Raw genomic sequence first — 55,922 nt, forward strand, 5'->3', positions numbered from 1 at the left:
CGGGGACCACCCACCGCAGGGGCGCTCCCCGGTGCAGCAGGTACGCCCCGAGGAGGTTGGCGGGTGCGTTCACGAGGAAGACGACGGCACCGACCAGGCCCGCGTCCGCCACGGACAGGCCCTCCTCGGCGACCAGCGCGGCCGGCAGCAGCCCGACCACGGCCAGGTACTGGGCGGAGTAGAGACCGAAGACGGCGGTGACGATCAGGACCGACGGCGAGCGGAGCGCCCCCAGCAGGCCCCTGAGGGACGGCTGCCGGCGTACCGCGACCGACGGCACCCACCGCAGGACCAGCAGGAGAGCGCCCGCCGCGACGCAGGCGTCGGCGACCGACGCCCCCCGCCAGCCCACCAGCCCGATCGCCGGGGGCACCAGCAGCGCCGCCAGACCGGAGCCGACCGGCATGTAGGCACCCCAGGTCCCGGCGACGAGCCGCCGGTGCCGCGGCCCGGACACCTCCGAGAGCAGGGGCGGCGCCGCGAGGATCACCATCACGAGCCCGAGCCCCTCCCCCAGCCGGGCCACCAGCAGCCACGTGAGCGAGTCGACCACCGCACCACCGAGGTCGGCGGCGACGATCGCCGCCAGACCGAAGCGGAGCTGGCGGGTGAACCCCAGGGTCTGCCCCAGCCACCCGAGCAGGGCGCCACCGGCGGCACTGAGGGCGCTCACCGTCGAGAGGTACCAGGCGGCGGTGGCCGAGCCGAGCCCGAAGTCGTCCGTGAGCACCGGCAGTGCGGCCGCGGCCCCTCCGATCTGGGCCGCGGCGACCACCCCGGCGCCCAGGAGGGCGGCCACGGCGTGCCACGACGTCCGGCCGGGGCCGATCGCGGCCGCGAGTCCGGTCCCCGGGCCGGGCGGCGGATCCCCCATCGTCTGCCCCCTCCGCGGTCCCGAGGGGGCCAGCCTCGCCGATGCCCGCGCCGTCGGTCCGCCGGGGTCCCCGGACACCCCGTCCGCTACGTCAGATGACTCGGCCGCCCCGTCATCCGACGCACGCCGGGCGGCCGGAACGGCCAGGACCGGGTGACGGATGTCTGTGTGCTGGAACACATCGGCGGCTCTAGGCTCGAGCCGCGAAGCGGCATGGGCCACGGCCACGCACGTCCATGGCCTCTCGCGCGGACACCGGGGCGGCGCGACACCCGCACCCGGCCGGACCGCCCGGGCGAGCCGGCCACCGGCCACGGGCCGGCCCCGCCGGCCCGCAGTAGTGACAACCGACGAGAACGGACGGACATGACCGCGAAGAACCTCCAGGAGCTCCTGGACCAGACCGGCGACACCGTGGGCCTGCTGCGCAACTCCCAGCTCGGCGCCTACATCTACCCGGTGGTGCCGTCGGAGTTCACCAACTGGCGTCGCGAGCAGAAGGCGTGGCGCGAGACGGCCGTGCTCTTCGACCAGTCGCACCACATGTTCAACACCTTCATCTCCGGGCCCGACGCGCTGAAGCTGATCTCCGACACCGGCATCAACAGCGTGGCCAACTTCCCGGTCGACATGGCCAAGCAGTTCGTCCCCGTCGGCCCCGAGGGCGGGGTCATCGGCGACGGCATCCTGTTCCACCTGGCCGAGGAGGAGTTCGTCTTCGTCGGCCGGGCGCCGGTGGCGAACTGGCTGGAGTACAAGGGGTCCTCCGGCTACGACGTCGAGATCCGCCAGGACCCGCGCTCGCCCTCGCGGCCGTACGGCAAGGCGGTGTCCCGCGACGTGTGGCGGTTCCAGATCCAGGGCCCCCACGCGTGGCAGGTCATCGAGAAGCTCCACGGCGGTGACCTGGAGCAGCTGAAGTTCTTCCGCATGGCGACGATGACCATCGCCGGCGAGCAGGTCCGCACCCTCCGGCACGGCATGGCCGGCGCACCCGGCCTGGAGATCTGGGGGCCCTACGCGTCCTACGAGAAGATCCGCGACACGATCCTCGAGGTGGGTCAGGAGTTCGGGCTGGAGCCCTGCGGCTCGCGCGCCTACTCCTCGAACACCCTCGAGTCCGGCTGGATCCCCTCACCCCTGCCGGCCATCTACACGGCCGAGGAGCTGCGCCCCTACCGCGAGGCGCTCCCGGCGAACGGATACGAGGCGACCAACGCGCTGGCCGGCAGCTTCGTCTCCGGCAACATCGAGGACTACTACCTCAACCCGTGGGAGCTGGGGTACGGCTCGTTCGTCAAGTTCGACCACGACTTCATCGGCCGCGACGCCCTGGAGGCCATCGACCCGGCCACCCAGCGCCGCAAGGTGACGCTGGCGTGGAACGACGAGGACCTCGCGAAGGTCCTCGGCGCGCTGGTCACCCCCGCTCCGGGCTACCAGTTCTTCGACCTGCCGAACGCGAACTACGGGTCGTCGAACTTCGACGCGGTGCTCGACGCCGACGACAACGTCGTCGGCCTGTCGCTGTTCACCGGCTACAGCGCCAACGAGCGCAAGGGCCTGTCGCTGGCCACGGTGAACCCCGACGTGCCGCTGGGCGCGGAGGTGCGGGTGCTGTGGGGCGAGCCGGACGGCGGGACGGAGAAGACCACGGTCGAGCCGCACGAGCCCTTCGCCGTGCGTGCCGTGGTCAGCCCGGCGCCGTATGCCGAGACCGCCCGCGCGGACTACCACGCGGGCTGGCGCAGCGCCGCCACCTCGTAGTCCGGGCGGTCCAGCGTGCCCGGGCCGGCGTCCGCCGGCCCGGGCACGCTGCGTCTGGCGCCCTGCGACGGATGTCGCAGGGGCGGCGCGACTCCCCGGTGCGGAGGAGGCGTCATCCGCGGGATCCGGCGGGCCCCGCCTCTCCCTAGCGTCGGGACGACGAGTGGCACGGGCCACACGTCTCCGGTCCCCGGCGGCCCAGGGCGCGGTGCCGCCCTCCGCCTGTCACGAGAGGCCCCCGTCATGGCCAACGAATCCCTCGCCGCGGCGCTGTCCCGTGCGAGCAGCCCGGTCGAGCTCCTGCGGAACCTCGACTTCCCGCCCAGCACGTTCCCGGTGAAACCCGAGTTCACCAACTGGCGCACCGAGCAGCGGGCCTGGGTCGAGACCTGCGCCCTGCTCGACCAGTCGCACCACATGACCGACCTCTTCATCGAGGGCCCCGGCGCGCTGCGGCTGCTCAGCGGCCTCGGCGTCAACTCCTTCGCCGGCTTCGGCGTGGGCAAGGCCAAGCAGTTCGTCGCCGTGGACCCCGGGGGTCACCTGATCGGGGACGCCATCCTCTTCCACCTCGAGGAGGAGCTGTTCGACCTCGTGGGGCACCCGATGGTCCTCGACTGGGTGACCTTCAACCTCCAGCGCGGGGACCACGACGCCACGGTGCGGCGCGACGACAACTCGGCCGTGCGCGCGTCCGGGCCGCCGGCGCTCTACCGCTACGAGCTGCAGGGCCCGACGGCCGCCGCGCTGATCGAGCAGGTGACCGGCACCCCGCTGCCGGACGTCCGCTTCTTCAGCATGGCGGACTTCACCATCGCCGGGCAGCGCGTCCGCGGCCTGCGGCACGGCATGGCCGGCCAGCCCGGCTTCGAGCTGTTCGGTCCCTGGGCGGACTCCGACGCGGTCCTCGACGCCCTGCTCCGCGCCGGCGAGGACCACGGGCTCGTGCGGGTGGGCGCCAAGGCGTACTCGACCGCCAACCTCGAGTCCGGCTGGGTGCCGGCGCCGTTGCCCGCGCTGTTCTCCGACGACCCCCTCATGCGGGAGTACCGGGAGTGGCTCCCGGTCGCCAGGGTGGGCTCCCTGGGCGGCAGCCACGCCGCCGACGACATCCGCGACTACTACCTCACGCCCTTCGACGTCGGGTACGGCAAGACGGTCAGGTACGACCACGACTTCGTCGGCCGGGAGGCGCTCGAGCGGCTGGCCGAGGCGCCCCCGCGCACGAAGGTCACCCTCGTGTGGAACGCCGACGACGTCACCGCGGCCGTCGGATCGATGTACCGGCCCGGCCCGGGCGCCAAGTACGTCGAGATGCCGAAGGCCCGCTACGCCACGCACCACGAGGACGCGGTGCTCGCGGGCGGCCGGCAGGTCGGCCTCTCGCTGGACTGCGGGTACCTGGCCAACGAGCGGGTGATGGTCTCGCTCGCCACGCTGGAGAACGAGTACGCCGAGCCGGGGACCGAGGTGACCGTGGTGTGGGGCGAGCAGCCGGTCTCGGCCAAGCCGGCGGTGGAGGAGCACGTGCAGGTGGAGATCCGGGCGACCGTCGCCCCCGTCCCGTTCGTGGACTTCGCCCGGTCGGACTACCGGGCCCGGTGAGGACGTCGTCCCGCGGCCCCCGGGACGACGTCTCCCGGGGGCCGCGGACGGCGACCCGACGGCGGGACGCTCAGCTCGCCTGCGGCGCCCGGTTGTCGAACAGCGCGATGCCGGCCGCGGTGTTGGAGGCCGGCACGAAGTAGTCCGAGTGCACCTTCGTGACCCGCTCGTCCATGGCCCCGCGCATGACCAGCCACATGATCAGCTCGATGCCCTCCGAGCCGGCCTGGCGGATCAGCTCCTCGCGGGACATCGCCGCCAGGCTGGCCGGGTCCGTCTCGATCGCCTGCATCCAGTGGGCGTCGAACTCCGGGTTGATGAAGCCCGCGCGGGTCCCGGCCAGCTGGTGGGACATGCCGCCGGTGCCGAGGACGCCGACCGTGACGTCCTTCGGGTAGCTGCGGATGGCCCGGCCCAGCGCCTGCCCGAGCGCGTAGCAGCGCGCCGCCGTGGGCTGCGGGTACTGGATGACGTTGACCAGCAGCGGGATCACCGGGCAGGGCCAGGCGTCCCCCGGGTCGGGGGTCCAGACCGACAGCGGCACGGTGAACCCGTGGTCGACGGCGAGCTCCTGGAAGACGGTCAGGTCGAAGTGGTCGTCGACCAGGCTCTGCACCAGGTGGAAGGAGAGCTCCGGGTCGCCGATCACGTCCGGCACCGGCCGGCGGCCGAAGCCCTCGTCGGCCACCTCGTACCGCTCGGCGGTGCCCAGCCCGAAGGTCGGGACGAAGTCCAAGTCGATGCCGTTGGCGTGGTCGTTGTAGACCAGGATGGCGACGTCGGGCCGGTGCTCGGCCAGCCAGGCCCGCGCCGGGGCGTACCCGTCGAACAGCGCCTTCCAGTTCGGGTCCTCGGCCTTGCCGCGGTCCATCGCCGCGCCGATCGAGGGCACGTGCGAGGTCGCCAGACCCCAGATCACCTCAGCCATCCCTGCGTCCTCCCGCTCGCATCGCCGCCAGGAAGTCCTCCTCGCCCATGCCGGTGAAGACCCCACCGAGGTACTGCATCGACCGGCCGTCCATCATCGCCAGCTTGTACACGTAGAAGATGCTGCCGCCGAGGTCGATCATCGCCTGCCAGTCGCGGTCGAGCACGGCCTGCTCCTGCTCGTCGGAGAGGCCGAACTCCCGGCAGTAGGCGGACTCGCCGGCGAGGAAGCGCTCGCGGTTGGCGGCGTGGCGCAGGCTCATGAACAGCTTGTTCATGCGCATACCCCGCCGGCTGGTGTCCCCGTCGAAGATCGGGGTGCCCGGCACGTCCAGGCGGCCGGTGCCGCTGTCGGTGCTCATGACCGGTCCTCCTCTCCCCCGCGGGGGGCGGTGCCCGACGGGGAGGTCACGTCCGCTCCTGGGGATGGGTGGCCAGCGCCTCCACGTGCACGTCGAGCCACGGGGCCATCGGCAGCGACATGAGCGCGTCGTGCAGCGCCGCCGGGTCCTCGGCCTCGTAGAGCCCGATCGTCGCGTTGCGGCCCGGTACCCGCCACAGCCGCTTCAGCACCCCGGCGGCGCGCAGCTCCATGGCCCGCGCGCGCTCCCCTGCGCGCAGCTCGTCGCGCCGCTCGGCCGGGGTGTCGGCCGGCAGCCGGTTCTCGGACCGGACGAGGAACTCCACGTCAGACCCCTCCCTCGGACGGGGCCGGCAGCGAGCCGGCGATCTCGACCAGCACGCGGGCCAGCTCGTCGGGCGCGGTGACCATCGCCTCGTGGCCCGTCTCGATCTCGTGCACCGGCCAGCCACGCTCGCGGGCGCGCTCGGCCTGGCCGGCGAAGACGCGCATCCAGCTGACGCACTCGACGAAGGCGGCGGGCACGGAGTCGACCGCGCCGGTCAGCCGCAACGCATCGGTGTAGGTCTTCCAGGGGTGCGGCGTGAGCTTCGGGGTCAGCCAGTCGACGTCGGCCTGCTCGGTCACCCCCAGCACCGACAGCTTGCGGACCGCCACCAGCCATCCGAACCCCTGCCCGGCCGCGGACTCCGCCCAGTGGTGCTCCACCGTCTCGGGCAGCAGGTCGCGCGCCGCCTCGCCGTCGGCGCCCACGAAGGCGTCGAGGTAGACGCGCTGCGCGACGGCCCCGGGGCGGCGGTCCGCGACGGCGGTCACCACCTGGCCGGCGTAGCTGTGCCCGACCAGGACGACGTCGGTGAGGCCCAGGACGTCGATCACCCGGACCACGTCCTCGACGTGCGTCTCCAGTCCGACCAGCGGCGAGAGCAGGTGCGCCCGCTCCGACAGCCCCGTGAGCGTCGGTGCGTGCACCTCGTGGCCGGCCGCGCGCAACCGGGGGGCGACGCGGTCCCAGCACCACCCGCCGTGCCAGGCGCCGTGCACGAGGACGAACGTGGACATGCTCCGGCCTCCTCGGACGACCTCGCGGGCACCGGCGCACGTGCGCCTGCCCGCCCACGATAGGCACCGCGGCCCCGGACGGGATCGGCCCGATGTCACGGCCCGGCCACCGCCGCGGCGCCCGTCGCCTACGTCATCCGTCGCCCACGTCATCCGTCGCCCACGTCATCGGTCGTGGCGGCCCGTCCCCGGGGAGGCGCCCGGTCAGAGGTCCAGCACCAGCCGGGCGGTCGTCGCCCGGGAGACGCAGATCATCATGGTCTCGCCGGACGCGCGCTCCTCGGCGGTCAGGACGCCGTCCCGGTGGTCGGGCCGGCCCTCCAGGACCCTCGTCTCGCACATCCCGCAGGAGGCGTCGGGGCAGGCGGCCGGCACCTCGAGCCCCGCCCGGCGGACGGCGGCCAGGATCGAGGTGCCCGGCGGGACGGCGAGGGCGGTCCCGGCGGCGGCGCACACGACGTCGATCCGCCCGGGGTCCCCCGCGGGCTCCGGAGCAGCGGTCACGCGGCCCTCCCTCCGTGCGGCGGTGGGACCGCGGGACGAGGCGCCGGTCCGACCGCCGGCCACGCTACGAGGACCCGGCGCCCCGGCGGATCGCCCGGCCGACCCGGACGGGCAGCCGCCGCTGTCGCGTCCCGGACGCGACGGATGACGGCACCCCGCCCTCACCGAGGGTGGACGAGCCCCTCCTTGACGGCCAGCAGCGCCGCCTGCGTCCGGGAGGTGAGACCCATCTTCGTGAGCAGGTGGCTCACGTGCGTCCGGGCGGTGCGCTCGCTGATGACCAGGTGCCGCGCGATGTCCTTGTTCGACCGCCCCTCTGCGACGAGGACGAGCACCTCCTTCTCGCGCGAGGTCAGGGCGCCGAGCCCGGTCCGGGGCGCGCGCATCTCCTGGGTGAGGCGGCGGGTCACCGCCGCGTCGAGGAAGACCTCGTCGCGGACCGCGGCGCGCAGTGCCGCGTCGACCTCGGCCGGCCCGGCGTCCTTCAGCAGGTAGCCCGACGCCCCGCTCTCCAGCGCCGCGTGCACCCGCTCGGTCTCCCCGAAGCTGGTCAGGATGACCACCTTGAGCTGCGGGAACCGGCGCAGCACCTCGCCGGTCGCCGTCACCCCGTCCATCCCGGGCATCTGCAGGTCCATGAGGACGACGTGGGGCAGCTCGCCGTGCGCGGCGGCCCGGGCGAGCTGGTCGAGCGCCTCCTGGCCGTCGCCGGCCTCGGCCGCCACCTCGACGTCCTCGAGCGCCTCGAGGTAGGCGACCACCCCGCGGCGCACGACCGCGTGGTCGTCCACGACGAGGACCCGGATCGGGTGCGGCGCGGTCACGGCGCGGCCGTCCCGGCCGCCGGCGTCGCGGGCAGGGAGGCCGGCAGCGGCAGGGTCAGCCGCACGCTGGTGCCGCCCGTCGCGGGCTGCCGCACCCGGACGGTGCCGCCCCACCGGGCCGCCCGCTCGCGCATCACCGTCATCCCGAAGCCGCTCGACGCCGAGTCACCGGCGGGGGTGGCGGCGGGGGTGGCGGCGTCGCCGGCGGTCAGCCCGCGGCCGTCGTCGGCGACCTCGGCGACCAGTCGCCGCCGGCGTCCGTGGAAGACGACCGCGAGCCGGACGAGGATCGTCGAGGCGTCGGCGTGCTTGACGCCGTTGTGCAGCGCCTCGGCGACGATGCGGTAGACGTCCTCCAGCAGGTCGGCGTCCTGCGCCGACAGCCCGTCGTCGCGGTCGTCCAGCTCCAGCGAGACCGCCACGCCGGTGCGGGCGGACGTCGTGTCGACCAGCGACTGCAGCGCGGAGACCAGCCCGTCCCCCGTCGTCGCCGCGGGCCGCAGCTCCACCACCATCCCCCTCAGGTCCGCCAGCACGGCCGCGGCGCTGCTGCTCAGGTCGTCGGCCACCCGGGCCACCTCGTCCGGCGTGGGCGGCAGCCCCCGCTCGACGAGGACGCCCAGCGAGCGGGCCTGCATCATCATCGAGAAGACCTGCTGCACCACCGAGTCGTGCAGGTCGCGGGCCAGCTTCTGGCGTTCCTCGCGCCGGGCCACGTCCCGTTCCCGCTGCCGCTGGGCGGCGTGGTCCACGGCCATCGCGGCCTGCTCGGCCATGGCGAGCAGGAACTCCAGCTCGGTGGTCCCGACGACCTGCCCCGGCGCGTAGAAGGCGTTCAGGATGCCGACCGGCTCCCCGCGCGCGAGGAGGGGCACGCTGACGAACCAGTCCCACCGGGGATGGCGCAGCAGGTCGTGCAGCGGCGCCCACGCCGGGTCCTGCATGGTCTGCTCGTACCGGTCGGGCACCACCAGCGGCTCCCGCCGTTCGAGGGCCTCGAGCATCTTGAGCTCGGCGCCCAGGGCCCGGCACTCCATGAGCCGGTCGAAGAAGTCGGCCGCACGGCCGAAGCCGGCGGCGCCCATGACGTGCAGCCGGTCGCCGGAGGAGTTCACGGTGAGCACCTGCACACCGGCGAGCGCGTCGGTCCGCGCCACCTCCTGCGCCAGGGCCTCGAGCGTGCCGACCAGCGACCGCTTCGACGCCACGCTCGACGCCGCCTTGGCGATCGCGGTCAGCCGCCGCTCGCGCAGCCGGCTGAGCGTCACGTCGCGGAAGGAGACGACCCACCGCCGCTCGGGTGGCATCGGGGCGAGGACGTAGGCGAACTCCCGCCGCTGACCGGGCCCGGGCTCCCAGGCCACGGTCAGCTCGCCCGACCGGGCCGCGGTCGCCGGGTCGTCCGGCAGGGGGTCGTCCGGCACGGGGAAGGGCGAGGGGGCCCCCGCGACGGCGTCCGGGTCGAGGCCGCAGAGGAGCACCGCGGCGGGGTTGGCGTCGACGAACCGGGCCCGTCCGTCGATGACCGCCAGCCCGTCGGGGGCCTGCCGCACGACCTGCTCGGCCGACGTCACCGGACCCGTCGTCGTCCCGACGGTCGACCGTCCCTCTCGTCGCACCGCTCTCCCTCCCTCCCGGACCGCGCACCCCGGACCGCCCAGGTCGGCGGTCACCACCGGAGATGCTGACACGCCGGACTCCCCCGGTGCGCGACGCGGCGGCCGGGACCACCCGGGCGGTCGTCGGGACGGACGGGGACCCCTCGGCCCGGCCGCCCACCGCGACGATTGACGTACGGACCGCCACCGATCCGGCCTCCCGAGTGCCGTCATGGCACCGTCCCCGGCCGGGGTGGCGCAGGTCACGATGGGGTACGGGACCCACCGTCCGGCGCGTGCCCTGCCGGGCGGCCGTCCGGGGTGCCGCCGGCGCCACCGTCCTCCGCGGACCCCCGGCCCCACCGTGCAGAGGGAGAGACCACGTGAAGCGCACGCTGACCGTCCGGGACCCGGCCACCCGGGAGTCGCTGAGGAGGGTCTTCGACGACCTCGGCTACGAGGTGATCCCGTTCAAGAAGACCGAGCAGTCGGTGCTGTCGTGCGTGCCGAGGGACGTGCGCCTGACGGTGACCGCCTCCCCGGCCAAGGGCCAGGACGCCACCATCGACCTGACCGTCCGCCTCGTCGGCCACGGCTACACGGTGGCCCCGCACCTGTCGGCGCAGCAGATCCGCGACCGCTCCCACCTGGCCGACGTCGTGGCCCGCTGCCGCGAGGCCGGCGTCACCGACGTCTTCGTGGTGGGCGGGGACCCCTCCGACGAGCCCACCGAGTTCCGGCACGCGCACGACCTGCTCGTCGCGCTGCACGAGATGGACCACGGCTTCACCGACATCGGCATCGGCGGTCACCCCGAGGGCCACCCCACCGCGTCGACGGAGACCCTGTTCCAGGCGCTGGAGGACAAGGCACCCCTGGCCACCCACATCAAGACCCAGATCGTCTTCGACCCGGCCGTCATCCTGAGGTGGGCGCGCGAGCTCAAGGACCGCGGCATCGACCTGCCGGTGCACGTGGGCGTGCCCGGCGCGGTGCACCGCCAGAAGCTGCTGCGGGTGTCCGGCGGGCTGGGCATCGGGGAGTCGGCGAAGTTCCTCAAGAAGCAGCAGAACCTGTTCTGGCGGTTCTTCGTCCCGGGCGGCTACAGCCCCAACACGATCATCAAGGGCCTGGCCCCGCACGTGGGGAAGCCGGACAACGCCATCGCGGGCTTCCACGTCTTCACGTTCAACGACCTCGGCCCGACCGAGGCCTGGCGTCAGCGGATGCTCAGGAGCCTGCCCGACGGCGGCGGACCGGCCCGGCCGGGTCCCGTCCGGGAGGTGCCGTGACGGCACGGGTGATCGACGGCACGGCCGTGGCGCGGCGGGTGCGCGAGCGGGTCGCCCGGGGCGTGGCCGGGCTCGTCGCCGCGGGCGGGGTCGCTCCCGGCCTGGCGACCGTGCTGGTCGGCGAGGACCCCGCGTCGGAGGTCTACGTCCGCAACAAGCGCCGCCTGTCGGTCGAGGCGGGCATGCAGGACCTGCACCGCCACCTGCCGGGGGACGTCGACCAGGCGACCGCGGCCACGCTCGTCGACGAGCTCGCCGCCGACCCCGCGGTGTCCGGCATCCTGCTGCAGCTGCCCACGCCCCGGCACCTGGACTCCGACGCCCTCATCGCCCGCATCCCTGCGGCGAAGGACGTCGACGGGCTGACCACCGCGAACGCCGGCCTGCTCGCCCAGGGGCGGCCGGGGCTGCGGCCGTGCACACCGGCCGGGGTGCTGACGCTGCTGGACGAGTACGAGGTCCCCCTCCAGGGCGCCGAGGTGGTGGTCGTCGGCCGCTCCGTGCTGGTCGGCAAGCCGATGGCCCAGCTGCTGCTGGCGCGGCACGCGACGGTGACGATCTGCCACTCCCGCACGCGCGACCTCCCCGAGGTGTGTCGGCGGGCCGACGTGCTGGTCGTCGCCGCCGGCATCCCCGGCCTGGTGGGCGGCGACGCCGTCAAGCCCGGGGCGACCGTCGTCGACGTGGGCATCCACCGCGGCGAGGACGGGCTGCGCGGGGACGTCGAGTTCGACGCGGTCGCCGAGGTGGCGGGCGCGATCACCCCGGTGCCCGGCGGGGTCGGGCCGATGACGATCGCGATGCTGCTGGCCAACACCCTCACCGCGGCCAGGGTCCAGCAGGGGATCGCGGACTGATGGGCCGGCCGTGGGCCCGGTTCGACGACCTCCGCGCAGGGAGGGCGCTGCTGTGCCCGCCGCCGTCCCGGATCCTGACCGCGGTGCGCCCCGACGAGGTCGCCGCCGTGCTCCGGCAGGTCCACGACGCCACGGAGGCGGGCAGCTGGGCCTTCGGGTACGTGGCGTACGAGGCCGCCGCCGGCCTGGACCCGCAGCTGCCGGGCGGCTCCGCGCCGGCCGGGGACCCGCCGCTGGTGTGGTTCGGGCTGTGCGACGAGCCCGCGCCGGTCGCGCCCCTGGCGCCGCCGGCCGGGACCGGACCGCGGCCGGCGCCGTGGCGTCCGGACTGGACCGACGACGAGTACGCGCGGGCGGTCGCGCGCGTCCGGGAGCACATCGCCGCCGGCGAGACCTACCAGTGCAACCTCACCGACCGGCTGCGCTCCCCTGTTCCGGAGGATCCCGAGGCGCTGTACGCCCGGCTCGCGCTCGCCCAGCGCGGTGCGCACAACGCCTACCTCGACCTCGGCCGGCACGTCGTCGCCAGCGCCAGTCCCGAGCTGTTCTTCGAGTGGGCCGGGGACGTCGTCCGGACGCGGCCGATGAAGGGCACCGCCCCGCGCGGCCGCACCACGGCGGAGGACCGGGAGCACAGCCGCCTCCTGCGCTCCAGCAGCAAGGAGCAGGCCGAGAACCTCATGATCGTCGACCTGCTCCGCAACGACCTGGGCCGGGTGGCCGAGGTCGGCAGCGTGGTCGTGGACGAGCTGTTCGCCCTCGAGCGCTACCCCACCGTCTGGCAGATGACCTCGCAGGTGAGCGCGCGGGTCCCGGCCGGCACCGGCCTGCTGGAGCTGTTCGGCGCGCTGTTCCCCTGCGGATCGGTCACCGGCGCCCCCAAGCGGCGCACCATGCAGCTGGTCGACGATCTCGAACCCACCCCGCGCGGCATCTACTGCGGCGCCGTGGGACTGGTCGCTCCCCCGTCCGCCCCGTTCCGGGCCCGGTTCAACGTCGCCATCCGGACCGCCGTCGTCGACCGCGCCACCGGCGAGGCCGTGTACGGGGCCGGCGGCGGCATCACCTGGGGCTCGGAGGCGGCGCGGGAGCGGGCCGAGCTGCACGCCAAGGCGGCCGTCCTGGTCCACGACGTCACCGAGCACCGCCTGCTGGAGACGCTGGCGTTCGTCCCCGCCGAGGGGCTGCGCCACATCGACCGGCATCTCGCCCGCATGGCCGACTCGGCCGACTGGGCCGGGTTCGCGTTCGACCCGGCCGCGGCCCGGGAGTCCGTCCACCGGGCCGTCGCGGCGCGCACCGGGCCGGCACGGGTGCGGGTCCTGCTCTCGCGGGACGGGGAGGTCGACGTCGAGCTGGAGGCGATGCCGCCGGCCGCCGCCCGGCCGGTGGAGCTGGCGCTGGACGACGATCCCGTGGACGCCGCCGACCCGTGGCTGCAGCACAAGAGCACCCGCCGCGACGTCTACCTGACGCGGGCCCTGCGGCACCCGGAGGCCGACGACGTCGTCCTGGTCAACCGGCGCGGCGAGCTGACCGAGACCACCACGGCGAACCTCGCCCTGCGCATCGGGGGCCGGTGGTGGACGCCGCCCACCGGCTCGGGCTGCCTGCCCGGTGTGGAGCGCGCCCGCCTGCTGGACCTGGGCCGCCTGTCCGAACGGGTCCTGACGGTGTCCGACCTGCACGACGCCGAGCAGCTCGCGGTGCTCAACTCGCTGCGCGGCTGGCGCGCGGCGCGCCTGCGCAGCGGGCAGGGGTCCGGGCACGGGCGGGCCGCGGCCGGGGTCGGCGCCGAGGCACGGGGGACGGTGGACGGGTGAGCGGGGAGGCCCGCGCCCTGCTGCGGTCGGGGTCCGGCTCGTGACCGCCCGCCCCGGCCGCTGCGTCGTCATCGGGATCCTCGACGTCACCCCGGACTCGTTCTCCGACGGCGGCCGGCACACCACGGTCGACGCCGCAAGCGCTTCCTCGGCGCGGTGCTCGCCACGGCGGACGGGCGCACACGCCCCCGCACGAGCGCGACGCCGCCAACCGTGGCCACGTCGGTGCTGGCCGCGCGAGCCGGCGCGTGGGGGGTGCGCGTGCACGAGGTGACCGGCAGCGTGGACGCCGTCCGCGTGGTCGCCGCCGTCGACACGGAGCGCCGGCATGCCGACCATCGACCCGGCACGACCGACAACGGACACACAGAGAGGTGGGGACCGGCATGACGAGCACGGTGGACACGACGGCTCCGGTGACGACGGGGCTGTACATCGGTGGGGAGGTGCGTTCCACGGACGACGTCCTCGAGGTGGTCGACCCGGCGCGGCCGGGCGTCGTCGTGGGCCGCGCGGCGGCGGCGACGGCGGAGGACGTGGCCGATGCCGTCGCGGCGGCGAAGGCGGCCTACCCGGCGTGGTCGGCCCTGTCCGCTCCGGAGCGCGCCGCCCGGATGGCCGCCGCCATCGAGGGGATCGCCGACGAGCGCGACGAGGACGCCCGGGTGCTCTCGCTGGAGAACGGCAAGATCCGCCACGAGTCGTGGGTCGACGCGCTGGTCTTCGAGATCCGGTGGCAGCTCGCCCTCTCCCTCGCCGACGAGGTGGAGCAGACCAAGGTGCTGCCCCCCGCACCCGGGATCCCCGTCCAGACCACCGTCGCCTACCAGCCGATCGGCGTGGTGACCGTGATCGTCCCGTTCAACTGGCCGATCGCGATCCTCGCCGCGTCGCTCCCGCACGCGCTGCTCGCCGGCAACACGGTGATCGTCAAGCCGCCGCCCTCGACGCCGCTGGCGACCACCCGCCTGGTGCAGCGCGTCGCCGAGAAGCTGCCCCCCGGCGTGCTCAACGTGGTCACCGGCCGGGACGGTGACATGGCCGGCCTCATCGACAACACCGACGTCGCGAAGGTCTGCTTCACCGGCAGCGTCAACGGCGGCAAGCGCATCATGGAGATGGCCTCCCGCAGCCTCACCCGGGTCACCCTGGAGCTCGGCGGCAACGACCCGGCGATCATCCGCGCGGACGCCGTCCTCGACGACGACCACCTGGACCGGCTGTTCGGCGCGGTCTTCGACACCACGGGTCAGATCTGCATGAACGCCAAGCGGCTGTACGTGCACCGCTCCCGCATGGACGAGCTCGTGGCCGGCCTGACCGCGCGGCTGGAGAAGGTCGTCCTCGGCCACGGCCTGGCCGAGGAGACCACGATGGGTCCCCTCCACCAGACCGCCCAGAAGGCGTTCGTCTCCGAGATCGTCGAGGAGGCGAGGTCCGCGGGGGCGACGGTGCTGGAGTTCGGCGAACTGCCGGACGGGGAGCTGGCCGAGGGGAACTTCCTGCGACCGGCCGTGGTCGTGGACCCCGATCCCTCGCTGCGGGTCGTCACCCAGGAGCAGTTCGGCCCGGTGATCCCGGTGATCCCGTTCGACGACGACGCCGACGCGGTGCGGCAGGCGAACGACACCTGGGCGGGGCTGTGCGCCTCGGTGTGGACCGCCGACTCCGACGCCGCCACCCGGCTGGGTGCCCAGCTGGAGTGCGGCTACGTCTGGGTCAACGACCACGGCGCCGCGCGGCTGGACCTCCGCGCTCCCTTCGGCGGCATGAAGCACTCGGGCATGGGCCGCGAGCAGGGCATCGAGGGCGTCCGCGCCTTCCAGGACACCCGGTCCATCGCCCACGCCGCGGACGAGACCGCGCAGGCCGGGGCCGCGCACTGAGACCCGTCGCCGGGGCCGGCGAGGCGCGTCGCCGCCGGCCCCGGCGGTCAGGGCTCCGGGAAGTCGACCACGTCGAGGTCGAGCGGGAACTCCTCCGTGCGCCGCTCCGGGGCCGGGAGGAGGTGCAGGTCCCAGACGCCCTCCAGCGAGGTGGCGGCGGCGAACCGGGCGGCGTCGACGGCCCCGACGAGGTCGACGGCGTCGTAGGTGTAGGGCAGGCCGCTGGAGCCCAGCACCGAGATGCCGTCCATGAGGTGGAAGTGCAGGTGCGGCGCGGAGGTGTTCCCGCTGTTGCCGAGCAGGCCCAGGACGTCTCCGCGGCGGACCCGGTCGCCCGGCGCGACGGTCACCGACCCGGCCTGCAGGTGGGCGTAGAAGGCGTGCTGGCCGCCGCCCAGGTCCAGGACCACGTGGTTGCCGTCGACGTTCTCCAGCGTGATGGTCGCCGGGTCGGGCAGCTGACCCGGGACCTGGTCGTCGAGGTCGTCCAGGGTGGCCACCACGGTGGCGTCGGCGACGGCGAGGACCTCGGCGCCGTAGGCGCGGTAGGACTCCACGTCCGCCGGGTCGCCGGCCACGAGCCGTCCCTCGTCGTCGAGACGCATGTAGTCGATGGCGAACCGCTGGGTGTCGGCGAGGTGCCCGTTCACCGGGAGGACGGTGTTCCGGTGGATCCCGTCGGCTCCGCAGCAGCCGTTGATGGCCACCCAGCGGTCCCCGGCCAGGGGCGGCCCGAGGACGGGGGGCGTGCCGGACAGCGCGTACGGGGCGGCGGTGTAGGCCAGCGGCTCCGGCTCGTCCCCGCCGCCGAGCGCCGCGGCGGTGAGCAGGAAGCGGTGCACGAGGGACGCGGGGACCTCGGCCGGTGAGGCGAAGGACACGTGCATCAGCACGAGCCGGGACACCCATGGCTCGATCTCGAGCGAGCCGGCCGGCGTCTTGCCCGTGAGGTCCCGCAGGACCGCGGCCAGGTCGTCCCCGGCGACGGTGGCGACCACCCGGTCCGGGTCCTCGCCGTCGAGCACGTGGATCTCCCGCAGCGTCGCCGGCACGGGCCGGGCGTTGGTCAGCTGGATCTCGTACACGACGTGCAGCCGTCCGTCGGTACCGAGGACCGGTGCCGCCCCCGGGTCGAGGGTGGCCGCCACCACCGGGGTGAACTGGTCGGCCGGTGCGGCCGGGGCGCTGCGCGTCGCCGGCGGGGTGGCACCGGCGGCGGCGCAGCCGGCCGTGAGGAGGACCGTCGCCAGGGCCGCCGCCCATCCGGAGGCGCGGATCCGACCGCTCCTGGCGTGCGGGCGTGGCGGGGCGGCGGTCGTGCCCATGGGTCCTCCTCGGACGGGGTTCGGCACCCGGGCGCCAGTAGGCACCCCGGCCCGCCCGCCGTCGGGGACGGATCCGTCCCCGACGCGTCGACGCCGCGCGCCGCTACTCGCGGCCCGTGCCGGCGCACGTCCTGCCAGGGCCGGTCGCCCGGCGAACCGCGGACACCTCGCCGACCGAGGCCGACGCCTCCTCGAGCGCCTGCCGCGACACCGGCGCGACCACCGGATCGGCGCACTGCGCCTGCCGACCGTGCGGTCATGGCCTCCGTCCCCCGCACCGCCGCCCGTCGCCTGCTCGGCACGGCGATTGGTGGGCGCCGGACTGCTCCACCGGACGACCCGGCGACGGCAGTTCCCGACGTCCGCGACCGGTCCGGACGCCGAGCCGCGCGGCCGCCCGGCGACCTGTCGACGCGGACGTCCGCCGGTGCCGACCCGGTGCCCCTGCACCGCGCTGTCACAGGTCCCTCCGCGCCCTGTCGGCTGTGCGCGCGTAGGCCTCGTCGATGGCTGCTGCGAGCCTCTGCAGTCCTTCGGGTGCTGACCGTTCCATCGACGCGGCGACGCTCGGCTCGTACTCGGTGGCGCGCTCACCGGACAGTTCCATCGTCTGCGTCATCGTGCAGCCGGCCGGCTGCCTCGGGCGGAAGACCCACGAGACGCGCAGCGCGGCGCCGGGTACCGGGAACTCGATCCGCGCCCGGCGGGAAGCGGCGACCTCACCGATCCGCCACTCCACCTGCGCTCCGTCCTCGGTCACGGTGGTGCCCCGGGCGCCCGCCTCGAACGCCGGGTCGACGCGGACGGCAGCGATGGCCGGATCCACGACCGCCCAGTTGCCGACGTCGGTCCAGAACCGCCACGCGAAGTCGGCACCAGCGAGGTCGCACTGCGCGTGGAGGACGAGGCTCCACGAGGCCCGCTCCCGGGTCATCGATGCTCGACCTCCCCGTCCGATCGGAACCGGGTCACCGCCCGGGCCCGACGTGGTGCCCGTCGACAGCCGCGACGACTCGGCTCAGGTGCCCACGACGGCGATCGACGCGAACACGACGAGGTCCACCGCGAAGTGGAGCAGGAAGGGCCACCCCAGGCCCTTGGTCGCCACCATGGCCCCGCCGAGGAGCAGTGCCAGGACGCCGGACTGCAGCACCCCGCCGAAGCCGTCGGGTACCGAGCCGGAGTAGTGGGCGAGTCCGAACCAGGCCGACGTCAGGAGAACCGCCTGCCCCGGGCTCACGACGCCGACCACGGTGGCCAGGGGGCCGGAGCGGTAGACGACCTCCTCGCCCATGGCGTTGAAGGCCGCGCAGACGATGACGAGCGGCAGCACGGGGACCAACCGTTCCAGCGATGCCGGCTGCAGGCCCGAGTCGAGCCAGGTCGTGGTCGCCAGGAGTGCGAGGAGAGCGCCGGCGGCGAGGGGTCCCAGGACCGCCCAGCTCAGCTCGCGCGACGTCCCGGGCAGCCGGAGTCCACTGGGCGCTGCCAGGTCCCCGGGCGCGAGGAACGCCTCCCGCGGGGCCATCCGGAGGCCCCGCACCAGGACGGCGGCCACCGCCGCCGCCACCAGGAGGAAGACCGTCTTGGTGGCGAGCGCTCGGCTCAGGTCGGATCCGCCGGCCGCGGTGAGGTGGCCGAGGAGCGGGGGCAGCAGGTGGGCCACGCAGAACACGACGACCATCACGCCCAGGTACCGCGCGACGGGTCGGGCCGGTCGCCACGTCCACGCGACTGCCGCGAGGGCAGGAGCGGCCCCCAGCGTCACCCAGTGCGCTGCCAGAGGGGCGACTCCCGCGAGCTCGACCGCGAGGATCGCGGGCAGGCTGCTCAGGCTGAGGGTCACCAGCCACACGAAGGCCAGCGTGCGTCCATCGCGCCGGACGCGCGCCGACCGGCTGCCGACAGGGGCTACCGCGGTCATGACCGTCCTCCAGGGGGGTACCGGATGCGGTGGTCGTGTCTCGACCCGCGCCTCCATCGAGCGCCGGATCCGGGTGACACGTCACCACCCGTCCGGCGCCGTCACCCGGGTGATCGGCACCGGCGCGGCAGTGGCCGGCCCGTGCACCGCGGGTGCACCGGTCGCCCCCCGGCGCAGCCCCTCACCGTCCGTCGACGTCGTCGGAGAGGAGGAGCAGCCTGACGTCGGCACCGGCGTCCCAGACGAGCGTCAGCAGGGCCCGGACGGCGGGCTGGTCGGCGATGCGCCCCTCGAGGACGCGTAGGCCGCCTGCCGCGGCGACGGTGACCGGCCCGAAGCGGGCGCGGATCTGCTCGACCACGTGGACGGGGGGCGGACCGGCGAGTCCGACGCGGTACGTCCATCCGCCGGGGGCAGTCATGCCGCGAGCCTGCCCCGATGACGGAGCCGCGCCTCCGCCCCCGCCCGGGTTCCACCCGGGTGGCTCCGCCTAGATGACGCCGAGCAGCCGCGCGCGCTGGACCGCCTCGGCGCGGCCCGCGACACCGAGCTTGCGATAGAGCGTCCGCGTGTAGCTCTTCACCGTGTTGATGGACAGGAACAGCGCCGCGCCGATCTCCCGTTGCGTGGCGGAACCGGGGAGCATCCGCAAGATCGACAGTTCCCGGTCGGTCAACGTCTCGACCAGGTCCCCGGCCGCGCGGGCGGCCGTCGCGGACCTGCGACCCTGGCGCTCCACCGCGGCGGCCAGCCGATCACGCGCCACCGACGTGACGGGCTCGGAGGCTGCGACGTCGCCCGCGCGCTCCAGGGCCGCCCGGGCCGCCGACCGGTCCCCCGTCGCCAGCTCGGCGTCCGCCAGTGCCACGTGCGCGGAGACCAGCAGCGACGGTTCACCCCACGTCTCGGCGAGGTGTGCCGCGTGGCGCAGCCGCTCCCGAGCCTCATCGAGCCGCCCGTCCCGGTACGCCAGGCGTCCCTCGACGGTGCGCAGACGCGCCACCGCGGCCGCAGCCCCGTCAGCCCATGCCCGCTCGGCAGCGGACGACTGTGGCCTGACCTGCGCGAGCAGCCGGCGCAGTTCGGCGTCGTCGCCGACCTCGAACAGGCTGGCCGCGAACTGACCGGCAGCTTGCAGCTCCAGGAGCTCCGGGACGTCCGGGCGGGCAGGGTCACGCCACGCCGTCGCCAGCACCCGGGCGGCGTCGTCGAACCGCCCCGCTGCGGCGAGGACGGTCCCCAGGACGACGCGCGTCACGACGAACCCCCGTGTACCGGGGGTCGGCTCCAGGTCGACCGCCCGGCGTGCCTCCTCCAGGGCGCGGTCCCTGTCCCGCGCGTAGCCGGCACGGGTGGCCAGCAGCCCGGCCTCCAGGCTGTTCCAGCCCTCCAGGGGTGGCGACCCCGGTCCGATCAGCGGCTCGGCCGACCGGAGCCAGGGCAGGATGCGGTCGAAGCGGCCGCACGTCGCCGCCGCGAAGGCCATGGTCAGGTGGTCGCGCGGGTCGGTGGACCGGGTGACGAGCGACTCACCCAGCCGCAGTTGCGCCGCGGCAGCGCCACGTTCCACGAACCACAGCCGCGCCGCGGCCAGCGCCTCCAACGCGGCGGCGTCGTCCCCTGCGGCGATCAGGTGCCGGATCGCCTCGTCGACGAGGCCCTCGCCGAGGAACCACCTCGCCGCCCGGCGGAGCACCGCGGGGCCGAGGAGCGGGTCCGTGGTCGCCAGGCGATGGCGCAGCGCATCACGGAACAGCCGATGGCAGCGGAACCACTCCCGGCGCGCGTCGAGCGCGACCACGAAGAGGTCGGCCCGGTCGAGATCGTCCAGGACCGCGGCCGACCCATGCTGCTCCAGCGCCGCGTCGCAGAGCGGCCCGCTCAGGCGCTCCAACACCGACGCCTGCACCAGCAGGTCGCGATGGCGCGCCGGCAGTCCTGCCAGCACCTCGCTGTCGAGGAAGTCGACGACGTGACGGTCCTGTGCGGGCAGGGAGGCCCGGCTCACGGGCTGGTCGGAGTCCCGCGCGGCCAACGCCTCGAGCTGGAGCGCAGCAGCCCAGCCCTCGGTGCGGAGGACGAGCTCGGACGTGTCGCGCGGACCGGGTCGACGACCGCTCACGGCCTCGACGAGCGCGGCCGCCTCGGGCTCGGTGAAACACAGATCCCGGGACCGCAGTTCGGTGAGCTCCCCTCGGGCGCGCAACCGCGCCAGCGCCAACGGCGGGTCGGACCGCCCGGCGATCACCACGTGCAACGCCGGCGTCAGGTAGGTCAGCAGGAACTCCACGGTCTCGGCGACCTGCGGATCGGTGACGGCGTGGAAGTCGTCGAGCACCAGCACGCGGGTGTCGGACCGTTCGGCGAGCTCGTTCAGCAGCGTGGACAACGCGATCGTGAGCGCATCGACCCCCGGAGCGGACAACTGAGCCAGCGCCTGGGTCCCGACCCCCGTGGGCTCCAGCGCGGTCAGGACGTACGTCCAGAACCGCACGGCGTCGTTGTCCGACTCGTCCAGCGACACCCAGGCGACCGGTCGCTCCTCTGCCCGGTCGTGGACCCACTGCGACAGCAGGGTGGTCTTGCCCCAGCCGGCCGGGGCGATCACGACGGTCAGGCGGCTGGTGCCGTTGTCGCGGAGGGCGCGCACCAGCCGGCGGCGATGAACGGCCCCTGGCCGGAGCGGCGGCGGCTCGCGCTTCACCGCGAGCAGCGGGACGGACGACGACATGGCGCACCCGGGTGGTCGTTCCACGAGGGTGGTGCGGCGCCACCCTGCCGTTCAGGACGGTCTCATTCTGCCGCCGAGGCACGGCGGCCGACAGGAGGTAGCGCTCATGTCCACCGACGTCGACACGGCCACCACCACCCGGGCCGAGCACCGCGATCGGACGTTCCTCGCCGTCGTGCTGCTCACCGCCGGAGGCATGCTGCTGACCGATCGGCTGGTGCCCGGGTGGCCGCTCGGCGACGCCGTCGCCCTGGTCATCGGCCTCGAACTGCTCGTGTGGGCGGTCTCCGCCCGCGCCGCCGGCCCGCTCGTGGGCGGGGGCATCGCCATCGGCGTCGGCACCGGCATCCTCCTGGTCAACGGCCCCCTGCAGGGGCACGACGCCACGGAGGTGGGCGGCGCCTGGCTGCTCGCGCTCGGTGTCGGCTTCGTACTCGTGGCCGGAGGGGCGCGGCTCCTCCGCGTCGAGCGCCAGGACTGGGCCTGGATCCCCGCCGTCTGCCTGGTCGGGCTGGGCGCCGCCATCGGACTCGGCATCAGCACCACGGTCATCGCCTGGGCCGGCCCCCTCGTCCTCCTGGGCATCGGCGCGTGGCTGCTGCTGCGTCGGCGCCGTTAGACGCTGCCGCTGGCATGGAGGGCCTGAGCGCGCGAGGAGCGCCGTAGCGCCCCGCGCCGGCCCCCTCGGGTCCGACCGGGACTCCTCCGGCCGCTCACGCGTGCAGTGCCTCAGCGTGGTCGGACGCCCTCGGGAAGCAGTCAGGGGCCGTTCCGGAAACCGGAACGGCCCCTGAGCTGCTCTGTCGGGCTGACAGGACGCGAACCCGCGCCGCCGAACTGCGCTGACGACGCCATCGCCGGCCCGGAGGACGACGTCTGAGCGGAGGAGTGACCCAGAGGGTCGTTCCCGCTCGAGCGCCACTCAGACGGGTCTGGCCAGCTCCGCCAGGACTTCTCCCGTGAGCCGTCCCGGCAGGGAGGGGTCGCCGGGTGGGCGCTGCTCCCACTCCCCCAGTTGCACCGAGGTATCGACCACCAGACGGCAGCGGTCGAACCGCCGCTCGCCGAAGCGCAGCAGTGCGGCCGGCACGTCGTCGTCCTCCGCGAGCACCTCGGCGAGGACGACGGAGTCCTCGATGGCCATGCCGACGCCGTAGGCCATCCGCCGCGCACGAGCAACGTCATGAAGGGGATCTTGCGGAAGGTGTCCCAGTCGTGGCCGAGGACGATGCTGATGCTGCGCCCGGCGCCCCACAAGTTGGCCCACGCCAGGGCCTGGCCGGTGTCCATGCCCGGCAGGTCCTCGACCCCGCCGGGCGGGACGTCCACCGGGGTGTGGGCGTTGGGCCAGCCGGCCCGCCGGTAGGTCTCGACGTCGTCGAACACGGTGCGCAGGACGGTGGCGGACGGGTCCAGCTGGGCGCCGGTCAGCACGTCGTCGTTGACGACGGCCCACTCCGCCGGCAGCCCGTCGGTGATCGGGTGCCGCGGCTCCGGGAACCGCACCGTCACCTCCGCCTGGGGCCGGGGGCGCAGGCCCGTGGTGCGGCTGAGCGTGGCGCCGCGCATCCGGTCGAACTCCTCCGGGAAGCCCCGGTCCGGCTCCTGCACCGAGGAGCCGTGGAACCACAGGACCCTCAACCCTTCTCGCGCACGAAGCGGATGAGCGCCTGCTCGGTGGTGTCCCCGAGCCGCTCGGGCGGCGAGTGGTGGTCGTCACGCCCCTCGTACACGACGAGGACGACGTCGAACCGGTCGAGCAGCACGTCGCCGATCCCGCGGACCTCCTCGACCACCCGGACGCGCAACCGCCCGGTCGACTCCAGCAGCGTCGTCAGCATGCCGGTGTGAGGCCGAGAGCCGCGGTGCTCGCCGTCGTGCTCGATCGTCACCTGGCCGGTCCGTCGATCGCCGCTGGAGGGGTCGGTCCGGCGGCTGCCGACTCAGTCGTCGACGCGGAAGCCGATCTTCAGGCGCACCTGGAAGTAGGCCACGCTGCCGTCGACGACCTGACCACGGATCTCCTCGGTCTGGAACCACTCGATGTTGTGCACCGTCCGAGCGGCCTTGGCCACCGCCGTGCGGATGGCGTCGTCCACGCTGCTCGGGCTGCTGCCCACGATCTCGCTGAGTCGGTACACGTGGTTGCTCACGACTGGCCTCCCGGGTCGGCGTCGCCCGGTGGCGACGCGCCCCACCCTGGCACGCCGAGCGCACGCGGACGCGCACGATCGCAGCATCGTCGCCGGTGTGATGATCACGGGGGCGGAGCCAGCGGCGGATCCGGGAGGCCACCGGGGGTGACACGGACCGGCCTCCGCGGCAGGGATCGACGCGCTCGAGAGCTCGTGTCGGGTGTTCACGGACCTGCCGGCACGCGCCTGACCTCCGGCGTCCCTGGGAGGTGGTGTCGCAGGTCCTCGGCCACTCCTCGATCGCCCTCACCGGGGACGTCTACGGGCACGTCGCGCCCGACGTGTCGCGCGGCGCGATGGACGTCCTCGGCGCCGCCTTCGACCAGGAGGGGCGGCCTGATGGTGGTCAAACGCCCTCAGGAAGCAGTCAGGGGCCGTTCCGCATCTCTCCGGATACGCCCTCTGACCTGCAGTTCCCCACTGTCGGGCTGACAGGATGTGAACCTGCGACCCCTTGACCCCAGACCTGCGCAATGGGTACGCCACAGTTCAGCGAAGTGCATCTGTGCAGCTCGACCGGCATACGGGACGAGCACGTGCCTCAGCGGACGACCAAGCACAGGGACCGATGGTGGTCACGATGGTGGTCAACCGTGTCCCACGGACGTCGCCATGCAGCAGTCCGGTTGACGGGCGCCTCCGTCGCGTCGTCGCTACTGCCCCTGGTGTCGGCGGAGCTGCCGACCGGCCGGCGAGGACGGCCAGCCGTCGATGACGCGTGAGACCTCCGGCGCCTCGTGTTCGGGGGGCGGATCGTCATCGCGCGGGCCGTCGACCAGGTCCTCGCCGCCCGCGACATCCGACCGGTCAAGGACCACACCGACACCGGCCAGGAGGTCAGCGACGAACCGACGACCGCGACTCTCACCGCCTGACGGACCGTGTGAGGTTGCGCAGGGCCGCACCGAACGCGTGCACTTCAGCATCGGTGTTGTAGAAGGCCAAGGACGCCCGCACCGTGCTCTCCACGCCGAAGCGGCGCAGGGCCGGCTGTGCGCAGTGGTGTCCGGACCGCACCGCGAAGCCGCAGCCATCCAGGGCGCGGCCCACCTCCTCGGTCCTCATGCCTTCCACCAGGAAGGACGCGACAGCCACCTTGTGTGCCGCGGTACCAATGACCCGGATCCCCGGGATGTCGGACAGCACGTCCGTGAGGAGCCGGCCGAGCCGGTCCTCGCGGGCCGCGATGGCTGGCATCCCGAGCCCGAGGACGTACCGGATGGCGGCACCGAGGCCGACCGCGTCCCCGATGGATGGGGTGCCGGCCTCGAAGCGGGCCGGCGGGTCGGAGTAGGTCGTGTGCTCGAAGGTGACGTCACGGATCATGCTGCCGCCGCCCTGCCACGGCGGTAGCGCCGCGAGCAGCTCGCGGCGGCCGTAGATCGCACCGATCCCCGTCGGACCGAAGATCTTGTGTCCGGAGAAGACGTAGAAGTCGGCACCGAGTGCGGTCACGTCGACAGGCAGGTGGGCGACCGCCTGCGCTCCGTCGACCACCACGGGGATGCCGCGCGCCTTCGCCATCGCGATCATCGCGTCGATGGGCAGCACGGTGCCGAGCGCGTTGGAGACATGGCTGAGTGCAACTATCTTGGTCCGTTCGGTGAGCAGCGCTGCGTAGCCGTCCAACTGCACCTGGCCGGAGTCGTCCACCGGCACGGGCCGCAGTCGCGCACCGACCGACTGCGCCAGCAGCTGCCACGGGACGATGTTGGCGTGATGCTCGAGTGTCGTGAGCACGATCTCGTCACCGGTCCGGACCCTCGAACGTCCGAGGGTGGCGGCAAGCAGGTTGACGCCTTCGGTGGTGCCACGCACGAAGACGATCTCGTCCGGGCTCGACGCTCCGAGCAGCCGGGCCACCGACGCCCGCGCGTCCTCGTAGGCGTCGGTCGCCCGGGCCGCCAGAGTGTGGGCGCCGCGGTGCACGTTGCTGTTGTCCCGCTCGTAGAAACGGGTCATGGCGTCCAGCACGGCCCGCGGCTTCTGTGTCGTGGCCGCGTTGTCGAACCACACCAGCGGCCGACCGTTGATCCGCTGGTGGAGGGCGGGGAAGTCGGCGCGTGCGGCGCCGAGGTCGCCGACCGTGCCCCGATCGGTCCGGACACCGGGCAGTCCGGCCCCACCGGCGGAGGCCGCATCGAGGAAGTAGTAGGCCGGGCTCAGCGGGCCGGTCGCGCCGAAGGCCTCAGTCATAGTTGTGGTACCGGGCCACCTCGACGTCGGTGAGTACGGCGACGGCGTCGTCGGCCATCACGGCCACCGATGAGTACAGCGACAACAGGTACGACGCGACCGCCTGATGGTTGATGCCCATGGGGTGGATCGACATGCTCGGTACGCGCGGGTCCTCGCCGGGCAGCCCGGGCTGATGCAGCCCGATGACGCCCTGCCGCTCCTCCCCGACTCGGAGGAGCAGCACCTGGGTGCGATGAGACGCGCCGCGGGCGTCCACGGACAGCTTGTCGGTCGGCACGATCGGGACGCCGCGCCAGGTGAGGAACGGCGAGCCGTACAGCTGCACCGTGGGGGGCGGGACCCCCCGGCGAGTGCATTCCCGCCCGAACGCGGCGATCGCCCGCGGATGAGCCAGGAAGAAGGCGGGTTCTTTCCAGACCAGGCTGAGCATCTCGTCGAAATCGTCCGGGGTGGGAGCGCCGAGCCGGGTCGGGATGCGCATGGACTCCGAGACCTGACCCAGCAGGCCGGTCTGCGGGTCGTTGATGAGGTCCCACTCCTGACGCTCGCGCATTCCCTCGACGGTGAGCCGCATCTGCTGGTCGAGTTGGTCGTGCGGGGAGTTGTAGACGTCGGTGACGCGGGTGTGCATCTGCAGCACCGTCTGCACGAGGTTCAGCCCGATCTCGCGCGGCGCGTGGTCGTAATCGACGAAGGTGCGCGGGACGTCGACCTCCCCCTCGTGGCCGGACTGCAGGTCCGGCACTCGCTCGCCGAAGTCGTTGACTCCCGGTGGCCGCTGCCGGGCGACCTCGCAGGCCACGCGGAGATCGGCTCGGTCCGCGGTCAGCGACTCCCACCTCGAGCGCGTCATCGCCAGCAGCGTCACGGGCGTGACCGCGCGGATGACGGGTGACGGTGTCGGCTCGGCGTCGAGCGTCTCCTGGCCGAGGTGCGAGCCGGGGCCGAGCAGAGCGCGGCGCACGGCGATGCCGTGGGGGTCGCGGTCGAGTGCCTCGATCTTGCCGGAGACGACGATCACAAAGCGCGGCTCACCGGTGCCGTCGTGGATCTGCTCGCCGGCGGAGTGCTGCTCGACGCTGAGCGCGTCGGCCATCGTCGCGAGGAAGTCCTCGGCCACGTACTGCAGTGCTGGGACCGACCGCAGCGCCGATCCCGTGACCGAGGACTCCGCGCCCTGGTCCACGACCGGCACGAGGCGAGCGGGCGGGGCGGTGACCCGCAACCGGTTGATCCGGAACGTGCCGGCTTCGAGTGCCCGCCAGGGCAGGAACTGCACGAGCCATCGGGGACTGCTCCCGATGTACTGCGGGGCCGACTTGGTGGTGTTGGCGAGCAGGCGCGCCGCCTCCGTGGAGAGGCTCTGTTGCGCCAGGTGAGGCTGGTCGGTCACGTGGCTCCCCGCTACTTCGCGTCAGTGTGCTGCCGGGGCAGCCACACCCGGAGGACGGTCTCGCCCGGAGGGAGGTGGATGCCGATGTCGCCGCGATGACGGCCGACGACGATGCGCCGCGAGATGTCGAGGCCGAGGCCGGTGCCCTGTCCGACCCCCTTGGTGGTGAAGAACGGCTCGAACGCCCGCTCCCTGGAGATCGGGTCGCTCCACGTCCCTGTGTTGGCGACCTCCACGACGACGCCGTCACCGTCGGGCCGGGTTGACAGCCGTAATGAGCCGGTGCCGTCCATCGCGTCCAGCGCATTGGTGATCAGGTTGGTCCAGACCTGGTTGAGCTCGGCGGGGATCGCCTCGATGGGCGGCGTGTCCTGTCCGTAGTCCCGCACGACGGTGACGCCCGCCGGCATGCGGTGACGGAGGACGACCAGGGTGCTCTCCAGTCCCTCGGAGACCACCGTCTCCTGCACCGAGGCACGGTCCATCTGGGAGTAGCTCTTGATCGCGCTCACCAGCTCGGAGATCCGGCGCGTGGACTCCTTCACCTCCCAGAGCAGGTTGCTCACGCTCAGCGTGCTCGTCACCCAGATCAGACCCGCGCCGGCAGAGTCCCCGAGTATCTCGGCGACGCGCTCGCACCAGGCGACGTCGATGCCGGCCGTCGCCAGCGGCCCCGCGAGCTGCCAGCTGTCGGCGACGTCGTGGTCGTCCAGCCAGTCGGTCAACTGGTCCTCGAGGTCGGCGAGGGCCATCGCGTCCAGCGGGGCACGAGGCGTGGCGGCGAGCTCGCGCCGCAGGGCGTCGAGCTCCCTGAACTGGCTCGCCGTGACGTCAGTTGCGGCGAGCCCGCCCACGGTGTCCAGCAGTCGCTGGCTCGCGCCGTCCAGTGCTTGGACTGCTCGTGCGGCGGCCGCCGCCGGATTGTTCAGTTCATGGGCGAGCCCCGCGGAGAGGGTGCCGAGCGCGACGAGCGCGTCGCGCTGCCGCGCTGCGGACTCGACGGTCCGGGCGGTGCGGAAGACTCCCTCGATCAGGTGGGAACCGAAGGGGTCCAGTGCGTTGGTCCAGGCCTTCAGGTCGGTGGACGACACGCGCAGGGCGCGCCCGTCGGTGGCGGCGCGGCCGTTCGCCAGGTAGACAGCATGCTCGTCCCAAGCGGTGAAGCCCCCGGCCCACTGTCCCGGCTGGGCCATCGCCCCGATCAGGGTCTCCTCGTGGCCCGCGAACCGGATGAGGTCGATCCGGCCCTCGAGCAGTACCCACCAGCACTCGGCCGGGCCGCCCTGAGCCCACAGCTCGTCCCCGGCGCCGAAGACGACCTCGCCCCCTCGAGCAACCAGGTCTCGCAATTCGTCCTCGGTCACCTTCTCGAACAAGGCGAGGCTGCGGAGGTCTGCTGCGGTGATCACATGGACGCCAGGTAGCGGTGCACGAGATAGACCGTCATGGCGCCCTCGCCGACCGCCGATGCCACCCGTTTCATGGAGTCGAGCCGGACGTCGCCGGCGGCGAAGACGCCAGGCACGCTGGACTCGAGGGCGTAGGGCGCCCTGGCCAGCGGCCACGCCGTCCGATTCGACGCGATCAGGTCGGTGCCGGTCACGATGAACCCGCGCGAATCGCGCACGACGGCGTCGCCGAGCCAGTCCGTCCGCGGCGCAGCCCCGATGTAGACGAACAGCCAGCTCGTCTCCGCCTCTTGAGGCGGGTCCTCCCCGGTCGCGATGGTGATCGCCTCGAGGTGGTTGGTGCCGCGTGCAGCCACGACCGAGGCGCCGAGCCGTACCTCGATGTTGTCGGTCGCCTGGATCTGGTCGACCAGGTACATGGACATCGAATCCTCGAGCCGGCCGCCACGCACCAGCATGACGACACGCTTGGCATAGCGGGCGAAGTTCAAGGCGGCCTGACCGGCCGAGTTGGCGGCACCCACGATGTACACGTCGTCGCCCCGGCACTGGCTCGCCTCACTGGCCGAGGATCCGTAGAAGACGCCCCGCCCGGTCCACTCCTCCAGGCCGGGGGCCTGCAGCCGGCGATACGAGACGCCGCTGGCGACCACCACCGCGCGCGCCTCGATGTCCTCGGAACCGGCGAAGCGCACCGCCCGTACCGGACCACGGGCCTCGAGGCTGACGACGTCGCGGGCGAGCAGCATCTCTGCGCCGAAGCGGGCCGCCTGCGCGGTCGCCCGGTGGGCGAGGTCGGCGCCGGACAGCCCCTTGGGGAAGCCGAGGTAGTTCTGGATGGACGCGCTCTGGCCTGCCTGCCCGCCGGGTGCCTCCTTCTCCACCACGACCACGCGCAGACCCTCGGAGGCGGCGTACACCGCGGCCGCGAGCCCGGCCGGGCCGGCACCGACGATGCACACGTCGTACAGCGGCTGCTCAGCGCGGGTGCGCAACCCGAGCGCCTCGGCCAGCGCGAGGATGCTCGGCGCGCGCAACGGCTCCGCGTCGGGCACGAGTACGAGCGGTAGATCGGCGAGGCCGGCGCCGGCGAGACCGGCGAGCCGCTGGGCCTCCTCGTCCCGCTCCAGCTCGAGCCACTGGTACTGCACGTGGTTGCGGGACAGGAAGGTCTTGAGCTCGTGGCTGGCCCGCGACCAGCGGTGGCCCACGACCTTCACGTCGCCGGTGTCCTCGGGGTGGTCCCTCCGCCAGTCCCCCAGCAGGTCGTCGATGACCGGGAAGAGCCGGTCCTCGGGCGGGTCCCAGGGCTTCTGCAGGTAGTAGTCGAGACCAACCTCGTTGATCGCCGCGATCGCGGCGTCGGTATCGGCGTAGGCCGTAAGCAGCAGGAACTTGGCGTCACGGGCATGCTCGCGGGCACGCGTCAGCAACTGCACACCGGACATGCCCGGCATCCTCTGGTCGGACAGCACGAGCGCCACCGGACGGGCACGCAGCGCGAGCTCGGCGAGGATCTCCAGGGCCTGCTCGCCGGAGGAGGCCCGCATGATCCGGTACTCGCCCGCGTAGCGCGATCGCAGGTCCCGACTGATGGAGGCGAGCACCTGCGGGTCGTCGTCGACGGCCAGCATGGTCGGCTTGGGCATGATCCCCCCGTACTCCGCCCGGGTCGTCGACCCGTGGCGCTGCGGGACTGTAGCGGCTCCACCGGGGTGAATCGACGTCCCGCGACCTGCGCCTTTGCGACACGCGAGCCAGCTGACGGTCGTGGTGCCCCCGAGACCGCGGAGGCATCGGCGATCGGGCTGACGAGGTCGAATAGCTCGCCCTGGTCCGTGGTGGTCCGCCGCTGGCGCCCCCGGGCTCGGGCGGGTGGAGGCAGCGGAGGAGTGCCCAGGTGGCCCACGTAGCGCTCGAGTTCGGCGCGAGGAAGACGACGACTGCGGCCGATGTGAACGGCTCGCAGTTCGCCCGCCTTCATCAGCGCGTAGATCGTCGTACGGCCGATGCGGAGCACCTGCGCGGCCTTCTGGGGCGTCAGCAGCAGCGGATCGCCGGACAGCACGTCGTGGAACAGCTGCGGATCGCCCATCTCGTCTACTGCCGGCCGTTCGGATCGCTGGGCTCCGACAGCGGAGGTCACGCGGGAGTGCGCCGTGCTGCCCGCTGTCCAACGGTGGGGCAGAAGGATCGGTGGTGGAGCTCCGTCGCACGGGGCTGGCCGACTCGACCATCCGCTCGGCGTACACGATCCTGCGCGCCGTGCTGGACACCGCGGTCCGCGCCGGTGGGCTGGCGTCGGATCCGGCCTCAGGCGTCCGGCGGCCGAAGGTGACGGCCACGGAGGCCCCACACTCGACACCTGCCCAGGTCGCCGACCTGCTGCACTCGGCCGATGACACCCGCTACGCACCGCTGTTCGCGCTGCTGGTGCACACCGGCCTGCGCCGTGGGCAGGCACTCGCGCTGCGGTGGTCCGACGTACCCCACGGGACCAGTGACTCCCAGCCCGCTGTGTCGTGATCGAGCATGGGTCCCTGCGGCGTGCTGCGGAGCGGTTCGCGGTGTCGCAGACGACGGCCAAGCGCTGGACGGTCCGCCGGGTGACCGGGCACTTCCGGCGGACTCCGGCGGAGGCGCAGGTGGGGAAGACGAGAGCGGCGAGCGCCTGCAGGCCAGGCCCTGGTGGGGGACCGCCTGGTCGTCTCCGCCGGAGGGACGACCTCCCCGCAGACCTGACAGGTGAGCTCCGGGATCAGGCGGTGCCCGCAGGCGTGCTCGAGGACCAGCGGGGGGCCCTCCAGACCGGCGAGGTGCTCGTCGCCCCATCGCAGCAGCGTCAGGATGACCGGGTAGAGGTCCTGGCCGGCGCTTGTGAGGTGGTACTCGAAGCGCTGCGGGTGGTCGCTGTACCGGTGACGCTGCAGGATGCCCGCGTCGACCAGCGTGCGGAGCCGGGCTGTCAGCGTGTCTCGCGGTGCTCCGGTGCGTCGGACCATCTCGTCGAAGCGGCGGTTGCCGAGGAAGACCTCGCGCACGGCCAGCAGCGTCCACTTCTCGCCCACCACCTCGAGCGTGCGCGCAACGGAGCAGACGCGGGGTTCCGCGGGTGCTGCCGTGTCGCACGCACGACGCACTGAGTTTGATATCTGGACGGACTCACTCCGGCGGGGATACCGTGCGTCCCAAATCCGAACTGACCCCTGGGGGCCACCCATGGCGCTTGGCAAGAGGTCGCCCGCATCCGCGGTCGCCGGACCCGAGCCGAAGAGCGGGACGGCGGCGGTCGTGGCGGTCCTCGCCATCGCGGTGTTCATGTCGAGCCTCGACCTGTTCATCGTCAACCTGGCGTTCCCCTCGATCGGCGAGGAGTACCCGGGAACGGAACTGAGCTCGCTGTCGTGGGTCCTCAACGCGTACACGATCGTGTTCGCGGCGGTGCTGGTCCCGGCCGGCCGGTGGGCCGACCGGGTCGGGCGCCGGCGTGCCCTGGTCGCGGGGCTGGCCGTGTTCACGGTCGGGTCGCTGCTCTGCGGCCTGGCGCCGGGGGTGGGCTGGCTGGTGGCGGCCAGGACGGTGCAGGCGGTCGGGGCCGGCGTGATGGTGCCCGCGTCGCTGTCGCTGCTGCTGGCCGTCGTCCCGCACGAACAGCGCGCCCGGGCACTCGGGTCCTGGTCGGCCCTGGGCGCCCTGGGTGCGGCCCTGGGTCCGGTGATCGGTGGTGGCCTGGTCGAGATCGGCTGGCGCTGGGTGTTCTGGGTGAACCTGCCGGTGGGGGTCGTGGCGATCCTGCTCGCCCTGCGCCTGGTGCCCGAGAGCCGGGACGAGACGCGGGGCAGCCGTCCCGACCTGCTCGGCGCGATGTTCCTCGCGCTGGCGGTCGGCCTGGTCGCCGGGGCGCTGGTCGAGGCAGCGGACCGGGGCTGGGCCTCGGCCGCCGTCCTCGGTCTGTGGCTGGCGGCGGCCCTGTGCGCGGGGGCGGTCGTGGCGCGCTCGTTCCGTCATCCGGCGCCGGTCCTGGAGCCGGGCCTCTTCCGGTCCCGGTCGTTCTCCGGGGCCGGGGCGGCGTCGGTGCTGTACTACGCGGCCTTCGGCGCGTTCCTGCTCAACACCGTCGAGTTCCTCACCACGGTCTGGCGCTTCACGCCGCTGGAGGCGGGGCTGGCCATCGCGCCGGGGCCGCTGATGGTGCTGCCGTTCGCGCGGCTCGTCGCGCCCCGCTTGATCCCCGTCCTGGGCGGGGTCGGGCGGGTCGCCGCCCTGGGCTGCGGGGTCGGCGCCGTCGCGCAGCTGCTCTGGCTGGTGCTCCTGCAGGTCGAACCGGCCTACGCGACGCACCTGTTGCCGGCGCAGCTGCTCGGCGGGGCCGGGGTGGGGCTGGCCATCCCCTCGCTGCTGGGGGCCGGGAGCGTCGGCCTGCCCGTGGCGAGCCTCGGCACCGGCAGCGGGATCCTGAACATGGCGCGGCAGGTGGGCACCGTGCTGGGCGTGGCCGCACTCGTCTCGGCGCTGACGGTCCCCGGCTCCGATCCGCTCGCCCCGTTCCGGCACGGCATCGCCCTGACCGTCGCATTCTTCGTCGCGGCCGGGGTGGTGTGCGTCGCCGTCCTGGCCCGGCGCCTCCCACCGGCAGCCGCGGTTGCCGCGACGCTTCCGCACCCCCGACCGCAGGAGACGGCATGAGACCGGACCAAGGCTCACCCTCCGACGGCTGGGCGAACCCCGGCCGAGGACCGTCACCCGGTGGGACCCGATGATCGGCGCCCACGCGGTGCACGACCTTAGTGGTCGCGAACACCTGCAGGCGACGATCGACGGCCGGTTGCCCCAGCTCCCCTCGGCGGACCGATGGCCATGACCGCGGTCGCCGTGGGCGAGGGGACCGTGGACTTCCGCTGCCAGCCGCAGCAGTCGGCCTACGACCCCATCGGCCTGGTCCACGGCGGCCTCGTCTGCACGCTCCTCGACTCCGTCGCCGGTTGCGCAGTGCACAGCACGCTGCCGGCGGGAACGGGCTACACGAGCCTGGAGATCAAGGTCAGCTGGCTGTGCCCGGTCCGGCATGGTGGAGGCGAGCTGACCGCGACCGGCCGGGTCACCGAACCAGGACGTCGAGCCGCCTTCGCCGACGGCGAGGTGCGCGACGCCGACGGCAGGTTGATCGCCACCGCGTCCAGCACCTGCCTGCTCTTCCCGCTCGGGGATGGATGACGCGGCGACAGGCCACCCGCGGCAGCTCGTCGGCCGGGGCGTCCAGGACGTGGTCGAACTGGGCGTGCACGGATGCGGCGTCGGGCTGCTCGTGGACCGAGTGCAGCAGCGCCCGCACCCAGGTCCAGGCGCGGGCCGTTCCCACCGGCGGTGTCGCCGCTCGCATGGCGTGGATCGACCTCTTCCACGCGGATGAAGGTCCCGGTGTCGGTGGCCGCGACGGGTCCGACGACCATCGCGGTCGGAGCCCGCCACTGTGGCCGGGTCGACTTCACCGTGGGGGCCGATCCACGGCGGGGGTCTGGGCGGTCGCCGAGGCTCGGCACGCCGTCCAGGGCCACGGGGCTCCGCTCTCGCTGGGGACCTTCGTCAACGTCGCCGTCCACCCGGACGCCGCGGTGGCGCGCGACCTGGTCCGCGGGAGCGCGGCGCTCTTCGCCCACTTCGTCAGCGAGGGTCCGCACGACGTCGTGCCGGACGACGACCGTGCCGTGGTGGAACGGGTGCGCGCGGCCTACGACGAGGCGGCCCACGGGCTCACCACGGCAGGGCAGGCGACACTGCTCCCCGACGCCCTCCTCGACCGCTTCGCCGTCGTGGGCTCCCCCGAGCACTGCACCACCCGGCTCCGTGAGCTGATCGACCTGGGACTCGACCGGATCATCGTGGTCCCCGGCTCCCGGGACGCCGACCCGGACGTCCTGGCCGCCTCGAACGAGCCCTTCGCCGCCGAGGTGCTACCGAGGCTCCGGACCGCGACCGGCGCGGGATGACGGACTGGACGCCCACGCAGAGCAGCCGGCCCCGCTCGTGCTGCTGAGGCACGTCGACGAAGCCGCCTGGGCATGGCCACGTGTCCTCCACCGGCCGTCGGATCAGGGCGCCGGGAGCGGCACCTCGGTGACCTCGATCCAGCTGTCACCACCGAAGTGCACGGTGTTGCGACAGGGGTAGGGCGGCACGGGCATGTCGAACTGCGCGTAGCCCTCACTCGGGTCTGCACGCAGCAGGTCGACCCGGCTGGCGAGCTCGAGCCGCAGGGTGTCCCCGGGGCGCAGCAGCGTCGGCCCGGGCGTGAGGCTGAAGCGCAGGACGACCTGCTCGTCCGGGACGAGGGGTTCACGGAGCCCGGCGTCGATGGCGATCTCCAATGGCGTGCTGCGTCCCTCCTCCTCGGTGCGGGACGCGGGACGGATGGCGCCGAGGGAGAGCTGGTGGCACTCGCCGGCGGCGTCGAGCCGGGACAGTCGGGCCACGACGTAGGAGTCGATCTCGTTGCAGCTGTAGGTGAGTCGGGCGGTGACCGGACCGGCGAGCCGGGTGTCCTCCTCGACCGGCAGGTCGAAGGTGAGGACCTGGTGGGCCACCTCGTCCAGGCCGCCGAGCTGCGGCAGCCCCAGGGGGACGGCGACCCAGGACCCGGAGCCCTCAGCCGTCGCCTCCCGGCTCAGCCGGCAGGTCGTGGCGTCCTCGTCCGGGGGCCCGAGGTGCAGACGCCGGACCTCCCCGCCGGCGGGCGGGAAGGTCGTCGCCGTGTCGAAGCGCGCGGCGCCCTCGACCCAATAGCGCACGTGCGGCTGCTCGGCGTAGCCGTTGTCGGTGCCGCGCAGGACGTGGTCGAAGAAGGCCAGCGCCTCACCCTGCCACGAGTAGACCGGCAGGTCGAAGACCGGCGGGGCGAGGATGAGCCACCGGGAGTCGGCAGGTGTCCCCGCGTTGGCGACCAGGTCGTAGCAACCGAACTGGTGCAGGTTGAAGTACCCGAGGTTCTGTACGACCGTGAAGGGCACCTCGACCTCGCCGAGCGTGGCGGTCGGGCCCTCGGGGATCGTCGCCTGCGCGCGGGTCTTCTCGTCGAACATCCAGTGCGCGTAGATCCGCCGCATGAACTCCACGGGCGTGGCGGACTCGAAGGACTCGAACATCCCCGACACCCGGTGGTGGACCAGCCGCTCGAGCAGGGGGTGCAGCGGCCCGTTGGTGACCTGGCTGAGGAGCGCACGGCGATCCGGTGACAGTCGCTCGTCGTAGTTCTCCTGCGTGTAGTTCCCGCCCATCCAGAGGCTGACGAAGAACCAGGCGGGCACGCCGGCGAAGTGCACCAGGTGGCGCCACAGATCGGTCGACACCTCGTTGCAGAACAGCGCCCTGAGCGCCGGCGGCTTGCGCGCAGCGACGCTGAGCTGGGACACGGCGTAGTAGGAGGTGCCGAAGAGCACGACCTCCCCGTTGCACCACGGCTGCTCGGCCGCCCAGGCGATCACCGCCTCGTGATCGTCGACGTCCTGCGGATCGAAGAACATCACCTGCTCGCCGGTCGATCGGCCCATCCCCCGGCGCTCGACGACGACGGGGCAGTAGCCGCGGTCGGTGAACACCGGCGGTGAGCCGATCTCGTTCGAGCCAGCCGGTATGCCCGCCGTGGCCCTCTCGGTGGCGTAGCCGCCGAAGGAGACGACAGCCGGATAACGGCCCGGTGCTCGGGGGACGTAGACGTCGGCGTGCAGCTCGGCGCCGCCGGCGACCGGGACGCGCTGGTCGGCCAGCACTCGGTTCCCGAGCCCTTCCATCGCGACGGCGCGTGGTTCCCATCCGGCGTACTGCCGGCCGGCGGCGGAGCCCCTGAGGGGGATGTGCGTGCTCATGCCGGTGCCTCTCCTGGGTCGGTGCTGAGGTGGATGCGGTGGGTTCAGGTGCGGTCCTGTTCGGTGCGCAGGCCGGTGAGCACCTGGGTGAGGGCCTGCTCGGCGGGGCCGCGGAACGCCTCTGCGCCGGTGGCCAGGGCGAGGACGGCGATGCCGGTGGAGGTCGCCTGCAGCAGGGCGAGTGAGGCCTCGGTCGGCTCGGCGCCGAAGGAGGTGATCAGCTCGGCGCCGAGTGGAGCGATCCCGGCACCCAGCGCGGCGAACGCACGGCGGACTCCCGGGTTGGCGTCGGCGCTCTGTGTCAGCGCCGTCAGGATCCGCGTCTGACGGGGGTCGAGGAGCACGTCGACGAGGCCGGCGACCTTCGCCGCCGGGTCCTCGGCCGACACCGCCGCGCGCAGGGCCTCCACGCGCCGGCGCACGGCCTCGTCGGCGACGGCGAGCAGCAGGTCGGCCCGCGTGGGGAAGTAGTAGGTGAGATGGCTCTGTCGCAGCCCGGCGCGCCGGGCGACCCGCGGCTGGGTGAAGCCGCTGAGCCCCTCCTCCTGGATGACGTCGAGCGCTGCCGTCACGATCGCCTCCCACCTGGCTGACACGAGGGCCTCCTGGTTGGTTACCTAACCAAGATGATGGAGCGCTGCCGTGCTGACAAGAGCCGGAGGCACGGCGCGGCATCCGCGCTCCCCTTGGCACGGATGGCCCGGAGGACGTTCAGGCGACCGCGTCACCACGACAGGCGCTGGGAGCCGTTTCGACCGCAGTCCCGCCCGCTGTCAGCAATCACGCGCGGCCTGCGTCCTCGGGTGCCGACCGCCGACGGCGTGCGGACATCGCGGGAACCGTCGGCCACTCCCCGAGGTCGCCTCACCTCACGTGGTCGGCCTAGCGCCCACCTGCCAGCGACGTCTCGCGATCCTCTGCCGGAGCACTCGGCCCGCACGAGGAGGCCGCACGGGCCAGGTGGCGGGTGCCCTCGATGTCGAGGTGGGGCAGGACCCCGTCCAGCCAGCGCGGCAGCCACCAGGCGCGGCGGTCGAACAGGGACATGACCGCCGGCACGAGGACCATGCGGATGACGCTGGCGTCGATGAGGACGGCGGCGGCCATCCCGATGTCGAGCATCTTGACCGTGGGGTCGGTGTCGAGGACGAAGCTGGTGAAGACGGCGATCATGATGGCGGCGGCGGTGGTGATCACCCGTCCCGTGCCGCCGATGCCGATGGCGACGCTGCGGTGGGCGTCCCCGGTCGCCGTCCAGGCCTCGTGGACGCGGGAGATGAGGAAGACCTCGTAGTCCATCGACAGGCCGAAGACGATGGCGAACACCAGCATCGGCACGAACGCGGGGATCGGCAGCTTCCCGTCGATGCCGATCAGGCTGGAGCCCCATCCCCATCGGAAGACGGCGACGACGACCCCGTAGGCGGCCCCGACGGAGACGAGGTTGAGCAGGGCTGCCTTGAGCGGGATGAGGACCGACCGGAAGGCGACCAGGAGCAGCACCGAGGAGAGGGCGACGACCGTGAGGATGAGCCAGGGCATCCGCTGGGCGATCTTCTCGGTGACGTCGACGTAGGACGTCGTCGTGCCGACGAGGTAGGTGCGGGCCGGCACCGTCGGGAGCACGTCGGTGCGCAGGTCGTCGACGAGTTCAGTGGTCGCGGCGACCTGGGGGGCGGTGGTCGGGACGAGGGTGAAGAGGGCGACGGTGTCGTCGGAATTGAGGGTCGGTGGGCTGACGGCGGCGACGCCGGCGGTGCTGTTCAGCGCCGACTGGGTGGAGCTCAGGAGGCTCGAGGCCTCCTGCGAGTCGGCCGGGAGCTCGACGACCACGGTGACGGGTCCGTTGGCGCCGGGACCGTAGTCGGCGGCGATGAGGTCGTAGGCGCGGCGAGTGTCAGCACTGACAGCGTTGCGCGAAGTGTCAGGACTGACGAAATGCGGTCGGGCGGGTACTCGGAATGACAGGCCACCGACGCGGTGGCGAAGGACCGGCCATCGGCCGTCGGGAAGCACACAAGCGAGCCACTCGCCAGGCCCTCCTGGACGCCGCTGACCGGCTGTTCCACGAGCGCGGGGTGCCACAGACGACCGTGCGGGACATCGCCGAGGCCGCCGGCGTCACTGAGCGGACCTTCTTCCGCTACTTCAGGACGAAGGAGGACCTGATCATCCGCGACGCCTTCGCCTGGATGCCCGCCTTCCAGCAGGCGATCCTCGCCCGCCCCGCCGGTGAACCCCCGCTGCTCGCGGTCCGCCGCGCACTCGAGTCCCTCATGGCGGCGATCACCCGGATCGATGCTGCGAGCCCCCCGACGCTGTTCGCCGCGGGTGCACCTGCCGATCGCCGGGGGCTCTCCGCCCTCGGCGTGATGCGCAAGCTCGAGACCGACCTGGCCGACGTCCTCGAACAACGCCTCGCCCGGGAGGCGCAGCCGGATCACGACCAGGCGGTGGTGCGCCGCTTCGGCGCCGAGGTCCTCGCGCGGACCGCCGTGGCCGCCTTCCGCACCGCCATGCTCCACGACTCGCACCTGCGGAGCGCAAGGACGCGCCGCACCTGACCGCGGAGCAAGCGCAGGCGCTCCTCGAGGCGATCCGGGGCGACCGGTTGGAGGCCTTGTTCCGGTTGATGCTCGCCACCGGGCTGCGCCGCGGGGAGGCGCTGGCCCTGCACTGGTCCGACGTCGACCTCGGCGCCGGCCTGTTGCGAGTCCGCTGGACCCTCGCCCGGACCTCCGAGGGGCTGCAGCTCGACGAGCCCAAGACCGACAAGTCCCGCCGGACCGTGCCACTCCCCCGGTCGGCGGTCGAGACACTCCGGGCCCACAGGATCCGGCAACTGGAGGAGCAGCGCGCGGCCGCAGGGGTCTGGCAGGAGAACGGCCTGGTCTTCACCACCGAGATCGGCACGCCGCTCGAGCCCGCAACGTCCTGCGGCGGTTCGAGGTCCTCGCGGTGCGAGCCGGCCTCCGCGGCGTCACCCTGCACACCCTCCGACACTCCACGGCGAGCTTCCTGCTGGCGGCCGGGACGCACACCAAGGTCGTCCAGGAGCACCTGGGCCACTCGTCGTACGCCATCACGGCGGACATCTACAGCCACGTCGGTCCGGCCCAGCAGCGGGAGGCGGCCGACCGGCTCGACCAGGCGCTCCGCTGGTGACCGTTGCTGTCCCCAGGCCGCGTTGCTGTACGCGTTGCTGTACTCATGCGAGAGGCGGGCCACCCTCGTCGGGTGACCCGCCTCTGACCTGCGGTTTCGCTGTCGGGCTGACAGGATTTGAACCTGCGACCCCTTGACCCCCAGGCAACTTCTTCCTGTCCACGGAAGTCCGCCTGCGTGCCATTTGCGCTGGTGACAAGGGGTGCGGCGTCCGGTGAGGTACGCGACCGTCCGTAAGAGTCCAAGTCGCGTTGCGGTTCCGGTTGCGGTTCCGCAGCTGCGGCAGCAAGCCTCCGCGACCGAGGGCACGGTGCAGGCGTCCCCTAACGGCGCCGGAGCACCCCGGCTAGAGCTGAGGGGACTCGAACCCCTGACCGCCACACTGCCAGGCCGTCATGATCGCGTTCGTGGCGGTTCGTCGTCGTTCCATTAGTGACGTGATCAGCGCAGAAATACGGCCGCGGACGTCTACGAATGACCGCGAACGCGCTCAACTGCAACCAGAAGTGCAACCACCGACTGCCGGCCGCCTCCATCCGTCGCCACGGCACTGAGGGCGCTGTCCCGCCTCGGTTAGCCACGGACTCCGGACCGCTCGGCCTCATCCGTCCCCGCCGCATTGCCAGGCCGTCTGATCGCGATCGTGGCGGTTCACCGCAGTTCCGTAAGCCTGATGGCCCGATTGTTCGCACGTCGGCGGACATGCGCGTACTGGCCGCGAACGTCGTCAACTGCAACCACAACTGCAGCCAGCGCCACCGCGAGGATCCTGGCGGACATAACGCGAACGGGCGCTCAGTACGCCGACATCCCGCAGGGACGCCCGCCCACTGCTCCATCGGTCCCACGCTCGACCGCGTGTCCCCTGCCACGCAGGCGGTGTCCACCCACCGAAGCCCGCCAGGCTCCGCGGTGGGTTGCCTCTGGGCTGGTCCTGGCTGACGTGATGGAGGGATTGCGGCAATCAGCCCAGTTGGTCCCGCCGGCCACCGCATTGGCACTGGCGCCGGAAGACCCAGTTCGACCGTCACGGAGGGTGGTCTCGAGCCTGCGGCTCCGGGGCCTGCTCGACCTGCATCACCTGAGCTGTGAGCTGCTCGGGGAAAACCAGGCGAGGATCTCGTGGCGCTGTGCCGGACTCACCACATGCTCGCTCACCGCTACTTCGAGTCGGGCCGGTACGAGACGCTGCGTGAAGCGACCTGGGCATCCACCCGAGACGTCAGGGTCTACCGCCAGCATCGGCCGGTGCTCAGACGGCTCTGGGAGAGGTTGACCAACTGAGCCGTCCAGTGAAGCAATTTATGCGACGCTGACTACTCAGTGGGACGCTGGAGGTCCAGACGAAAGGGAGCTGACCTGATGCCCGAGCCGCTGCTGGTGGTCCTAACCGCAGTGCCAGGGCTGGCACTGGCACTGGTGACGGGCTGGTGGCTGCGCGGCCATGAGACGAAGCGCGAGTCGGAGAAGGCAGAGTTCGTTCTGAAGGTCCGCGCCGGTGAGGACCTCAGGGTGGGGTGGGCCCCGGTGATCACGCTGTGGCCCGCGCCACGCCGGCTGGACCCGGCGGGAGCGTTTGCGGCTGGCACCGCCCGGACGCTGGCTATTGGAGGAATCCCGGACCAGTACCCGCGTCCCGGTACCGTCGACGCACAGCTGCAAGCAGTCTATGAAGAGATTGGCGAAGCCATCGACTCGAGCACGCCCTGGAAGCTCACCACCTGGGATCCTGAGTCAGGAGCCTTCTATAGGCATCGCCTGTTTGACCGTCTTCGCGACCGTGCTGGCAGCGGCTTCGACCGCCCGGATGCGCGTTCCGACCCGTGATCGGTGAGGGATGGACCCAAACGCTTCTGGCCCGATCGAGGCCTATGCAGCTGCGGACAAGGACACCCGCGAGCTCATCCACACCCAGCTCGACCGCAACTTCTGGCTAGCGAAGCAGGAGGTCTACCTCCAGTGGGCTGGCCTGATCGCCGGACTCATCGTGACTTTGTGCTTCCTCGGCGTCTCCGCCTGGCTCATCAACGGGGGCAACGAGGTGGCGGGCACCATCCTGGGCACGGTGGATCTCGCCGCCCTCGTGGCGGTGTTCGTCTACGGACGCAAGGGAGTCACGCAGCAGTCCCCACCCACTGGGGACGCCCTCCCCTCCCGGCCCCAGCCGGACGCGCTTCCGGGCCCCCCGCAGCAGTAACGTTCGAGCATGAGCGTTCCTGACGGCGCACCGCCAGCGCTGCTCAGCGCCTTCGAGATCGTCGAGCAGATTGGGCACCACCGCCTCGACCCAGCCAGCCCGCAGACGCCGGGCCTCGGTGCCAGCGAGCACGAGTGGCAAGCGAGGTTCGACGAGTACCTCCTTGAGCAGCGGGCTGTCCTCGAAGGCATTGCCGAATGGCTCGACGAGCGCTTTCAGCGAGCCCGGACCGGATCGACGGTTTGGTGTGGGCCCTGTGTGGCTTGATGATCAAGGGTTCCACGGCGACCTCCTCGGCGTATGAGCAGCCCAGCCGGAAGCGTCCGCGCTGACTCGTAGCCTGTCTTGGAGGGCGGCCGGAGGGAGGCAGCGCAGGGTGGCGCTCAACATCGACGTGCACGAACGGCTGCGTCGTCCGGCGGACCTCATGAAGCTTGTCGAGGCGGTGCTCGCCGGCAAGGACGAGGACGAGGCCGACTGGATCGAGTGGAAGTCGACGCTCGAGCTCACCACGCTGGAAGGCGCCTTCAACATCGCTCGTCAGATCCTCGGCTCCGCGAACCGGTTCCCTGAACATGCGGGGCGCTTCATGCAGGGCCTGGGGTACGTCATCGTTGGCGCGGCACCCGGCTCTCTCGACGGCGTGACGCCCCTGGACCTCGCCAAGCTGGATGCGGCGCTGGAGAAGTACCTCGGCAATCCTGGACCGACGTGGGGAGGCACCTACGTTGATGTCCAGGGCAAGACCGTCCTGGTTGTGATCGTGGAGGCTCCTCGCTGGGGCGACCCGATCTACTCGCTGGCTAAGACGTTCCAGCCTGCGAGCGGGAAAGGCGGAGCCTCTGCGGGCACGATCTTCATGCGGCGGCAGGCCCGGACACGGCCAGCCGAGCCTGGCGATATTCAGCTGCTCCAGGACCGGCTCGTTCGAGGTCAAGGGCAACCACAGAGGCTTGACTTGGCCGTGGACTGGCCGGCGGACGACGCAGCGCTTCTCCCCCTCGACTTGAGTGACGAAGCGATCGAGGAATGGATTGCGCTCCGGCGTGAGGCCGTGGTGGCCATGGAGCCACCGCCGGAGGAAGAGACCAAGGATGGGCCCTCTCGGCTGCAGTCGGTGATCGGCAAGGCACTATCCCGGGATCCTCGCAGCCGCGAGCAATACCTGGAGGAGGTCGAGGCCCACCTAGAAGAGTGCCGGAGCGCAGTCAAGGAGGCGGTCTTCAGTGAGCTTCTGAATCAGAGGGTCAATCTCGTAGCGCTCCGGGTCTCGAACACGACAGTCCGCAATCTTCCGGACGTGGAGCTGACTCTGCGCATCGAGGCTCGGGCAGCTGCTTTCGAGGAGGAGCGGGAGCGCCAGTGGCGCCTGCCCAAGCCCCCGAGGGCGCACGGCAGCCCAAGCCCAAGCTTCTTCGGTTTCCCCGACGCCGGGCTTGGGAGCGTGCCGGCCATCCCTGGCCTGGATCTGTTTCCGACCGTGGGCCTTTCCGATGATCCTGCCGACGTCGAGATCGACAATGACTCATCCGTCGTGATCACGCTCCAGCTGGGACGTCTCCGCCCGCATGGCGTCAAGTACGCCACTCCATTCGTCCTGCTGACCGCGGAGGACCCAGACTCAACGCTGACGATGAACTGGACCGCGACGTCGACGCGTGTGGACGCTCGTCAGGAAGGCGAACTGACTCTACAAGTCTCCACGGATGTGCTGACACCCCTAGACCTCATCCCGTACGCAATCGATGGGCAGTTCAGGAACGAAGACGAGGCAACGCGCTAAGTTCGCGACCAGGGGCGTGGAGAAAGGCGAAATCCAATGAGTCGTTCCCGGAGAGAGCAGAAGGTTGCCGAGCGCATGATCGCTGACTCGAGCCAGCCGGCAGCTGCAGCTGAGATTTATGACCAGCAGGCGAAGGCGGCGAAACCGCGGCATCTCCGCGCGCACGCTGCGGCGGCCGTGGCTATTGCGAACCAGGCGTAACCGCAGCTACTCGGCCTCCCGGACAAAGTTTGGCAGGTCGGGCACCGGCATCCACGCAGAGAGGCCGGCGACCACATCTTGAACGGCGTTGTCAGTGACCGGGCTACGCGGGGGCCAGACGATGGTGCCGGCCGACGGCCATAGCTGGATCCAGCGGTCAGCGGGGGGGAGCCATCTGAGGTACGCCCCCGCCGTCGTCGGTACGAACGAGTAGTGACAGGCCGCGAAACGTCAACGAGCAGACCAGTACATGCCGGCTCTCGCGGCCATCCAAGGGCCGGTCGCGGTGATGTGCCTCCACTTCAAGCACGTAAACGGCGAAGTTGGATAGTCCCTCGTGCCGTGCCGCCCAAACTCTGGTGAACTCGGGTGGTCGCTGGGCGTCGACGAACTGCGCGCGCATCTCGCGCGTTGGGGTGATGCGCGGTGAACCAATCCGCTCTCGGACCCAAGCCGTCTTGACCGCCCAGGCGGCCACAATGCGAAGTTGCTCCGCCTCCAGCGCAGTGAATCCGAGCGGATAGTCCGTCGACCACATGCGCTCGAACAAGGGGGCAACCTGCTGCTCGAGCCGACTCATCCAACCACCGTTGCAGGTTCGACAGACCTCACGCAGCCGAGTCGTCAGCACCGACCCCTGCTTCTTGGTGACCTCCGTCGGCAGCTCGCGGTACGTGTCAACGGAGGACCGGTCGAAACCAATGCGGCGGGTGGTCTGCGTCGGCTCGACGAGTGCACCCTTGCCCAACCAGCGAGGCCAGACATGCTCCTCAGTTAGGTGTCCCCGCCGACCACAGAAGTAGCAGCCAGCAGGCTTGTCTCGTCGCTGGCGCCTGCTCACGAGGCCCCTCCACTCGGTCAGCTATTCGGGGTCCGGTGGGAGGGGTGGACCCGCGCATCTGCGATCCGCTCCAGCTCCTCGAGCGACAAGAGATTGTCGAGGCGGCTGACTCCCCGCTTGCGGCTGTCCATGATGCGGCGGAACTCGGAGAGCATCCGCACGTAGGTGTCGAGCATGGGCATGTGCGAGTTGCCGTGGTCGTTTCGCTCGAGCTGAGGCTGCAGTTCGGTCCAGCGTTCGCCGTCACGCATCAGGAATTCGACGTAGCTCGCCATGTGCCCCTCGAGCGCGTCGTTGTGGTCGAACCCCCGGAACTCAAGCTGCTGGGCCAGCTCCTCGGCGACGGGCGTCCCATCGCTCTCCAGGTGGCTGATGCTGTAGGTGGTGATGCGGAACATCTGCAGGATGTCCGACACCCGGCTGCAGTCGCGCTTCGACAACTCCGTCCTGAAGCCCGCCGTCTCGTACCAGTACTCGCCCGCGTAGCCCTCCTCGAGGATCTTCGCCCGCATCAACTGGTACTCCAGGTCGCCGTCGGCGTCGTTGGCGTCCTCCGGCAGCACACGGCCCAGGATCCGGTGAAGCAGGGAGAGCACCTGTCGGTCGACGATCCGCATGCTCTCGGCCGGGGGCTCGTCGCCGTGCTTTACCTCGCGTTCGAAGACGGGCACGAGTGCCTCCATCAGCAAATCGCGGACGTACTCGCTGGTTGTCACGCCATGGCCGTCGGCCAGCTCCTTGAGCTGGTCGCGGACCCGGTCGTCGACTCGGACGTTCAGAACTGCCATGGCGGCTTCCTCCTGTAGTGGTGTATGACAAAAGTGTAACATAGTCATACAGGAGCACCGGGGTGGAGGACCCCAGACCCTTGCCTTCAGAAGGCCGGACCGAGGCCCTATGGGTACGGATTCGTGGGCCGGTGCTGCGGGTCCGCGAGGTCGGCCGCGGCGACGGTCCCATCGAAGTAGGCCGTTACTCGGACGATGCGGATCAAGTCCTCGCCCATGCGACCGCCGTCTCGTAGGAACCGCCAGCAGACATCTGGTGACGAGGGCGGCATCCGGCACAGCCTGTGACGTCCGAGGTGCGCCGAGCACGGCGTCGATGTCAACGGAAGGAAACGGGCCGACCACTTACCCGCGTAGTACATGGGACCGGCTGAAGTCGACGCTCACGAACCCTTGCTTTCAGCCCTCGCCGCGCCGAGTCCCCTCGCCCCGGCTTCCTGCCGGCGCACCGCTACCCCACTGGAGATATCAAGATCACGAGCGGACACACCTCATGCACCTGAGGCTTTGCAATTCGTGGTGACGGGTTACCACTGGGCGTCTGCAGCACCGGGCGGGGCCGCCGGACGACGGACTTCGACGGCGACATGGGTGAAAGGGTGGCGAGGTCGAACTCCCGATCCGACAACGCTGGCTCCTTGCGATGGTCACCCGAGCAGTTAGCGCGCCTGCGGTCTGGAGTAGGCACCACTCAAGGTGCTCAAGGCCGCAGAACCATACCTGCAGTGAGCCGACCTTTCCCCGCACTGACCCACTGTGCGGGGCAGCCCGGCTCGGGCTGCCCCGAGTGGGCTACATCTGGTTACCGCTGTACCCCGAGGCATTGGTACCCCGCCCAGATGACTGGGTAGGGGGCGAGCCGCCTGGGGTTCGTCCCCCGTCTCCACTGCTGCAACGCTCGGCGCTGCAGCTCCGTGAGAAGCCGGGCGGGATCGTCGGCCTCCTCAAGCTCCGAGACCAGCTCGGCCTCGAACGCGGCAGTGAAGGGAGTGTCAGCAATCGGCCAAGCCGTAGCGATAACCTGCCGAGCACCTGCCGACAGAAGGGCCGCGCCGAGTCCCATCCACTCCCCGCTGCCGGCTCCGCCGGAGCCCGCGGAGTCACAGGCACTGATGACCACGCGAGTCGGGCTGGGAAGTCGCTTCCCGGTGTCGAAGACGCCAAGCCAGTCACCGGCGGCGACCACATCGTCGTCTTGGAGGACGAGGACCGCGTTGAGCCCTCCATTGACGTCGAGATATGCGGCGTGTCCCGAGTAGAAGAAGATGCCTGGCGTCCCTGCGGGAAACCGCGACAGCCCCGCGATGAGGTTGGCGCGCGTCGCCTGCCCGGAGGGCCTTTCGCTTTCCCCCCGGTGACTCAGTTTGATGAGCGGCGCGAGGTCCTCGTGGCGTGCGTTCTCGAGGCTGCCGTCGGGGTCGGTGCATGCGACGAGGAGCGGGAAGGTTCCGCGATCGGGGGGACGGGCAGCTCCTGCTCGCGCTACAAGGACAGCCGGTGGCTGGATGCGAATCACTGCGCGCTCAACTAGGCGGACATCGGCGGCAGGGTCGAGCGCGAGGGACGCAAGAGGTAGGACCGACAGCCAATTCCCACAAACGACTAGGGACGTCTCAGCAGAATGCAATAACTGAGCGCGCAGGACAGGAGGGATGGCGATACTGCCCAGCCGAGCGGCGACGTCGCGCTCTTCCGCTGGCGTGGACAGTGGCACAGCAGCCGGCGCATCCGTTCCGACGAGGTCACGACCTAGGCGATCGACCAGTTCGAACTCCTCGTCGTCGATCCCCCGAGTGCCGCACCACCAGCGGCCGGAGGGTGAGCGCACCGCCCAGTGGAGACGCCGAAGAGCGGCGAACGTCCCCCACCACCAGGCTTCATCGCCGCCGACAGCGGCGATCGTCCACTCGAGGGGAACTACCTGCTGGGACGGAGGGAAGTGTGAGGCCGCGCGGCCCTGCAGTTGGCTCACTCCGCAGACGCTGACCAGATCTAGCGCGCCGAGGTCGCTGCGGCTGGAGTTCAGGAGAAGATCAACGTCGGTGATGTCGGTCTGGCCGTCAAACCGCGTGCCGCGCTGAGGAAGCGTCTGCAGACGCTGCGACTCGATGAGCTCGGCGGCGGTGCCAGCGTCGCCAAGCCGCACGCAGAGAGTCAGCGCTAGGTCGCGCCGCTCGTCGAGCTGCCGCTTGAACTCCGTACGCAGGATCGTCGACCCGGTACGAGTGAGCTCATTCATGCCCAGAGCCAGGCTGGTCAGCACCTCGCTCATGGCGGTGCGAAGGTCGCGGCGTTGCAACTGAAGGACGGCGGCGAGGAAGTGGGCCTGCCCAAGCATCTCAGCTGAGCCCGTCCGGGACGCCGCGGCAAACGCCGTCTGGACGACCTTCTCGAGAACATTGCGGAGGTCAATCGCGGGGCGGTCAAGGAGGAAGGACAGTGTGCTGGTCAGCGACAGGAACTCGCGGTGGTCGTTCATGTGCTCCATGAGCGCGACCGCGTGAAAGGCGAGCGTCACGAAGCCCTCCTCGGCCGCTTCGTCCGTCCCATGCTGGATGTACAGCTCGGCGATTCGTCGGTCCAGGCTCCATCCCAGCCGGATGTGAGCGTCCTGGTCGCGGGCGATGTCGCGTCGAAACCGTCGCAGGCCACGGGGGGCGCTGGGAGCCGGTGTGGCTTCCCACGCTGCCTTGCGGTCTTCGCACATCTGGAGTTGAACCTGCCAGTTGGGCTCCGCGTCCACATCGGCCCAGAAGGTCAGATCGGCTAGGTAGGCCTCGTACTCGCTGCCCGCGACATTTGACCGGGCCTCGTGGACGTAGTGATCCGCCTCTTGGTCAAGGCCCAGGGGCACGCACATCATGTACAGGCTCATCTGGATGCGGCCGAGGTGGACTCGGTGGGCTGGGCGACCCAACAGCGCCCGCTCACCTGCCCGATAGGCCTGGAGGGCGGCCTCGGTCTCGCCTTGATCCTGATGAATTACAGCAAGGATTTCGTGGGCCTGGGCTCGAACGATCGCAGCGTCGTCGCTGTCGTCAACCGATGCGGAGCCTTGGAGGACCTCGGTGGCAAGGACGCGCGAGCGGTGCAAATCGCCCTGCTGGTAGCTCCGCACGGCGGTGTCGAGGACCCGCCTAGCTTGTTGCAGAGTCACGGGGATCGCGGGTGGCGCGTGGCTACGACGCCGGAGGCTGCGGCGGCAGCAGATCGAGGAGAAATTCGCTGACCTCATCCTCGGCGGCCGGGTCACTAAGTTTCACGCGAAGCGTGCGCCCGCCGGCAGAGATCACTAGGTCATCGGAACCGTCCTGCTCCTGCCGACGCATCAGCGCGCGAGCGATGCGGCGGCAAGCGGCACCGCCCGCGACGATGGACACGAGAGCTGATCCGGTGTTGATCGACTCGACGACGATGCTGATGACGTCGATGACTGAGTTGCGGGCACCGAAGACTGGCTCCGCCCCGCCTTCGTCAATGAGCTGGTCAGCTATTTCCTCCGGCAACCGGATGGTGGTGCTGGACATGGTCCCCCTCGTGCCGCTGCCCGGACGCTGGGGCGAGGCTACGCGGAACGACGTTCGAGACCACACGAACTCCGCGCGGCGGCGGACTGGAGCAGACAGCACGCTCGAAGTGCCAGCCGCCAGATCCGTCCAAGCCTCTAGCTACGGCGCGAGTCGCCTACAGGCGGTGCCGCCGGAGCGTCAGACTCGGGCCATGGAGCCAACGGTAATCATCGCAGCGATCGGCCTCGTGACTACGGCGGCCAGTCCACTGCTGCAGACTGCGCTTACGGCTCGCAACGCTAAGGTGGCTTGGCGCAGAGATGCTCTGGCCAAGGTCTATGCCGACGCTCTAGCCCATGCCCAGTCCCTTGAGTCGCTAATTGAGCGAGTCACCGATCCGTATGGTTCCCACCGTAAGTGGGCAGATGTGCCCCACGTCGATCTGATCTCGGCGAGGCTCCGCCTGCACGCCCCGGAGGCAGTCTTGGTGGCCTGGCAGGAGCTGAGGCTGCGAGAAGATCAGCTTCGCTTCGACCTGGATGAGAACTACCCCGGGCTCGGGCAAACGTCGGATGCCGTCCCGGCGGATTCCTCCGAACTTCTGAACCTGACGGCCGCAATTAATAGCTTTGTCGGCGTGGTCAGGGACTCCATCGGCAGCTAGGGCTCGCTGAGCAGGTGTTACCCCTCAGTTGCGCGCTCTGGCCAGTCTCCCGGCCCCGTGAGGCCGGCTCGCGGGCTGCTCGGAGCAGCAAACCAACGGCAGTCCCCTTGGTCCAACTGCCAGCCTGCCTCCTCCCCGCCATCAGACGCTGTCGCCGCTCCGGCGACTACCCGACGAACCAAGATCGCGGGCCATCACACGTCTTGCACCTTAGGTTCCGTAATTCGTGGTGACGAGTTGCTGGAGGCCCATCTGCAGCGTCATGGGCATGGGAAGCGGCGGGAGCCCCGGGTACCGAGACCGACAACGTGAGCGGCAACGGCGGGAACAGGAAGCCCGGCGCCGTCAGCGGGCGGAGCAGCCGCCGGCCACCGAGGCCGCGAGGGCGGCCGACGCTTCGGTGGCCGGTCGCGAGCGACGGGCCGCAGCGCGGACCTGCGGGTGGTGCGGAGGGCCGATCACCCCGAAGAGCCGTGGACCGATCCCCAAGTGGTGCTCGGCCACCTGCCGACACCGAGCCTGGGAGCAGACGCGGGCTGCGACGTCGGACCGATCACCGGTCCAGGTGGTCGAGAGGCTGGTGCAGGTCCGCGTCCCCCTGGCCCCGACGCGGCGGGACTGGGCACACCTCCTGGAGGAGCTCGCCGGCCAAGTCGACGACGGTCGCGTCTACGACCGCGACCTGCCGGGGCTCGCCCGGCAATTGGAGACGGTGCTGCACGCCTACCGGCGGCGCGCATGCCTGACCGGCGCTCCCGACGTGTCTTGAATCCGATCTCCAGTCGTTCTCCGGTCCCCAGTTGCCCACCAGCTGACCGAAAGCAAGCGGCCGGGCAGCGGTCCTCCTCGAGCGACTGAAGGGTGCCTGGAGGGCGCCCGTGCACCTTCAGGCGGCAGCGCGACGTGACCGCTTCACCACTGCTTCCGCCGCTGGTCGCCGTCGTGCAGGAGGAGTCGAGGCAGGAGGAGATGGCATGGGTAATCCGCAGCCAGTCCCCGACGGGCTGGCCGCCGATCCCCTCCTCTTGACTCCCGAGGAAGCCGCTCAGGTGCTCCGCGTCGGTCGAACGACGATCTACGCGCTGATGAAGGCCGGCGAGCTCCGTCCGGTGCACATCGGCCGCAGCTGTCGCCTCGCCCGCGCCGAACTCGAGCGCTATGTCCGCATGCTGCAGAACCACCCCCAGGCGGCGCCTGCCCAGCACCGTCGACGCAGCCAGCCCAAGTCGGCGAATCAGAGCGGGCTGTTTAATCCCGATTCCTGGGATGCGTCCTGACCTGTGCAGAACGAGCGCCGTGGTCGGACCGGTGCTGAACACTCTCCGCCGAACCATCCGGAGAAGGCCGAGAGCGGCCGGACGGCCGCCAGCCGCGGCGTTGGGAGGGAGTCTCATGGCGAAGCGAGGGAACGGCGAGGGATCGATCTTCAAGCGGGCCAACGGACGGTGGTACTCGGCTTTGACCTATCGAGACGACGTCGGCGAGGTGAAGCGACGGGAGGTCAGCGGCAGGACGCAGGCGGAGGTGCGGGCGAGGCTCCGGGAGCTGCGGGAGCGCGTCGAGGCCGGCGCCCCCGTCAAGGATGCCTCGATCACGATCGCCGCCTGGCTGGAGGACTGGACGACGAAGGCGCTGCCGGCGAGCGACCGCAAGCAGGCGACGATCGACCTGTACGCGACCATTGCTCGCAGCCATCTGGTGCCGAAGCTGGGCAGCCTGCCCCTCGACCGGCTTCGCCCCTCCGACATTGAGGCCCTGGTGCTCGCCAAGCGCCGCGCCGGCCTCTCTGCGTCATCCGTCCGAACGATCTACACCGTGCTCCGGGCCGCCCTCGACGTCGCGGTCCGGGACGGGCTGATCCAGCGCAACCCGGCCGCCCTGGTCAAACGCCCGGCCGTCGAGCGCAGAGACGCGGGTTACCTCTCCGCACAGCAGGCGGAGGCGCTGCTCGAGGCAGTCCGCGGTGACCGCCTGGAGGCTCTCTACCGCGTGCTGCTGGCGACCGGCCTCCGCCGCGGTGAGGCTCTGGCCCTGCACTGGCGAGACGTCGACCTCGAAGCAGCCGTCGTCCGGGTGCGCTGGACGCTGTCGCGGACGTCTGCCGGTCTCGAGCTGGGCGAGCCGAAAACCGAGAAGTCACGGCGCACCGTGCCGCTCCCCGGCCCCGCCGTCGAGACGTTGCGGGCGCACCGCAAGCGCCAGGCCGCGGAGCAGCTCGCCGCAGGCAGCCTGTGGCAAGCCAGCGGGCTGGTCTTCACCTCAGAGATCGGGACGCCGCTGGAACCGCGCAACGTCCTGCGTCGGTTCGAGGCACTGGCCGAGCGAGCCGGCCTGCGCGGGGTCCACCTGCACACCCTGCGTCACTCGGCGGCGAGCTTCCTGCTCGCCGCGGGCACGCACACGAAGGTGGTGCAGGAGCACCTCGGCCACAGCTCCTTCGCCATCACCGCCGACATCTACAGCCACGTGGCCCCGGCTCAGCAGCGCGAGGCGGCCGACAAGCTCGGGCAGGCCATCCGCTGGTGACGTTGCGGTCCGAATCGCGTTGCGGTTCCGGTTGCGGTGCGGTTGCTGTACCCGCGCGAGAGGCGGGTCGGTCCGAAGGACCAACCCGCCTCTGACCTGCGATTTCACTGTCGGGCTGACAGGATTTGAACCTGCGACCCCTTGACCCCCAGTCAAGTGCGCTACCAAGCTGCGCTACAGCCCGAGCGCCGGGCGGCTCACACCGCCCGATCGCTGCAGGAGCAGGTTACCGCACCGGCTCCCCCGTCCCCGACGGTGGTCAGCCGCGCTTGTCGTTCCCCCGGCCCTCGCGGACCTTCACCGAGATGTCCAGCGGCGTACCGGTGAAGCCCCAGCGCTCGCGCAGCTTGCGCTCGAGGAACCGGCGGTAGCCGGCCTCGAGGAAGCCGGTGGAGAAGACGACGAACCGCGGCGGCCGGACGTCGGCCTGCGTCACGTACTTGATCTTCGGCGCGCGCCCGCCGCGGGCCGGCGGCGGCGTCTCCTGCACCAGCTGACGCACGTAGGCGTTGAGCTCCGCCGTCGGCACCCGGGTCTCCCAGGAGGCGATCGCCGCTCGCAGGTGGTCGGCGAGCCTGCCGACGCCGCGGCCACTGACGGCCGAGATGTTGACCCGCGACGCCCACCTGATCCGGGCGAGGTCGCGGTCGACCTCCCGCTCCAGCTGGGCGTGCCGGTCCTCGTCGATGGCGTCCCACTTGTTGAAGGCGATGACCAGCGCGCGGCCGGCCTCGATCACCTGGGTGATCACCCGCTGGTCCTGCTCGCTGATCACCTCGTCGGCGGCCAGCAGCACGACGGCGACCTCGGCGGCCTGGATGGCGGCCTCGGTGCGCAGGCTGGCGTAGTACTCGGTGCCGCTGGCGGTGTTCACCTTGCGGCGCAGGCCCGCGGTGTCCACGAACCGCCACTCCTCGCCGCCCAGGCTGATGAGCGAGTCGACCGGGTCCACGGTGGTGCCGGCCACGGAGTCGACGACCGAGCGCTCCTCCTTGGCCAGCCGGTTGAGCAGGCTGGACTTGCCCACGTTGGGCCTGCCCACCAGTGCCACCCGCCGCGGGCCGCCCTCCTCGGGCTCCCCTCGCGGCGCCTCGGGCAGCGCGTCGAGCACCAGGTCGAGCAGGTCGCCGGACCCGCGGCCGTGCAGCGCGCTCACCGGCTGCGGCTCCCCCAGGCCCAGCGACCACAGCTCGGCGGCGTTGGACTCGCTGCGCTCGTCGTCGACCTTGTTGGCGACGACGATCACCGGCCGGTCGCTGCGGCGCAGGATGCGCGCGGCGGCCAGGTCGGTGTCGGTCGCACCGACGGTGCTGTCGACGACGAGGACGATCACGTCGGCGGTGCGCATGGCGAACTCCGCCTGCCGACTGATCGAGGCCCCCAGCCCCTCCGCCTTGGGGTCCCACCCGCCGGTGTCGGTGACGGTGAACCGCCGTCCGTTCCACAGCCCCTCGTAGGAGATGCGGTCGCGGGTCACCCCCGGGATGTCCTGCACCACCGCGGCGCGCCGTCCCAGGATCCGGTTCACCAGCGTCGACTTGCCCACGTTGGGGCGGCCGACGATCGCCACCACCGGCAGCGGACCTCCCGTGCCCTCCTCGCTCATGTCCTCTCCCCTGCCCCGACCGCCGAGAGCGCCAGGTCGACGACGCGGTCGACGACGGCCTCCCGGTCCAGGTCGGTGCTGTCCACGACCACCGCGTCGGCGGCCGGCCGCAGCGGGCTGTCCGCGCGGCTGCTGTCGTACTCGTCCCGGCGGCGCAGGTCGGCCGCGAGCGCGGCGACCTCCGCCGGGTCGCCGATCCCGAGCTGCCCCGCCCGCCGCTGCGCCCGGACCTCCGGGGCGGCGGTCAGGTAGACCTTCAGCGTCGCGTCGGGCAGCACGACGGTGCCGATGTCGCGCCCCTCGACGACGACGGCGTCGGCCGAGGCCACCAGCGCGCGCTGCTGGTCGACCAGCTGACGGCGCACCGCGGGCACCGCCGACACCGCCGACACGTTGCGGGTCACCTCGGCGCCGCGGATCCGCTCGGCGACGTCGGCGCCGTCGACCTCCACCTGCTCGACGCCGGCCGTCGTCCCCACCTCGATGCGGGCGCCGGCGACCACGCGGGCCACCGCGTCGGCGTCCTCGGGGTCCACGCCGGCGTCGATGACGGCCACCGTGGCCGCGCGGTACATGGCCCCGGTGTCGAGGTAGGCCGCCCCGAGCCGGGCGGCGACCGCCCGCGCCACGCTGGACTTGCCCGTCCCCGACGGCCCGTCGAGGGTCACCTGACCCCTGAACCCGCTCACTGCGCGATCACCCCGCACAGTGGTCTCCGCCCGCTGGCGCTCGCTCACTGCGCGATCACCCCGCACAGTGGTCTCCGCTCGCTGGCGCTCGCTCACTGCGCGATCACCCCGCGTAGTGGTCTCCGCTCGCTGGCGCTCGCTCACTGCGCGATGTCCCGTCGCAGCGCCACGGCACCCCGCAGGTACACGTGCTGGATCTCCGTCCGCGGCCGATCGGTCTCCACGTGCGCCATCAGCCGCAGCACCCGCGGCAGCGCGTGCGGGACGCCGATCTCGGTGGCGCACATCAACGGCACGTCGCCCATCCCGAGCTCGCGGGCGGCCAGCGCCGGGAACTCCGAGACCAGGTCCGGGGTGGCGGTGAACAGGATGCTGATGATGTCGTCGTGGTCGAGGCCGTTGCGCTCCACCACGGTGCTCACGAGTTCGCGGGTGGCCTCGAGGACCTCGTCGCGGTCGTCGGCGTCCACCTGTGTCGCGCCGCGGATGGCCCGTACGGCCACGTGCACCCTCCTCGATCGGTCCCGGCTCCCGGAAACGGGGTGCCCGGTCGAGTCTAGGTACCCCGCGCCACCGCCCCTCCCCCGTGCGCCATGTGCACTACGAAGGCCCCTCCTCCGCCCTCGTCCGGTGCGCCTTCAGCGCTACGAGGCCCCTCCTCCGCCCTCGTCCGGTGCGCCTTCAGCGCTACGAGGCCCCTCCTCCGCCCTCGTCCGGTGCGCCTTCAGCGCTACGAGGCCCCTCTTCCGCTTCGTCCGGTGCGCCTTTAGCGCTACGAAGGCTTCGCCCTGCTGGGAGAACGGCAGTTGAGTTGGGGATAACGGTCCGGCAGGCAAGATGGGATCCGGACGACCGGGTGAGCGGGTCAGAGGGGGCGGATGCCCCAGGTGCCGGTGCGGGACTCCCCCGGCTCCAGCCGCACGACCGCCTCCCCGGAGCGGAAGGCGTCCGGCGGGCAGGTCATCGGCTCGACGGCCAGCCCCAGACGGCGGCGCGACGGCGGCTCGACGACGTCGCCGGTGAACACCTGCAGGTACCCGTAGGAGGAGTCCATCCAGACGGCGGCGCCGCTGCCGTCGGGGCGGACGAGGCGCACCTCGGCGGTGCCGTCGGCGTCCCGGGCGAGGTCGGTGAAGCAGTCGTCGACGACGAGGTCGCCGACGGGCCGTCCGCCGCGCAGGTCGAACGGGGTCCCCTCGACCGGCTCGCTCCCCACCGGCAGCAGCCGGTCGTCGGTCAGCACGCGGGTGGCCGCGGGGAGGGTGAGGGTGCAGTCGTCGACCCGCAGGCCCGGCCCGGCGGCGAGGTAGGGGTGGTGGCCCTCGCCGTAGGGCAGGTCGGCGTCGCCCTCGTTGGTGGCGGTGGTCGTCACCCGCAGCCCGTCCGCCGACAGCTCGTACCCCACCCGCAGGCGCAGGGAGAAGGGATAGCCCGGCTGCGGGTGCAGCAGGTGCTCGAGCACCACGGCGTCGTCGGACCGGGCCAGCAGCCGCCACGCCACGTGCCGCACCAGGCCGTGGATCGCCGTCCCCCGCTCC

General features: G+C 71.9%; 53 protein-coding genes, 2 tRNA genes and 4 pseudogenes (2 of these 59 cut by a window edge). 23 read left to right on the top strand and 36 right to left on the bottom strand.

Annotated elements, in window-relative coordinates; all coding sequences use genetic code 11:
* Positions 1-874, bottom strand: the 5' portion of a protein-coding gene (locus HLV61_RS15280) for an MFS transporter (protein WP_369256876.1). Its footprint begins 347 nt before the window's first position; only the first 874 of its 1,221 coding nucleotides appear in the window; it begins with the start codon at positions 872-874; its stop codon lies off the left edge, out of view.
* 366 nt (positions 875-1,240) lie between these two features.
* On the opposite strand from HLV61_RS15280, the gene ligM reads away from it, so the two are divergent.
* Complete coding sequence (gene ligM, locus HLV61_RS15285; protein ID WP_369256878.1) at positions 1,241-2,641, top strand: vanillate/3-O-methylgallate O-demethylase; 1,401 nt, start codon at positions 1,241-1,243, stop codon at positions 2,639-2,641.
* Between the two features lie 243 nt (positions 2,642-2,884).
* Positions 2,885-4,246 carry an aminomethyl transferase family protein gene (locus tag HLV61_RS15290; protein ID WP_369256880.1) on the top strand — a complete coding sequence of 454 codons (1,362 nt, stop codon included), beginning with the start codon at positions 2,885-2,887 and terminating at the stop codon, positions 4,244-4,246.
* A 70-nt stretch (positions 4,247-4,316) separates the two neighbouring features.
* Here HLV61_RS15290 and HLV61_RS15295 read toward each other — a convergent pair whose 3' ends face one another.
* The 7 genes from HLV61_RS15295 to HLV61_RS15325 all read right to left on the bottom strand — a co-directional run bounded on the left by HLV61_RS15295 (position 4,317) and on the right by HLV61_RS15325 (position 9,498).
* Positions 4,317-5,174, bottom strand: a complete 858-nt coding sequence (locus HLV61_RS15295) for a class III extradiol dioxygenase family protein (protein ID WP_369256882.1) — start codon at positions 5,172-5,174, stop codon at positions 4,317-4,319.
* Positions 5,167-5,535: a protocatechuate 4,5-dioxygenase subunit alpha gene (ligA, locus tag HLV61_RS15300; protein WP_369256884.1), complete on the bottom strand. Its 369-nt coding sequence runs from the start codon at positions 5,533-5,535 to the stop codon at positions 5,167-5,169. The genes HLV61_RS15295 and ligA overlap by 8 nt, the downstream gene beginning before the upstream one ends.
* A gap of 46 nt (positions 5,536-5,581) precedes the next feature.
* Positions 5,582-5,860 (bottom strand): muconolactone Delta-isomerase family protein, encoded by a 279-nt coding sequence (locus HLV61_RS15305; protein WP_369256886.1) that lies wholly within the window; start codon positions 5,858-5,860, stop codon positions 5,582-5,584.
* A gap of 1 nt (position 5,861) precedes the next feature.
* Complete coding sequence (locus HLV61_RS15310) at positions 5,862-6,596, bottom strand: alpha/beta fold hydrolase (RefSeq protein WP_369256888.1); 735 nt, start codon at positions 6,594-6,596, stop codon at positions 5,862-5,864.
* A 204-nt stretch (positions 6,597-6,800) separates the two neighbouring features.
* The gene (locus tag HLV61_RS15315) at positions 6,801-7,100 is read right to left on the bottom strand and encodes a 2Fe-2S iron-sulfur cluster-binding protein (RefSeq protein WP_369256890.1); all 300 of its coding nucleotides are present in this window, start codon (positions 7,098-7,100) and stop codon (positions 6,801-6,803) included.
* Positions 7,101-7,261: 161 nt separating this feature from the next.
* On the bottom strand, positions 7,262-7,924 hold the full coding sequence (locus tag HLV61_RS15320; protein WP_369256892.1) for a response regulator: 663 nt from the start codon (positions 7,922-7,924) through the stop codon (positions 7,262-7,264).
* Entirely contained in the window at positions 7,921-9,498 is a 1,578-nt protein-coding gene (locus tag HLV61_RS15325) for a sensor histidine kinase (RefSeq protein WP_369256894.1), read from the bottom strand. Before HLV61_RS15325 ends, HLV61_RS15320 begins: the two co-directional genes overlap by 4 nt.
* A gap of 407 nt (positions 9,499-9,905) precedes the next feature.
* On the opposite strand from HLV61_RS15325, the gene HLV61_RS15330 reads away from it, so the two are divergent.
* The 4 genes from HLV61_RS15330 to HLV61_RS15345 all read left to right on the top strand — a co-directional run bounded on the left by HLV61_RS15330 (position 9,906) and on the right by HLV61_RS15345 (position 15,380).
* Positions 9,906-10,814 carry a methylenetetrahydrofolate reductase gene (locus HLV61_RS15330; RefSeq protein ID WP_369256896.1) on the top strand — a complete coding sequence of 303 codons (909 nt, stop codon included), beginning with the start codon at positions 9,906-9,908 and terminating at the stop codon, positions 10,812-10,814.
* A complete protein-coding gene (locus HLV61_RS15335) occupies positions 10,811-11,671 on the top strand; it encodes a bifunctional 5,10-methylenetetrahydrofolate dehydrogenase/5,10-methenyltetrahydrofolate cyclohydrolase (RefSeq protein WP_369256898.1) in 861 nt (286 codons plus the stop codon). The genes HLV61_RS15330 and HLV61_RS15335 overlap by 4 nt, the downstream gene beginning before the upstream one ends.
* A complete protein-coding gene (gene pabB / locus HLV61_RS15340; RefSeq protein WP_369256900.1) occupies positions 11,671-13,494 on the top strand; it encodes an aminodeoxychorismate synthase component I in 1,824 nt (607 codons plus the stop codon). Before HLV61_RS15335 ends, pabB begins: the two co-directional genes overlap by 1 nt.
* Positions 13,495-13,880: 386 nt before the next feature.
* Positions 13,881-15,380 (top strand): aldehyde dehydrogenase family protein, encoded by a 1,500-nt coding sequence (locus HLV61_RS15345; protein WP_369256902.1) that lies wholly within the window; start codon positions 13,881-13,883, stop codon positions 15,378-15,380.
* Between the two features lie 47 nt (positions 15,381-15,427).
* On the opposite strand, the gene HLV61_RS15350 is transcribed toward HLV61_RS15345, so the two are convergent.
* From HLV61_RS15350 to HLV61_RS15370, 5 genes are all read right to left on the bottom strand, one after another.
* Positions 15,428-16,705: a M23 family metallopeptidase gene (locus HLV61_RS15350; RefSeq protein ID WP_369256904.1), complete on the bottom strand. Its 1,278-nt coding sequence runs from the start codon at positions 16,703-16,705 to the stop codon at positions 15,428-15,430.
* A 457-nt stretch (positions 16,706-17,162) separates the two neighbouring features.
* Positions 17,163-17,639 (bottom strand): SRPBCC family protein, encoded by a 477-nt coding sequence (locus HLV61_RS15355; protein WP_369256906.1) that lies wholly within the window; start codon positions 17,637-17,639, stop codon positions 17,163-17,165.
* 84 nt (positions 17,640-17,723) lie between these two features.
* Positions 17,724-18,629, bottom strand: a complete 906-nt coding sequence (locus HLV61_RS15360; RefSeq protein WP_369256908.1) for a CPBP family intramembrane glutamic endopeptidase — start codon at positions 18,627-18,629, stop codon at positions 17,724-17,726.
* Between the two features lie 181 nt (positions 18,630-18,810).
* Complete coding sequence (locus tag HLV61_RS15365) at positions 18,811-19,050, bottom strand: hypothetical protein (RefSeq protein ID WP_369256910.1); 240 nt, start codon at positions 19,048-19,050, stop codon at positions 18,811-18,813.
* Between the two features lie 69 nt (positions 19,051-19,119).
* Entirely contained in the window at positions 19,120-21,360 is a 2,241-nt protein-coding gene (locus HLV61_RS15370) for a LuxR C-terminal-related transcriptional regulator (protein WP_369256912.1), read from the bottom strand.
* Positions 21,361-21,466: 106 nt separating this feature from the next.
* Here HLV61_RS15370 and HLV61_RS15375 point away from each other — a divergent pair, with 106 nt between their 5' ends.
* A complete protein-coding gene (locus HLV61_RS15375) occupies positions 21,467-21,979 on the top strand; it encodes a hypothetical protein (protein ID WP_369256914.1) in 513 nt (170 codons plus the stop codon).
* A gap of 303 nt (positions 21,980-22,282) precedes the next feature.
* On the opposite strand, the gene HLV61_RS15380 is transcribed toward HLV61_RS15375, so the two are convergent.
* The 4 genes and pseudogenes from HLV61_RS15380 to HLV61_RS15395 form a co-directional block, all read right to left on the bottom strand.
* On the bottom strand, positions 22,283-22,504 hold the full coding sequence (locus HLV61_RS15380) for a hypothetical protein (protein WP_369257054.1): 222 nt from the start codon (positions 22,502-22,504) through the stop codon (positions 22,283-22,285).
* A gap of 32 nt (positions 22,505-22,536) precedes the next feature.
* Positions 22,537-23,001, bottom strand: a pseudogene (locus tag HLV61_RS15385) (ThuA domain-containing protein); the annotation flags it as partial.
* Positions 22,998-23,252: a hypothetical protein gene (locus HLV61_RS15390; RefSeq protein WP_369256916.1), complete on the bottom strand. Its 255-nt coding sequence runs from the start codon at positions 23,250-23,252 to the stop codon at positions 22,998-23,000. The gene HLV61_RS15390 and the pseudogene HLV61_RS15385, both read right to left, overlap by 4 nt.
* Positions 23,253-23,303: 51 nt before the next feature.
* Positions 23,304-23,513 (bottom strand): dodecin, encoded by a 210-nt coding sequence (locus HLV61_RS15395; RefSeq protein ID WP_369256918.1) that lies wholly within the window; start codon positions 23,511-23,513, stop codon positions 23,304-23,306.
* 779 nt (positions 23,514-24,292) lie between these two features.
* Between HLV61_RS15395 and HLV61_RS15400 the strand changes: the two genes are divergently transcribed.
* Positions 24,293-24,430, top strand: coding sequence for a hypothetical protein (locus HLV61_RS15400; protein ID WP_369256919.1), 138 nt, complete (start codon positions 24,293-24,295; stop codon positions 24,428-24,430).
* Here the strand turns inward: HLV61_RS15400 and HLV61_RS15405 are convergent.
* The 5 genes and pseudogenes from HLV61_RS15405 to HLV61_RS15425 form a co-directional block, all read right to left on the bottom strand.
* A complete protein-coding gene (locus HLV61_RS15405; RefSeq protein WP_369256921.1) occupies positions 24,420-25,751 on the bottom strand; it encodes a SufS family cysteine desulfurase in 1,332 nt (443 codons plus the stop codon). The genes HLV61_RS15400 and HLV61_RS15405 overlap by 11 nt on opposite strands.
* Positions 25,744-27,147: a family 2B encapsulin nanocompartment shell protein gene (locus tag HLV61_RS15410; protein WP_369256922.1), complete on the bottom strand. Its 1,404-nt coding sequence runs from the start codon at positions 27,145-27,147 to the stop codon at positions 25,744-25,746. The genes HLV61_RS15405 and HLV61_RS15410 overlap by 8 nt, the downstream gene beginning before the upstream one ends.
* Before the next feature lie 11 nt (positions 27,148-27,158).
* Entirely contained in the window at positions 27,159-28,556 is a 1,398-nt protein-coding gene (locus HLV61_RS15415; protein WP_369256924.1) for a sensor histidine kinase, read from the bottom strand.
* Complete coding sequence (locus HLV61_RS15420) at positions 28,553-30,190, bottom strand: FAD-dependent oxidoreductase (protein WP_369256926.1); 1,638 nt, start codon at positions 30,188-30,190, stop codon at positions 28,553-28,555. The genes HLV61_RS15415 and HLV61_RS15420 overlap by 4 nt, the downstream gene beginning before the upstream one ends.
* A gap of 284 nt (positions 30,191-30,474) precedes the next feature.
* Positions 30,475-30,651, bottom strand: a pseudogene (locus HLV61_RS15425) (helix-turn-helix domain-containing protein); the annotation flags it as partial.
* A 104-nt stretch (positions 30,652-30,755) separates the two neighbouring features.
* Here HLV61_RS15425 and HLV61_RS15430 point away from each other — a divergent pair.
* Entirely contained in the window at positions 30,756-31,082 is a 327-nt protein-coding gene (locus HLV61_RS15430) for a hypothetical protein (protein ID WP_369256928.1), read from the top strand.
* A 347-nt stretch (positions 31,083-31,429) separates the two neighbouring features.
* Here HLV61_RS15430 and HLV61_RS15435 read toward each other — a convergent pair.
* Positions 31,430-31,897, bottom strand: a pseudogene (locus tag HLV61_RS15435) (winged helix-turn-helix transcriptional regulator); the annotation flags it as partial.
* Between HLV61_RS15435 and HLV61_RS15440 the strand changes: the two are divergent.
* The 3 genes from HLV61_RS15440 (at position 31,848) to HLV61_RS15450 (ending at position 34,543) form a co-directional block, all read left to right on the top strand.
* A complete protein-coding gene (locus HLV61_RS15440) occupies positions 31,848-33,242 on the top strand; it encodes an MFS transporter (protein ID WP_369256930.1) in 1,395 nt (464 codons plus the stop codon). The pseudogene HLV61_RS15435 and the gene HLV61_RS15440 sit on opposite strands and share 50 nt — an antisense overlap.
* Before the next feature lie 171 nt (positions 33,243-33,413).
* Positions 33,414-33,770: a PaaI family thioesterase gene (locus HLV61_RS15445; protein WP_369256932.1), complete on the top strand. Its 357-nt coding sequence runs from the start codon at positions 33,414-33,416 to the stop codon at positions 33,768-33,770.
* A gap of 164 nt (positions 33,771-33,934) precedes the next feature.
* Complete coding sequence (locus HLV61_RS15450) at positions 33,935-34,543, top strand: LLM class flavin-dependent oxidoreductase (RefSeq protein WP_369256934.1); 609 nt, start codon at positions 33,935-33,937, stop codon at positions 34,541-34,543.
* Between the two features lie 102 nt (positions 34,544-34,645).
* On the opposite strand, the gene HLV61_RS15455 is transcribed toward HLV61_RS15450, so the two are convergent.
* From HLV61_RS15455 to HLV61_RS15465, 3 genes are all read right to left on the bottom strand, one after another.
* Positions 34,646-36,415: a CocE/NonD family hydrolase gene (locus HLV61_RS15455; protein WP_369256936.1), complete on the bottom strand. Its 1,770-nt coding sequence runs from the start codon at positions 36,413-36,415 to the stop codon at positions 34,646-34,648.
* A gap of 44 nt (positions 36,416-36,459) precedes the next feature.
* Positions 36,460-37,011 carry a TetR/AcrR family transcriptional regulator gene (locus tag HLV61_RS15460; RefSeq protein ID WP_369256938.1) on the bottom strand — a complete coding sequence of 184 codons (552 nt, stop codon included), beginning with the start codon at positions 37,009-37,011 and terminating at the stop codon, positions 36,460-36,462.
* A gap of 286 nt (positions 37,012-37,297) precedes the next feature.
* Entirely contained in the window at positions 37,298-38,431 is a 1,134-nt protein-coding gene (locus HLV61_RS15465) for an MMPL family transporter (protein WP_369256940.1), read from the bottom strand.
* Here HLV61_RS15465 and HLV61_RS15470 point away from each other — a divergent pair.
* The 3 genes and pseudogenes from HLV61_RS15470 to HLV61_RS15480 all read left to right on the top strand — a co-directional run bounded on the left by HLV61_RS15470 (position 38,377) and on the right by HLV61_RS15480 (position 39,580).
* Positions 38,377-38,979: a TetR/AcrR family transcriptional regulator gene (locus tag HLV61_RS15470; RefSeq protein ID WP_369256942.1), complete on the top strand. Its 603-nt coding sequence runs from the start codon at positions 38,377-38,379 to the stop codon at positions 38,977-38,979. The two genes, HLV61_RS15465 and HLV61_RS15470, sit on opposite strands and share 55 nt — an antisense overlap.
* Positions 38,980-39,035: 56 nt before the next feature.
* Positions 39,036-39,197 (top strand): annotated as a pseudogene (locus HLV61_RS15475) (tyrosine-type recombinase/integrase); the annotation flags it as partial.
* 89 nt (positions 39,198-39,286) lie between these two features.
* Positions 39,287-39,580, top strand: coding sequence for a tyrosine-type recombinase/integrase (locus HLV61_RS15480; RefSeq protein ID WP_369257048.1), 294 nt, complete (start codon positions 39,287-39,289; stop codon positions 39,578-39,580).
* Positions 39,581-39,682: 102 nt separating this feature from the next.
* Here HLV61_RS15480 and HLV61_RS15485 read toward each other — a convergent pair.
* Positions 39,683-39,752: transfer RNA gene (locus tag HLV61_RS15485), tRNA-OTHER, on the bottom strand.
* 1,190 nt (positions 39,753-40,942) lie between these two features.
* Between HLV61_RS15485 and HLV61_RS15490 the strand changes: the two genes are divergently transcribed.
* The 4 genes from HLV61_RS15490 (at position 40,943) to HLV61_RS15505 (ending at position 43,560) form a co-directional block, all read left to right on the top strand.
* The gene (locus HLV61_RS15490; RefSeq protein WP_369256944.1) at positions 40,943-41,407 is read left to right on the top strand and encodes a hypothetical protein; all 465 of its coding nucleotides are present in this window, start codon (positions 40,943-40,945) and stop codon (positions 41,405-41,407) included.
* 10 nt (positions 41,408-41,417) lie between these two features.
* Complete coding sequence (locus HLV61_RS15495) at positions 41,418-41,777, top strand: hypothetical protein (protein WP_369256946.1); 360 nt, start codon at positions 41,418-41,420, stop codon at positions 41,775-41,777.
* A 9-nt stretch (positions 41,778-41,786) separates the two neighbouring features.
* On the top strand, positions 41,787-42,044 hold the full coding sequence (locus HLV61_RS15500) for a hypothetical protein (RefSeq protein WP_369256947.1): 258 nt from the start codon (positions 41,787-41,789) through the stop codon (positions 42,042-42,044).
* Positions 42,045-42,153: 109 nt separating this feature from the next.
* Positions 42,154-43,560, top strand: coding sequence for a hypothetical protein (locus HLV61_RS15505; protein WP_369256948.1), 1,407 nt, complete (start codon positions 42,154-42,156; stop codon positions 43,558-43,560).
* Between the two features lie 358 nt (positions 43,561-43,918).
* Here HLV61_RS15505 and HLV61_RS15510 read toward each other — a convergent pair whose 3' ends face one another.
* From HLV61_RS15510 to HLV61_RS15525, 4 genes are all read right to left on the bottom strand, one after another.
* Positions 43,919-44,509: a hypothetical protein gene (locus tag HLV61_RS15510; RefSeq protein ID WP_369256950.1), complete on the bottom strand. Its 591-nt coding sequence runs from the start codon at positions 44,507-44,509 to the stop codon at positions 43,919-43,921.
* A 110-nt stretch (positions 44,510-44,619) separates the two neighbouring features.
* Positions 44,620-45,390: a YfbU family protein gene (locus tag HLV61_RS15515; protein WP_369256952.1), complete on the bottom strand. Its 771-nt coding sequence runs from the start codon at positions 45,388-45,390 to the stop codon at positions 44,620-44,622.
* Positions 45,391-46,192: 802 nt separating this feature from the next.
* Positions 46,193-48,547, bottom strand: coding sequence for a CHAT domain-containing protein (locus HLV61_RS15520; protein ID WP_369256953.1), 2,355 nt, complete (start codon positions 48,545-48,547; stop codon positions 46,193-46,195).
* Between the two features lie 22 nt (positions 48,548-48,569).
* Positions 48,570-48,917, bottom strand: coding sequence for a hypothetical protein (locus HLV61_RS15525; protein WP_369256955.1), 348 nt, complete (start codon positions 48,915-48,917; stop codon positions 48,570-48,572).
* A 193-nt stretch (positions 48,918-49,110) separates the two neighbouring features.
* Here HLV61_RS15525 and HLV61_RS15530 point away from each other — a divergent pair, with 193 nt between their 5' ends.
* From HLV61_RS15530 to HLV61_RS15545, 4 genes are all read left to right on the top strand, one after another.
* Positions 49,111-49,563 (top strand): hypothetical protein, encoded by a 453-nt coding sequence (locus HLV61_RS15530; RefSeq protein ID WP_369256956.1) that lies wholly within the window; start codon positions 49,111-49,113, stop codon positions 49,561-49,563.
* 565 nt (positions 49,564-50,128) lie between these two features.
* Complete coding sequence (locus tag HLV61_RS15535; RefSeq protein WP_369256958.1) at positions 50,129-50,332, top strand: hypothetical protein; 204 nt, start codon at positions 50,129-50,131, stop codon at positions 50,330-50,332.
* Between the two features lie 205 nt (positions 50,333-50,537).
* Positions 50,538-50,840 (top strand): helix-turn-helix domain-containing protein, encoded by a 303-nt coding sequence (locus HLV61_RS15540; RefSeq protein ID WP_369256959.1) that lies wholly within the window; start codon positions 50,538-50,540, stop codon positions 50,838-50,840.
* 115 nt (positions 50,841-50,955) lie between these two features.
* Entirely contained in the window at positions 50,956-52,089 is a 1,134-nt protein-coding gene (locus tag HLV61_RS15545) for a tyrosine-type recombinase/integrase (protein ID WP_369256961.1), read from the top strand.
* A gap of 110 nt (positions 52,090-52,199) precedes the next feature.
* On the opposite strand, the gene HLV61_RS15550 is transcribed toward HLV61_RS15545, so the two are convergent.
* The 5 genes from HLV61_RS15550 to HLV61_RS15570 form a co-directional block, all read right to left on the bottom strand.
* Positions 52,200-52,273: transfer RNA gene (locus HLV61_RS15550), tRNA-Pro, on the bottom strand.
* 75 nt (positions 52,274-52,348) lie between these two features.
* The gene (der, locus tag HLV61_RS15555; RefSeq protein ID WP_369256963.1) at positions 52,349-53,695 is read right to left on the bottom strand and encodes a ribosome biogenesis GTPase Der; all 1,347 of its coding nucleotides are present in this window, start codon (positions 53,693-53,695) and stop codon (positions 52,349-52,351) included.
* Entirely contained in the window at positions 53,692-54,384 is a 693-nt protein-coding gene (cmk, locus tag HLV61_RS15560; RefSeq protein WP_369256965.1) for a (d)CMP kinase, read from the bottom strand. The genes der and cmk overlap by 4 nt, the downstream gene beginning before the upstream one ends.
* Positions 54,385-54,524: 140 nt before the next feature.
* The gene (aroH, locus tag HLV61_RS15565) at positions 54,525-54,887 is read right to left on the bottom strand and encodes a chorismate mutase (protein ID WP_093579003.1); all 363 of its coding nucleotides are present in this window, start codon (positions 54,885-54,887) and stop codon (positions 54,525-54,527) included.
* Positions 54,888-55,249: 362 nt separating this feature from the next.
* Positions 55,250-55,922, bottom strand: partial view of an aldose 1-epimerase family protein gene (locus HLV61_RS15570; protein WP_369256968.1) — the 3' portion only. The gene runs 245 nt beyond the window's last position; 673 of the gene's 918 nt are visible here — the last part of the coding sequence; its start codon lies off the right edge, out of view; it ends in the stop codon at positions 55,250-55,252.

The organism is Geodermatophilus amargosae (assembly GCF_041028265.1).
GTDB classification, from domain to species: domain Bacteria; phylum Actinomycetota; class Actinomycetes; order Mycobacteriales; family Geodermatophilaceae; genus Geodermatophilus; species Geodermatophilus amargosae_A.

What these genes read in the sequence shown, in the direction of transcription:
- ligM (WP_369256878.1), top strand. Translation starts at nt 1,241, where the DNA reads ATGACCGCGAAGAACCTCCAGGAGCTCCTGGACCAGACCGGCGACACC.
- HLV61_RS15290 (WP_369256880.1), top strand. Translation starts at nt 2,885, where the DNA reads ATGGCCAACGAATCCCTCGCCGCGGCGCTGTCCCGTGCGAGCAGCCCG.
- HLV61_RS15295 (WP_369256882.1), bottom strand. Translation starts at nt 5,174, where the DNA reads ATGGCTGAGGTGATCTGGGGTCTGGCGACCTCGCACGTGCCCTCGATC.
- ligA (WP_369256884.1), bottom strand. Translation starts at nt 5,535, where the DNA reads ATGAGCACCGACAGCGGCACCGGCCGCCTGGACGTGCCGGGCACCCCG.
- HLV61_RS15310 (WP_369256888.1), bottom strand. Translation starts at nt 6,596, where the DNA reads ATGTCCACGTTCGTCCTCGTGCACGGCGCCTGGCACGGCGGGTGGTGC.
- pabB (WP_369256900.1), top strand. Translation starts at nt 11,671, where the DNA reads ATGGGCCGGCCGTGGGCCCGGTTCGACGACCTCCGCGCAGGGAGGGCG.
- HLV61_RS15345 (WP_369256902.1), top strand. Translation starts at nt 13,881, where the DNA reads ATGACGAGCACGGTGGACACGACGGCTCCGGTGACGACGGGGCTGTAC.
- HLV61_RS15350 (WP_369256904.1), bottom strand. Translation starts at nt 16,705, where the DNA reads ATGGGCACGACCGCCGCCCCGCCACGCCCGCACGCCAGGAGCGGTCGG.
- HLV61_RS15355 (WP_369256906.1), bottom strand. Translation starts at nt 17,639, where the DNA reads ATGACCCGGGAGCGGGCCTCGTGGAGCCTCGTCCTCCACGCGCAGTGC.
- HLV61_RS15360 (WP_369256908.1), bottom strand. Translation starts at nt 18,629, where the DNA reads ATGACCGCGGTAGCCCCTGTCGGCAGCCGGTCGGCGCGCGTCCGGCGC.
- HLV61_RS15365 (WP_369256910.1), bottom strand. Translation starts at nt 19,050, where the DNA reads ATGACTGCCCCCGGCGGATGGACGTACCGCGTCGGACTCGCCGGTCCG.
- HLV61_RS15370 (WP_369256912.1), bottom strand. Translation starts at nt 21,360, where the DNA reads ATGTCGTCGTCCGTCCCGCTGCTCGCGGTGAAGCGCGAGCCGCCGCCG.
- HLV61_RS15375 (WP_369256914.1), top strand. Translation starts at nt 21,467, where the DNA reads ATGTCCACCGACGTCGACACGGCCACCACCACCCGGGCCGAGCACCGC.
- HLV61_RS15380 (WP_369257054.1), bottom strand. Translation starts at nt 22,504, where the DNA reads ATGGCCATCGAGGACTCCGTCGTCCTCGCCGAGGTGCTCGCGGAGGAC.
- HLV61_RS15405 (WP_369256921.1), bottom strand. Translation starts at nt 25,751, where the DNA reads ATGACTGAGGCCTTCGGCGCGACCGGCCCGCTGAGCCCGGCCTACTAC.
- HLV61_RS15420 (WP_369256926.1), bottom strand. Translation starts at nt 30,190, where the DNA reads ATGCTGGCCGTCGACGACGACCCGCAGGTGCTCGCCTCCATCAGTCGG.
- HLV61_RS15445 (WP_369256932.1), top strand. Translation starts at nt 33,414, where the DNA reads ATGACCGCGGTCGCCGTGGGCGAGGGGACCGTGGACTTCCGCTGCCAG.
- HLV61_RS15450 (WP_369256934.1), top strand. Translation starts at nt 33,935, where the DNA reads ATGGCGTGGATCGACCTCTTCCACGCGGATGAAGGTCCCGGTGTCGGT.
- HLV61_RS15455 (WP_369256936.1), bottom strand. Translation starts at nt 36,415, where the DNA reads ATGAGCACGCACATCCCCCTCAGGGGCTCCGCCGCCGGCCGGCAGTAC.
- HLV61_RS15470 (WP_369256942.1), top strand. Translation starts at nt 38,377, where the DNA reads ATGACAGGCCACCGACGCGGTGGCGAAGGACCGGCCATCGGCCGTCGG.
- HLV61_RS15490 (WP_369256944.1), top strand. Translation starts at nt 40,943, where the DNA reads ATGCCCGAGCCGCTGCTGGTGGTCCTAACCGCAGTGCCAGGGCTGGCA.
- HLV61_RS15495 (WP_369256946.1), top strand. Translation starts at nt 41,418, where the DNA reads ATGGACCCAAACGCTTCTGGCCCGATCGAGGCCTATGCAGCTGCGGAC.
- HLV61_RS15500 (WP_369256947.1), top strand. Translation starts at nt 41,787, where the DNA reads ATGAGCGTTCCTGACGGCGCACCGCCAGCGCTGCTCAGCGCCTTCGAG.
- HLV61_RS15515 (WP_369256952.1), bottom strand. Translation starts at nt 45,390, where the DNA reads ATGGCAGTTCTGAACGTCCGAGTCGACGACCGGGTCCGCGACCAGCTC.
- HLV61_RS15525 (WP_369256955.1), bottom strand. Translation starts at nt 48,917, where the DNA reads ATGTCCAGCACCACCATCCGGTTGCCGGAGGAAATAGCTGACCAGCTC.
- HLV61_RS15530 (WP_369256956.1), top strand. Translation starts at nt 49,111, where the DNA reads ATGGAGCCAACGGTAATCATCGCAGCGATCGGCCTCGTGACTACGGCG.
- HLV61_RS15540 (WP_369256959.1), top strand. Translation starts at nt 50,538, where the DNA reads ATGGGTAATCCGCAGCCAGTCCCCGACGGGCTGGCCGCCGATCCCCTC.
- HLV61_RS15545 (WP_369256961.1), top strand. Translation starts at nt 50,956, where the DNA reads ATGGCGAAGCGAGGGAACGGCGAGGGATCGATCTTCAAGCGGGCCAAC.
- der (WP_369256963.1), bottom strand. Translation starts at nt 53,695, where the DNA reads ATGAGCGAGGAGGGCACGGGAGGTCCGCTGCCGGTGGTGGCGATCGTC.